The sequence below is a fragment of the Maritimimonas rapanae genome, assembly GCF_057837205.1.
Map to the genome: position 1 here is coordinate 57,672 of NZ_JBYQFI010000001.1, position 57,671 is coordinate 115,342.

Genomic DNA, 57,671 nt, shown 5'->3' on the forward strand with positions numbered 1-57,671 from the left:
TTAGAACTTTTAAGAAAAGTCCATTAATTAACCATACTAGTGCAATACAGTAGGTTAGTAGATGCTTCACTTTGTTCAGAATCGCAATTATGAATTCATAATCTCCTCAATCTCCTCAACTTCTATAGGTATATTTTGCATGAGGTTAAAAGGTTCGTCTTTTTCTTGGATAACCACATCGTCTTCTAAACGAATGCCAAAACCTTCTTTGGGTAAATAGATACCGGGTTCAACTGTAAAAACCATATCGGCTTGCATTGGCTCCGTAAGAATTCCATAATCATGAGTGTCTAAACCCATATGATGAGAAGTGCCATGCATAAAATATTTTTTATAAGCTGGCCAATCTTTATCTTCTTTTTGAACATCAGCTTTATCTAATAGACCTAATCCTAATAATTCTGAAGTCATGAGTTTACCAACTTCTATATGGTATTCAGCCCAATCTGCTCCAGGTACCAACATTTTTGTGGCATCATTTTTTACTCGTAAAACAGCATCATAAACTTCTCGTTGGCGTTTTGTAAATTTTCCTGAAACAGGAATAGTACGTGTCATATCACTCGCATAATTGGCATATTCTGCACCAACATCCATTAAGATTAAATCGCCAGCTTTACATTCTTGATTATTTTCTATATAATGCAATACGTTTGCATTATTTCCAGATGCAACAATGGGTGTATAAGCAAAACCTTTTGAGCGATTACGTAAAAATTCGTGTATGTATTCAGCTTCAATTTCATATTCCATAACACCTGGTTTTACAAAGTCAAGTACACGTCTAAATCCTTTTTCTGTTATGTTACATGCTTTTTGTAATAGATCTATTTCAATTTGATCTTTTACCGATCTTAAGCGTTGTAAAATAGGGTTACTCTTTGCAACAGAATGAGCAGGGTATTTATCTTTTAACCATTTTGTAAAGCGATCTTCACGTGTTTCAGTCACCACAGAAGCACGATAATGCTCATTAGTATTGATATAAACCGTATCGCATTGTGTCATCAATTCAAACATGATCTTTTCCATGTCCTGCAGCCAATACACAGTTTTTACTCCACTGGTTTCAAATGCCTTTTCTTTTGTTAGTTTTTCACCTTCCCAAACGGCGATATGCTCATTGGTCTCACGTAAAAACAAAATCTCGCGATGCTTTTCTTTTGGGCAATCAGGAAATAATACTAAAATACTTTCTTCTTGATCTACACCACTTAAATAGAATATATCGCGATGTTGCTCAAAAGGCATCGTGCTGTCAGCACTTATAGGATAAATATCATTAGAATTAAAAACAGCCAAGCTGTTTGATTTCATTTGAGCTGCAAAATTCTTTCTATTTTTTATAAAAAGCTTTTTATCGATTGGTAAGTATTTCATGCTTAAAAAAATTAAATATAAACCCAAAAATACTGAAAGAAAACATGAATTTACCAGCCAAATGGCACTATTTTATTTCACTACGAATTCTACTCATATGTCTTATAGAAATACCTAAAAAAGAAGACAGATAATGCAATGGTACTTGCTGTAATAATTCAGGATCATTAACTAATAGCTTTTTGTAACGTTCTTCGGGTGTGAGTGTGAGTAGATTAATACGATAATCATCAATTAAGAATATTTGATTTTCAATCAGATTATAATAAAAGGTATAAAACGCTTTGTTGTTCTTTATAAGACTATTAAACGTTTTTAGATCAATTACCAACAATCTGCTATTGCTTAAAGCTTTGATACTTTTTCTTGAAGGAATTTTCTGCAAAAAACTTTTTAGAGCAGTTGTGCATGAATTTTTTAAAGCCAAATAAGTGGTTTTTTCTTCGTCTAAAACTTCAATAGAATGCTGTAATATGCCGTTTTCTAAATAACAAAAAAACTTGCAAGCTTCACCTTGACGTACAAAAAAATCATTCTTTTTAAGTTCTAGAATCTGAAATGAATCTATGATTTCTGAAATATATGGCAGTAAATCATCATCATTTATAATTCTTTGTAAATAAGATTTAAAAGTATTCTTTATTTCTTGCATCAATTAATAAGCCGATCAAAGGTCGAATTTAAGAAATAAAAAAGGCACTCAAATCTGAGTGCCTAGAAATTGTTTAGTTTTTTGCTAGTTATTTGTTCATAGCATTTTTAATTAATCCTACAATAGCCATAAGAACGCCACCACCAACACCACCGCCAGCTATGCTTCCTAAGATACTACCAAGATCCATTTCTGCACCACCAGTTTCGATACCTAGCATGCCTAAAAGTTGACCTCCAAGACCACCACCAAGTATACCTAAAACAGAGTTTACCACAGTACCTAGCGATAGATTTTTCATTAATGAACCTGCAACGTTTCCGCCCACAGCACCACTAATTAATTGTACGATTAACGGGAGTAAATTTTCCATAAAAAATTAAATTATTTGGTTAACTAATTATAAATTAACAAAATATATATGGATAATGCAATTATTCTAAGATTTAATTGTTAATCAATTGATAAAAAAGAGATACTTTAGAGTTAAATATTGTTTTCTATAAATGCAATTAAACAAGTTATTTTTTTTGATCTTAAGCTTTCTTTTTTTAGGGTGTTCACCAACCTTGAAAAAGTCATTTTCAAAACTTTCTAAGCCAGAGAAAGGTTGGGTAGCTTTTCACCCATTTAAAGCTAAAAAGGCATATTCAATATCGCTTGAAGCGGAAAGAGTTACAGATTCGATTAGGCAAAAGAAAATTCTTGATGCAGATATCAGTGGTGGAGAATTAGATGCTTTTAAGCATAGTTATTGGATGGCTCGATTAACTCAAGGTATAGGTAAACGAGCAGCTTATTCTCTGGGTAAATCTCATGAAAAAGGAAATTATGAGACCTATAAAAGAAGACAATTGGAAGATGGTTTTTTGCCAGATAAACAGTCTACAGATATGGATTTATATAACAATGAGGTTGGTATATCTGTAGGTAATCATTTTAAAAGTGAATCAAAAAATCATTTGATTACCATTTTAATTGATTCAATCGAACAAGGGAAAATGCGAATTTTATTAAAAGATAAAGAAGGGTATTTTTTAGATTGTACTAAAAAAAGAATTCCACCTGACTCTTTAAAAGGCAAGTGGAATACTAAAAAATGTTTGGTACCTTCTAATAAAGCTATTCCTTAAGCTCTTTATAATTTTTAAACATAGTAAGTTTTAAATCTTCTATCATTTGTCTATACTTCGGCCAATCAGTTTTATAAAACTCATTGATTGGTTTCATAGCATTATCTACTTTTTCATTGGCATTTTTAATAGCATCTTTTTCGGTTTTACCTGGCATTTGTAGTAAAGAACCTATATAACGCCTTGCTGTAAACAGGAATGTTAATGGTGTTGGTTTAGGATTACGCGTTATGCCTTGACGCTTATCTTCTTTGCCAATCATACCATTAATTAATTTGCCAATAGATTTGGTAATAGAATCTGTCACTTTGATAGCATCTTTGTATTGATCACCTTCTTGTTCTTTTAGCTGCTTTTTATAGGATTCAGTAATCTTCTTAGATTCTTTTAATTGCTCAACAGCTTTTCTAGCCAAAGAAGTTTTCTTTTCTAACTGCTTTAATAAATCATACTTTGCTTTTAAAGTTGCTGTTGGCATATTAACTCTTGGATCATAAGCGACAGAAACTGTGGTAGAATCTTTAGCTTCTTTATAATGTAGTACTACTTTATAATCTCCAGGTAAAACAGTTATCCCTCTAGGTTCTGGAGCATTTTTTCTGGCAGCCCTACGTGAAGGATTTCTTATACCTTTCTCACCTAGCCTCCAATACAATCTATGTATTCCACCTTCTTTAGGTGCCTTGCGTTTTAATGTTCGAATCAATTCGTTTGCTGAATTGTATATTTTAACCGATAATGAATCACCTTTTTTCTTAACAGGTTTTTTTATATCCTTTTCATCATCTTCAGTTTTTGGTTTTTCTTCTTTAGGCTTGTTAAGACTATAAGTAATCATAGCACCACGTTGTCTATTTTCTCCATTAAACATAGCATTTCCACCAAAGCGTGTGCCTAGAGGCTGCTGAATTTGATTGATGTAAGCTTTAGGAGCATTAAATACTTTTAATGTTTTATTGAGTTCATTAGCACCATTTTTAGCTAATTCTCTTAATGGGCGAATATCATCTAACACATAAAAAGAGCGGCCAAAAGTACCGATTACTAAATCGTGTTCGCGAGGATGAATACCTAGATCCATTGTAGGCACTGATGGATATCCTTCTGTCCATTTTGTCCAATTTTTTGCTTCATCAATACTAAAGTAGAGTCCGTTTTCAGTTCCTAAAAACACTAATTTTTTTTCAATTGGATCTTGAATGAGTGATAAAGAATACCCAAAAGTTTCATTTTTTTTATCGAGTAAACTTTCCCATGTTTTTCCATAATCTCGAGTTCTAAATAAATAAGGTTTAAAATCGAAATTTCTATAGTTGTTTACAACAGCATAAGCTTCACCAGCATTAAAAGGGGAGGCCTTTATTTGTGCTATCCAACTTTCTTTAGGAAAACCTTTGAGTTTTGGGGTTACATTTGTCCAAGTGTTACCTCCATCTCTTGTAAGTTGAATTAGTCCATCATCGGTTCCAACCCATAACAATCCTTTTTCAAGTTTTGTGGGTTCAATTACTAAAATAGTAGTATTATTTTCTGCACCTGTGGCATCCATTGTAATTCCACCGCTTTCATGCTGCTTTTGTTTTGATTTATCATTTGTGGTTAGGTCTGGTGAAATAATTTCCCATTCATGCCCTTTATTTGAGGATTTATGTACAAACTGGCTGCCAAAATAAATGGTTTCGTTATCATTAGGATCTAGTGATATGGCAGAATTCCAATTGAAACGTAACTTAACTTTCGGATCAGGGTGTGTTGGCCGTACGATTTTTCCATTTCCGGTCTCACGGTCATAACGAACCACGAACCCTTGTTGCGACATACTGTAACCATATCGCGAATCTTTTGGATCTGGCACCACATCAAATCCATCACCAAAAGAGATTTCCTGCCAATATGAATTTCTGATTCCTTGTGCTTTTAGCACATAAGCTGGGCCAGCCCACGAACCATTATCTTGCATACCTCCGTAAAGATTATAAGGATACTCCATATCATAACTAATATGATAGAATTGACCAACAGGCAAATTTTCAATAAAGCGCCATGTTTTACCCCTATCTTTAGTAATGTTTAATCCACCATCATTACCATCAATCATAAAATTCGGATTTTCAGGATGTATCCACCATGCATGATGATCTGGATGCACCCCTACATTGGTATTGTATGCAGGCATGAGCTGTTTGAAAGATTTACCACCGTCTTCACTCACGTTTACGTATGTAAAAACACTATAAATTCTATTTTCGTTCACTGGATCAACAAACATATCTGAGTAATAAAAAGGACGGTTACCAATACCGGGTTTATCATTTACTTTTTTCCATTTACTACCACCATCTTCAGATTTATATAAAGCATTTTTCTTTGCCTCAACTAAAGCATATATTATATTTGGGTTGCTTGGTGCTATACCAATACCAATTCTTCCTAAATTACCTTTAGGCAATCCATCTTCATCTGTTTTCTTTTTCCAATTTTCACCGCCGTCATATGTAATATATATTCCAGAGCCCTCACCTCCAGAGTTAAACGTCCAAGGTTTACGTCTGTGCTCCCACATGGCAGCAATTAATTTATTAGGATTAGTAGGGTCAACTACCAAATCAGCTGCGCCAGTTTTATTATTTACGAATAAGATTTTATTCCATGTTTTACCACCGTCTATAGTTTTAAAAACACCACGCTGTGGGTGTTCACCCCACGGTGATCCAATTGCACCGACATATACGGTATTAGGATTATCCTTATCTATAATAATTCGATGAATATTTCTGGTTTTTTCTAACCCCATCGATTTCCAAGTCTTACCACCATCGAGGCTCTTATAAATGCCATAGCCGCCGTTTAGTGAGTTGCGAGGATTTCCTTCACCAGTACCTACCCAAATTACATCTGGGTTATTTTGTTGTATAGCGATAGCTCCAATTCCTTGTAAAGGTTGCTCATCAAAAATGGGTTTCCAGTCGATACCACCACTTTCAGATTTCCAAACACCTCCAGAAGCTGCACCAACATAAATAATATCGGGGTTACTATTAACTACATCGATTGCTGTAATACGGCCACTCATACCAGCTGGACCTATTGCTCGAGGCTTTATACCTTTAAGTTTTTTAATGTCTATTTGTTGAGAAAATACTGTAGAAGTAATTAGGACGAAAAGAAATACTATTTTTTTCATTTTTTTGAGGTTAGTTAAAAGAGCATCTAAAGTAATTTGAATTTTACTGAAAACCAATTTTTTAACAGCGAAGTAACATCTCGTAGTAAATAGAGACTTATAAAATGCAGATACATTTTTAGTATATTGCAGTTTCAAAAATGTGCCTTGAATAATTACATGCAAAAACAACAAACCAAATATTTTCAATCATTTATTCTTCTACTTTTTTTAGTTTGTTCAAACGTTTTTGTTTTAGCACAAGCTGATATTCCACCCAAGCCCAAATTACAAACGAGTGTTTATGATGGTGCTAATATGTTGAGTGGTTATGAAAAAAATGCATTAGAACAAAAGCTAATTAATTACGCAGATTCTACTTCTACCCAAATTGTTGTAGCAACTGTAAACACAATTAATGGAGAAAATATATCATTATATGCCACTAAATGGGCCCACGAATGGGGTATAGGTCAGGCAGATAAAGACAATGGTATTATGGTTTTAGTTGCCAAAAATGACAGAAAGCTTGCCATTCAAACTGGCTATGGAGTAGAACATTTACTAACAGATGCTTTAGCGAAACGAATTATCACAAATATTATCACACCAGAATTTAAAAATGGTAATTTCTATGGTGGCTTAGACCGTGGAACTTCTGCTATTATGCAAATAATGAATGGAGAGTATCAAGAAACTAGAGACTTTAGTAATAATAGTAGCGGAGGAATACCAATATTCTTTGTCATACTTTTCTTTATGATTCTTTTAATTATTTTGTCGAATAGAAATCGAAGAGGAGGAGGAGGAGGAAGAAGAAACTATAGAGATGGGGAAGCGGCTCGTTCGCTATTGGAAGCTATTATTTTAAGTAATGCTGGTCGTGGTGGCTTTGGTGGTGGAGGCGGTTTCGGTGGTAGCTCTGGTGGAGGTAGTTTCGGAGGCGGAGGTTTTGGTGGTGGCTTCGGCGGCGGCGGCTTTGGAGGAGGCGGAGCTTCTGGTGGTTGGTAATTTAAGAATGAAATTTATTCTTTATATACTTTTTTCAATTTTTCTTATTTCTTGTTCTAGTGAGAAAAGAAAAACTATTACAATAGGGAATGATCCATACATTTTGGTTCTTGGAGTAGCTCAAGACGCAGGATATCCGCAAGTAGCCTGTCAGAAAGAATGTTGCAAACAGGTTTATCAAGACCAGAGAAAAAAAAGACTGGTTAGTTCAATTGCTTTAATTGATCCTGCCTCTAACACAAGTTGGGTTTTTGATGCTACACCTGATTTTACTGAACAAACAAGAATATTATCTAAGCATGTACATGATAAAAACCTACCCGATGGTATTTTTTTAACGCATGGCCACATAGGGCATTATACCGGATTAATGTACTTAGGTAGAGAGGCAATGAGTGCGAATGGAACGCCAATTTATGCTATGCCGAGAATGAAACAGTATTTATCAAATAATGGACCTTGGAATCAATTGGTGAAACTGAATAATATTGAATTAAAATCCATTAAAAGTGACTCTACAGTTGTACTCAATAAAAGAATTTCTGTCATTCCGATTCAAGTTCCTCATCGTGATGAATTTACTGAAACTGTAGGTTTTATAATTAATAACCAAAGTAAGAAGGCTTTGTTTGTGCCAGATATTGATAAATGGAGCAAATGGGATAGAAGTATTATTGATTATATTAAGGAAGTTGATATTGCTTTATTAGACGCTACATTTTTTAAGAATGGAGAGATCAATCGCGATATGGATGAAGTACCACATCCTTTTGTTGAAGAAAGCATGAGTTTATTTTTTGACCTATCAGAGAAAGATAAACAGAAAATTTATTTTATTCATTTCAATCATACAAATCCATTGTTAATAGATGGAAGCGAAGCTCAAAACAAGGTGCTCAAGAAAGGTTTTAATGTTGCAAAGCAAGAAATGATTATTTCTTTCTAAAGTAAATTACTATAGGTACACCATGAAAGTTGAATTCTTCACGCATTCTATTTTCTATGTACCGCTTGTATGGATCTTTTACATACTGAGGGAGGTTACAGAAAAAAGCAAATTGCGGCGTTGGCGTTGGTAATTGTGTGCAGAATTTAATCTTTACATATTTTCCTTTATAAGCCGGAGGTGGATTTTGCTTAATGACCTCTAACATAGTATCATTCAGCTTACTGGTAGAAATTCTATTAGTTCTGTTTTTATGAACTTCGACGGCTGTTTCTATAGCTTTAAAAAGCCGTTGCTTAGTAAGAGCCGAAATAAATAGAATTGGTACATCGGTAAAAGGCTCTATTTCTTTTATAATTTGAGCTTCAAATTCTTTAGCTGTTCGATTGTCTTTTTCTACTAAATCCCACTTATTGACAAGAATAACAATTCCTTTTTTATTCTTTTCGGCAAGCCAAAAGATGTTTTGATCTTGTCCTTCAAAACCTCGAGTTGCATCTAGTACTAAAATAGCGACATCACAATGTTCAATGGCACGCACAGAACGCATTACAGAATAGAATTCTAAATCCTCCTTCACTTTAGATTTTCTTCTAATTCCTGCTGTGTCTACCAAATTGAATTCAAATCCAAAACGATTGTATTTTGTATCTATAGAATCACGTGTTGTTCCAGCTATATCTGTAACGATATAACGATCTTCACCAATAAGGGCATTTATAAAAGAAGATTTTCCAGCATTGGGTCTACCCACTACTGCAAACCGAGGTAATTCATCTGTAGTTTCTTCTTCCTTTTCTGGTAATGCTTCTACTAAGGCATCTAGTAATTCACCTGTCCCGCTACCATTGATACTAGCGATGGTATAATATTCTCCTAATCCGAGAGAATAAAATTCAACAGCATCATTATTACGTTTGCTATTATCAACTTTATTCACGGCTAAAAAAACAGGTTTTTTTGCTTTGCGAAGTAATTGAGCAACTTCTACATCCATTCCGGTAACTCCAGCTTCAACATCGACCATAAAAACAATAGCATCAGATTCATCGATAGCTAGTTCTACTTGTTTGTCGATTTCGGCTTCAAAAATATCATCAGAACCCACAACATAACCGCCTGTATCTATTAAGGTAAATTCTTTGCCATTCCATTCAGATTTACCATAATGACGATCACGAGTAACACCACTTACAGCATCAACAATAGCCTCACGACGTTGAATTAAACGGTTAAAAAAAGTGGATTTACCAACATTAGGTCTTCCGACAATTGCAACGATGTTTCCCATATTAGTTTTATTGGCTGCAAAGATAACTTATTAGCAATAGATTTTATAAATTTAGTATCCTTAAAATAAGATGAAAAACCTTATGGATAGTCAGACATTAGATAATCAGTTAAACAAAATTCTATTAAAGCCTCGCTTCACATTTCAGCACAAGGAAGCTAAGGATGAAATTCTGAAAAAATTTAAAGAAGCTTTTCAATTAAGATCATCTAACTTTCGAGGAAAAGTTATAGGAGACCATATAGTTATTGATGTACCTAAAGAGGATGAACATTTTTGGTCACCGCAATTACAAATTGAAATTGAACACAATGACGATATTACAGCAACTATTAAAGGATTATTTGGGCCCAAACCTACGTTATGGACTTTATTTATGTTTATCCATTTTGGTGTAGCATTAGCTTTTGCAATTTTTGTAACGATGCTATATGCCAATTGGAGTCTAAAGCAAGATTATACTTTTCCTTTAATAATGACTATAGCGATGCCAATTCTATGGATATTATTTTATGTTTTTGGAAGGTTAGGTAAAAAGAAAGGATATGATCAGATGATTGAACTGGATAATTTTATGAAAGAAGTTTTGGATAACTGATTAAAAATAGATGCTCATTTCTTTTTGCAAATCAAGAGCTTTCTCTTGTGCTTTTTCTGCAAAATCTTTTCCGTTTGAAGCATAGATAATTCCTCGTGAAGAGTTGATTAATAACCCTATATCATCATTGAGCCCAAATTTACAAATAGCTGAAAGTTTTCCACCTTGAGCTCCGACTCCAGGAACTAATAAAAAATGATTAGGTACTATTTTTCTAATTTCAACAAAATATTCAGGGCGAGTGGCGCCAACAACATACATTAACTGGTCTGAATTTTTCCACTCTAATGATTTTCTTAGCACTTTTTTATACAACTGTTCACTTTCGGTATGAAGTGTTTGAAAATCCAATCCACCAATATTAGAAGTTAAAGCTAGCATAATGGTGAATTTATCATCAAAAGCTAAAAAAGGTTCAACAGAATCGCTTCCCATATATGGAGCTACTGTAATAGAATCAAAATTTAAATCATCGAAAAAAGCTTTAGCGTAGCGAGTAGAAGTATTGCCAATATCTCCACGTTTGGCATCTGCAATTGTAAAAATTTCAGGATGATTTTCATTTAAATAATTAATGGTTTTCTGTAACGATTGCCATCCTTTAATGCCATAGGCCTCGTAAAAAGCTATGTTAGGTTTATAGGCAACAGCTAGATGATGAGTAGCATCGATTAATTGTTTATTAAATTCAAAAATTGGATCATTATTTTCTAATAAATACTGTGGAATTTTCTCGAGATCTACATCTAAACCAATGCATAAAAACGATTGTTTTTTTCTGATCTCCTCAACTAGTTGTTGTTTGGTCATGCCAAAAAATTAAGGTTGGGCAAAGGTACTAAAATTACCTATATTTGATTCTCAAATAATACTCCTTGTTCGGTTATATTTTAAATAAATTTTTCTACGGAATTTTAACACTTTTCGGAGTTGTAACTGTTATCTTTTTTTTATTTAATGTGCTCCCAGGCGATCCAGCAAGAATGATGCTTGATCAAAGAGAAGATAGTGAGCAGCTATTAGCAATTAAAAAGAAATATGGTTTTGATAAACCAGTATTAACCCAATACTTATATTATTTGAATGACCTATCTCCGATTTCTATACATAGCAAGAGTGAAGGTAATTATACAGATTTAAAAGAAGGAAAATATTCTTTTGTAAAACTATTCTCTACAGCTAACAAAACTATAGTGTTAAAAAAGCCCTACCTAAGAGAGTCATTTCAAAAAAACGGGAAAAGTGTTGCTCAAGTTATAGCAGAAACATTACCTAACACAGCGGTATTAGCAGTTTCAGCAATTACTATTGCTATTTTAATTGGTGTCTTTTTTGGGATTTTATCAGCAATTTTTAAGGATACTTTTTTCGACCGTATTATATCAGTAATAAGTACGTTAGGTATGAGCGTTCCATCCTTTTTTTCTGCAATTATTTTTGCATGGTTGTTCGGATTTGTATTACATAAATACACCAATTTAAATATGACCGGGAGTTTGTATGAAGTAGACGATTTTGGAGAAGGTAAATATATTGTTTGGAAAAATCTTTTGCTACCTGCTATAGTTTTAGGAATTCGTCCGCTAGCGGTTGTCATCCAGTTAATGCGAAACTCTTTATTAGAAGTGATGAACCAAGATTATATTAGAACTGCTAAAGCGAAAGGATTGTCGATGTATAAAATAATTAGAAGGCATGCATTAAAAAATGCTATGAATCCTGTAGTAACTGCCGTTTCTGGATGGTTTGCATCATTGTTAGCAGGTGCTGTATTTGTAGAATATATATTTAATTGGAATGGATTAGGTAAAGAAATAGTAAACGCATTAAATACTTTAGATTTACCCATTATTATGGGAAGTGTATTGGTTATAGCCGCTATGTTTATTATTATCAATATTTTCGTAGATGTCATTTACGGATGGTTAGACCCTCGAATAAGATTAAAATAAAATTTATGAGAAAAAATATTGTAGCAGGTAATTGGAAAATGAATTTAAACAAGGATGAATCCTTGAATTTAGTGAATGAAATAAGTAATAGTTTAGAAAGTATTTCCGATAACACAGCTATTATTGTGTCTGTTCCATTTGTGAATCTGACAGCTGTTGTTGATTCAAATACTAGAGATAAAAAAATTCAAGTAGCTGCTCAAAACATGCACTTTGCTGAAAGTGGCGCTTATACAGGCGAGATTTCTGCAGAAATGCTTAAGAATATAGGTGTAGATACAGTTATTTTAGGGCATTCTGAACGTAGAGAATATTTTAAGGAAGATTCACAATTGTTGACTAGAAAAGTTGAGCAAGCTTTGCAGCACAAAATGAAAGTTATCTTTTGTTTTGGTGAAAAGTTGGAAGATCGTCAATTAGAAAAACATTTTTATGTGGTTAAAGAGCAATTAAAAGATGCTTTATTTCATTTAAAAGAAATTGATTGGGATTCTATTATTCTTGCCTACGAACCAGTTTGGGCTATAGGAACCGGCGAGACAGCAACGCCAGAACAAGCGCAAGAAATGCATGCATTTATTAGAGGATTAATTGAAGATCACTACGATAATGATATTTCAGATCGTGTTTCTATACTGTATGGTGGTAGTGTAAAACCATCAAATGCTAAAGAAATATTTTCTAAACAAGATGTAGATGGAGGTTTAATTGGCGGAGCATCCTTAAAAGCAGAAGACTTTTTAGCGATTATAAACGCAATTTAATGTCCGATTATATTGCATATAATTTTATTGTTTCTCCTAAAGAGCCAGCTACTGAAATTTTAATAGCAGAATTAGGAAATGCAGGTTTTGAAAGTTTTGTAGAAAATGAAAATGGCGCTACGGCTTATATTCAAAAAGCAAAACATAAAGACACCATTTTAGCTGATATTTTTGTGCTTAAGAATGACGAATTCCAGATTTCTTATACCAAGGAAAAAATTGTACAGGTAAATTGGAATAGCGAATGGGAAAAGAATTTTAATCCAATTCAAGTTGATAATTTAGTAAGTATTCGAGCTCCTTTTCATGAGAATCCTAATCTACAATATGATATTGTTATAGAACCAAAAATGAGTTTTGGAACAGGTCACCATGAGACAACTCATATGATGGTACAGCATTTATTAGATTTAGATTTAAAGAATAAAAAAGTATTAGATATGGGATGTGGCACAGGTATTTTAGCAATTTTTGCTGAGATGAAAGGAGCCAATTCAGTAGATGCAATAGATATTGATGAATGGTGTTATGAAAACTCTCTAGAAAACTGTAAAAGAAATAATTGTCTATCAATTTCAGTGTATCAAGGTGATGCATCATTGCTTATCAATAAAAAATGCGATGTTATTATTGCTAATATTAATCGTAATATTTTACTAAACGATATAAAAATATATGCTAATTGCTTAAGTGATAAAGGCATCTTGTTATTAAGTGGCTTTTATCAAGAAGATATTCCTATTATAGATAAAGAAGTATCAAAATATAATTTAAAACTCGATAAAATAATTGAGAGAAATAATTGGGTAGCTCTAAAATACTTTGCTTACATCTAGTGGTTTACCATGAATTTTAAAATTCATGGTTTTCGTTATTGTTTCTATTAAATACAACTTCTATATTCGTAGTGTATCTGTATTATTCAATGTTAAATCGCAAGTCTATTGACAGACGGATTTCAATTATTCTTTAAAAGTAAAAAGAGACGTATCAAAAATGCGCCTCTTTTTTTATTTCAAACGATTTATTATTTTTGTTAAAATGTTTTCAGTATGAGTACTAAAGAAAAAATACAAGAAGATGTTGATGTACTTGAACAAGAAGTAAATCAACATGAAATAGTTTTGTTTAATGACGATGTGCATACTTTTGATTTTGTTATTGATTCTTTAATAGATGTTTGTGATCATACTCCAGAACAAGCCGAACAATGTACTTACTTAGTTCATTATAAAGGTAAGTGCGCTGTTAAAACTGGTGAATACGATGAGTTAAAACCGCGTTGCACTCGTTTGTTAAACCTTGGTTTGTCTGCCGAAATCGTTTGAAATGAATCGTAACAATTTTTGATACAGCTAGAGAAGTTTGATGATGAATTACACCTGACCGATAAAAAGCAAATAGAGATTTAAACAGGTGAAATACGACTTTTCTCTAAAAATCTATTTTTAGGTTAGTAAAAATTCTTCCTTTCAATTATTAATAATTTAATAAAAAAGCACAAATTTTATTGATTTCTCATTAATATCTTATAATCAGCATTTTATATTAAGCATATTTTAAAAAGTTTTCAAAAATGAGTAGCTTTGCACTCGTTAATAAAACCAAATATTTAAAGTATGGCATTTGATATAGAAATGATAAAGAACGTCTATAAAACCATGGGCGATCGAATAAATAAAGCAAGAGAACTTACTGGTAAACCTCTAACTTTGGCAGAGAAGATTTTGTATTCTCATCTTACCGAGGGTATGCCGACACAGATTTTTGAAAGAGGTAAATCGTATGTAGATTTTGCGCCAGATAGAATTGCATGTCAAGATGCTACAGCACAAATGGCTTTATTGCAATTTATGCAAGCTGGTAAGAAGAAAGTTGCAGTGCCTACAACCGTACATTGTGATCACTTAATTCAGGCTAAGATTGGTGCTAAAACAGATTTACAAAATGCTTTAAATACAAGTAATGAGGTTTTTAATTTCTTAGAATCAGTTTCAAATAAATATGGTATAGGTTTCTGGAAGCCGGGTGCAGGTATTATTCATCAAGTGGTATTAGAAAATTATGCTTTCCCTGGAGGGATGATGATTGGTACTGATTCTCATACTGTAAATGCAGGTGGATTAGGAATGGTAGCTATTGGTGTTGGTGGTGCTGATGCTGTAGATGTAATGGCAGGTATGCCTTGGGAGTTAAAGTTTCCTAAATTAATTGGTGTTCGTTTAACAGGAAAACTTTCAGGTTGGACAGCGCCTAAAGATGTAATACTAAAAGTAGCAGAGATTTTAACTGTAAAAGGAGGAACAGGTGCAATTGTAGAATATTTTGGTCCTGGTGCTACTGCTATGTCTTGTACAGGTAAAGGTACCATTTGTAATATGGGTGCAGAAATTGGAGCTACTACTTCTACATTTGGTTATGATGAGTCTATGGAGCGCTATTTACGTGCAACAGAAAGAACAGATATAGCTAATGCTGCTAACGAAGTGAAAGAACATTTAACAGGAGACGCAGAAGTATATGCTAACCCTGAACAATATTTTGATCAAGTAATTGATATTAATTTATCTGAATTAGGACCATTGTTAAATGGGCCTTTTACGCCAGATCTATCTACTGAAGTAGGAAAGGATATGACAGAAAAGGCAACAGCAAACGAATGGCCTTTAGATGTTGAATGGGGTTTAATAGGATCATGTACAAACTCTTCGTATGAAGATTTATCTCGTGCTTCATCAATTGCGCAACAAGCTTTAGACAAAGGCATAAAAATGAAATCAGAGTTAGGTATAAATCCTGGTTCTGAACAAGTTCGTTATACTGCAGAACGCGATGGTATTTTAGAAGTTTTTGAAAACTTAAATGCAAAGATATTTACTAATGCATGTGGACCATGTATTGGACAATGGGGTAGGTACGAAGACCCTAAAAATGCTCCTAAAAATAGTATAGTTCATTCGTTCAATAGAAATTTTGCTAAGCGTGCAGACGGTAATCCAAATACCCATGCGTTTGTTGCCTCTCCTGAATTAACAGCAGCCATAGCACTTGCTGGTCGCTTAGACTTTAATCCTATTACTGATGCACTTGTAGCTGAAAATGGAGAAAAAATAATGTTAGATGAACCAACAGGATGGGAATTACCTCCAAAAGGATTTGATGTAGATGATAATGGTTATCTAGCTCCTGAAGCTGATGGTAGTCATGTTCAAATTAATGTGAGTCCAGATTCTGAACGTCTTGAGTTATTAACTCCTTTTGAGCCAATTGGCGATGAAGTTGTTGGAGCGAAGCTATTGATTAAAGCTTTCGGTAAATGTACAACAGATCATATATCTATGGCTGGCCCTTGGTTGCGTTATAGAGGGCATTTAGATAACATCTCTAATAATTGTTTAATTGGGGCTGTAAATGCTTATAATAAGCAAACAAACTTTGTTAAAAACCAATTAACAGGTGAATACGGAGGAGTGCCAGATACGCAAAGAGCATATAAAGCCGCTGGTGTACCTACTATAGTAGTTGGTGATCATAACTACGGAGAAGGGTCTTCTCGTGAGCATGCAGCTATGGAACCGCGTCATCTAGGTGTAGTTGCCGTTTTGGTAAAATCATTCGCTAGAATCCATGAAACTAACCTTAAAAAGCAAGGTATGTTAGGATTAACTTTTGCAAACGAAGCGGATTATGATAAAATACAAGAAGACGATACGTTTGATTTTGTAGATATTAAAGATTTTGCTCCAGGTAAACCATTAACTATCCTTGTAAAACACGCTGATGGATCAGAAGATACTATTTTGGCGAATCATACTTATAATGATGGTCAAATAGAATGGTTTAATCATGGGTCAGCATTAAATTTGATTAAGAAAGAAAATGCAGCTTAAGATTTAAGTAAAGAAAGTATATAACAAAAAAACTCCTGAGAAATCAGGAGTTTTTTAATGGCTTGTAGGGTGAAACGTTTATTAAGCAAGCTTAGTTTCGGCTTCAATAATTTTACCATCAATAATGTTTAGCTTTTTACCTGCTGGTAATCTAACGATCTTACCTTTGTACGAAAAGCTTACTTCGCCTTCTTTACAAAGAATTTCAAATGAGTTAGCACGCTGTTTAACGCTAAACTTAGTGCCTACTAAATCGTTGATAGTACCAGACCAGGTTACTACTTCGAATGGAGCTGAACCTTCTTTAATATCAAAGTCGGCTTCTCCTACCAGATTTACTACTCTGTTCTTTTTAAAATTCGATTTTTTATATCGAATTTGAGATGTGTTATTTAGTGCTACTAAAGAAGCATCAGGTAATTTTATAGTTGCTTCGTTTTGGGCTGTTTTAATGGTTTTCATATTATCATAAAACGGACCATAATAAATTGCTAAACCAACAACAAAAATAGCTGCTATTTGTAGTGCTGGTCTTAATCTTTGAAATAAAGATATTGTTTCTGTTTGGGTTGTTTCTTGGTTGGTTGACATTCTCTTTTTGGTTATAATTGCGTTTAGCTTATTATATTCGGCGTTTACATCAAAAGAATTGTCTTTAAAAAGTTTAGCACCATCAGATATACGACTATAAGAGTCATATTCGGGTAACTTTTTAAAAGCTTCCATTTCTGCATCGTTAAGCTCGTTACTTAACCATTTTTGTATTAAATTCTCCTTTTCCATATTTTAATTCTATACTAATAGAACAACTAAAAGGTTTTTTTTCCTACCTAAATATAAATATTTTTTATTAGCTGTTGTATTCGGTTTGATTATATAACAACTAATATATTATTTTTCCTAACCTATATACCGTCTATTTCTTGTCTCAGCTTTTCTAAAGCACCATATATACGTTTTTCTACTGCCTTTCTAGAGATGCCAAGTATCTCAGCAATTTCTTTATGCCTTTTTCCTTCAGTTCTATTCATTAAAAAGGCTACACGTTGTGCTTCAGATAATTTAGCTAATGCCCGCTCATACTTTTGCATAAATTCTGATTCTTCTAAAACGTACTCTGGATCTTCGTGTGTGTAATTCTTCGGTTTAGTCTGCTGATGTCTTAATACCACCTTTTGATGCTTCACTTCATTAAGCATCATATTATTGGCTGTAGTAAATAAAAATGATTTTACCTTTTCTGGAGTTACTTTCTTACAATTATCCCAAAGTTTAATAAAAGCTTCTTGAACTTTATCTTTGGGATTTAAGTTTTCACCATATTTATATCTCAGAAAGTTAAAAAGATCAGTAGAATGACTTTGAAACATCTTAGAGAAAACATGTTCTTCACAAACACTAGTATCAAGTGTCTTAATCATTGTTTTTGAGTTTGGTTTATTAGGGTCGTGTTGATTTCGAATTTTTATTAATTATATATTAATGTATTATATTAACTTGAATTCTGCATCTATAAACTACAATTGTAGGTGTTTTATTGCCCAGAATTAAACAAAATTTAACTACAGTTTTATTTCATTCAACCAACATTTTAGATTTCAAAGATCTAAAAGAACGGAAATATTCAAGCACCTTATTTTTTATTTCTTATTTAAAAATTAAAATTTAATAAAATTTAATATATTGATTATGAGATAGTTAAAATTTAATTTAAAATATCTTTAGTTTTTAGGTAGGAACTTTTTAGGCTTCATTGTTTAATTAGTGAAAGTTGCAAATAACACTTTCGAAAACATTAAAACTAACATATAATTAGTTGAAGTTCTTTAAAAGATTCGTAAATAATAAGTGAAACATAAAGTAAACTTAGAATTAAGTCCCTAAAAAGAAACATTTATTAGAAAATTTAAAATCTTTAGAACTGAAAAAATATAGAAAGCATTAAAATAGTTTCTGTTAGTTTCATTTTGATGAAAGGGAAAGTTGCTGTGAATTAGAAGACAAGCTGTCTTATGTAAAGTAGTAAAGTAGTAAAGCCGTAAGGCAGTTTGTCTAAAATTCGAACATAGTGTTTGAATTTGTTGTCGAAAATTTTTTCCTTTCTCCCCGAAGTAGGATTAATAAGAAAAATAATTCCAATTCATGATAAGTAAAAAGGCTCGTACCGATATGGTATGAGCCTTTTTGTTTTTAGTGACCGCGATAGGATTCAAACCTATAACCTTCTGAGCCGTAATCAGATGCGCTATTCAGTTGCGCCACGCGGCCAATTTTGGGTTGCAAATATATTTCTTTTCTAAACAATAGAAAAATGAAACTACTATATTTTTAGTTGCTTATTTTAAGGCATTTTTAGTTATAAATGCCCTCCAACCTATTATAGCTAATTGTAGTTTAGAGGCTTTGGCAATATCTAACCTTTTTTTAGTAAAACTTGGTAATATAACTTTATTGAGTTTGGCTATTAATTTGAATAGAGTTTTTTTCATACTACAAAAGTAATAAAGAAAAGCTCTTGATAAAATCAAGAGCTCAGGGTTAGTTGATTTGGATTGATTAACTTTTCTTTTTCATGATATGATATTGAGTAGCATGATAGGGTTTTTTAATAGTTATTGAAATTAGATTAAGCTTAGGGCTATTTCAATAATGATAATAATAAATAAAATCATAAATGTTTAATGGTTTAAATTGTTAATTTTTTAGTGTTTTAGAATTAATTCTTTTTCAATATGTAAACTTTCCAAAACCTAGTCACATAAAAAATTAAAAATCTATAGAATTGCCTATCAAATTTCAATAAATAATGATTTATAAAACCACAGGTATAATCATCAGGTTCTGATATTAGTAATATTTTGTTACTATTAAGTGTATTTTTAGTTATAAAATGTAATAATTGAGGTAGTTTTTTTAGTGATTTTTGAAGAAACTTCTTAAAAAGCGTCTTTTTTAAGCATGTTTTTTAGCGTTTCGTTCATTACAAGCGTTTTTTAGCTGAACTTTTATTTAATAAAAAGCCTCATTACTTTTTACATAATGAGGCCAAACTTGAATGAAACAATTAGGTTAGTTTTTCTTCTTTTTTACTTCTTTCTTTATTTCGATAGTTTTTATTTTGTCTTTATCCATTTTCTTAAACTCCTCTTTAGTCATTTTCTTGCCATTTACAATATAAGTGGTCTTAGTATTAGCATCATCATCACTATCGTCAATAATAAATAAGTCATCATTATCCCCTCCTTTAGAGCGTCTTATTTTAATAACTTCTTTTTTAGTTTCATTACCATCGTCATCAATTTCAACAATAATTTCTTTTTTCTTACTGATTTTTTTATGCTTTCCGTCTTTACTGGTCCAGACATGCACAGAATGATCATCATCTGAATCAATATCTATATGTACATCTTCAGTATGACCTTTAGAATGTTTTCTTTTAATAATTTTTTTGCCATCATAATTTGAAACGTGATATTCATATCTAGATCCATGCGTAGAACCGATTGATAAACTATTATTTTCACTGTCGAAAGAGATACTAATAGGTTTAATTGCCTTGTCATTATCTGCGGCATAGGATGCTGCAGCTTTACCATTAGTGGCTTTTGCATCTATTTTAATAGCTGTGATTTCATCATTACTATTACGCTTAACATCTGTAAATTTTATTTTTAAACCCTTTTCTTCAAATTTATTCTTTATTTTATTTAGGTCTTCTTCTGTGGCTTTTTTAGAGATTAATAATTCTAAAATTTCAGACTTAATCTCAATAATTTCACTTTCATCATTTGAGCTTTGTGCTATAGTTTTTGTGTTAAACGATAGTATAAATGCAATCAATAATGGTAATGTTAAAGCAAATTTCCATTGACTTTTACTTGTCGATCTTTCTTTTTGTAACATAAGTATTCGTTTTTTTAATAGTGAATTGTAAAAATTGTTTGTTAACGCTAACTGATAATTTGGTGAACTTGTTTTAAGAAGTAATTGCTGGTAACTTTTTTTGCAACTAATTTTTAATTGAGTAATGTCATCAGTTATAAATTCTAAGTTTTGAAGAGCTTCTTTTTTGAATAACCACATAAAAGGATTAAACCATTGAATGATAGTTAATAATTGTATTGCAATTGTATCAATAGAATGTAATTGCTTTGCATGAATTTTCTCGTGAATAATAATTTGCTCTAATTCTCTTTTTTTAAATTGGTTTGGGTTATAAACCACAATATTAAAAAATGAAAAGGGAGAAATGGTGTCGTTAGTTTCAATAATATAGTGCCCATCTTGTTTTTTCCATTTATGTTTTAAGATTAACACTAATAAAGAAGTTAATTGCGCTAAAAATCTTATCAATAATATGGCAATTCCAATTAAGTAAATGTACAATAGTATTTGAGTAAGATCGATTGAAGGCGCAACCTGAGATAAGGATGCTTGATTAACATTTGAACTATTCAAAACGGATAAGCTCGAAATTAATTCAGGCTTAACTTGAACGTAATTCGGGATTGTTATGAAAGGTAAAACAATAGCAAGAGTTATTCCTGAGAGGAAGAACCATCTAATTGAATTAAAATAGGTTTCTTTTCTTAAGAAAATTTTATAAATCGAATAAAAAATTATAACAATAGCGGCCGATTTTAATAAATATTCCATAGTTAATTATTCTTTTTTTCAATTAAATCAATAATGTCTTTTAGCTCTTCAACGCTTATTTTTTCTTCTTTGGCGAAAAAGGAAACAACATTTTTATAAGAATTTTCAAAGTAATTATTAATTGTCTTATTCATAAAAACTTTTCTATAATCTTCTTTAGAAATAGTAGGGTAATATTGATGGGTCTTGCCAAAAGCATTATGCTTTATATAACCTTTAGCTTCCATATTTCTAATAATGGTAGATATGGTATTGTAGTGCGGTTTAGGATTTGGTAAAGCATCAATTATTTCTTTTACAAAAGCCTTGTTTAACCTCCATAAGACCTGTAAAATTTCTTCTTCTTTATTTGTTAATTTTTCCATTCTTAATTTATATGCACAAACTTAACTATTTTTATAGTTATAAAACTAAAAACATAGTTATTTAACTAAAATTTATGATTTAATGTCCTGAATTTAGGTTTCATAAATTAAAATCTATATTTGCCAAAATTTACTTGATGAGTATTGTTTACATTATAATTGGGCTCGTATTATTGGTTTTGGGAGGTAATTGGTTGTTGAAATCTGCTGTTGGTTTATCGTTGCAATTAAATATTCCAAAAATTGTAATTGGTATGACAGTTGTTTCGTTTGCGACTTCAGCTCCAGAGCTTATAGTTAGTGTTAATTCTGCTCTTGAGGGAGCAACTGGGATAGCGGTAGGTAATGTAATCGGTTCAAACATAGCTAATTTAGGGCTAGTTTTAGGTGTTGTTTTACTACTTGGCAGTATGGATATCCAGAAAAGTTTTTATAAAACGGACTGGCCAGTTATGATGATAGCCTCAATAATGTTCTACTTTTTTATTACCAATGATCTTGTCTTGCAAAGATACGAAGGGGTAATTCTATTTTCAACGTTGATAGTCTTTTTAATTTATTTACTTCGTTTTCAGAAACCCGCTGTAGTTGATGAAATGCCCGAGGATGATGAATTATTGCCTAATTATAAAATAGTTCTTTTTTTAGTAATAGGTGGCATAGGCTTGTGGGGAGGATCGGAATTGTTAATTAAAGGATCGGTAACCTTAGCTAAAAACTTAGGTGTTAGTGATGCGATTATTGGAGTTACTGTGGTTTCTATTGGTACTAGTGTGCCGGAATTAGCTGCTTCTATTATAGCTGTTATCAAAAAAGAAAAAGCAATTTCATTAGGGAATCTAATAGGCTCTAATATGTTTAATATTTTAGCAGTTTTAGGTATAACTTCAATGATTACTCCAGTAGAAGTTAAACCTGAAGATTTAAGTTTACTAAACAATGATATTTATTGGATGTTAGCTATATCTTTTATTATTTTTCCACTAGTTTTTTTTCCAAGAGGTATGCGACTTAATTGGAAAGATGGCATTGTATTATTAGGTGCTTATGTGATATTTTTGTATTTAACAATTTCAGTATAAAATTTTTCACCCCCCCTTATTTTATAAGTAATTAGTCATTAATATATAAATAATATTTATTATACCCCTATTTTTTAGGGGTATATTTTTGAAAAAGATATTTTTTATTACATTTGCACAGTAAAACAAAAATAAATTTAAATGTCAGCAATTAGATTTAATGCATTACAGGAAACACTGCGTCGTGAGCCTGTAAAAGTTACCGAAAATGGTCGTCGATCAGAAAGTTTTGGCGAAAATGTATTTAATGAGCATGCCATGCGTCAATATATGACTAAAGAAGCACACCAAAGTGTAATGGATGCTATTGAGTTTGGAAAAAGAATAAACAGAAAAATAGCCGATCAAGTTGCAGCTGGTATGAAAGACTGGGCATTGGCTAAAGGAGCTACACATTATACACACTGGTTTCAACCATTAACTGGAGCAACAGCAGAAAAACATGATGCGTTTTTTGAGCCTATCGGAAACGGTAGGGCTATGGAAAAATTTGGTGGAGGTCAATTAGTTCAGCAAGAACCAGACGCTTCTAGTTTCCCTAATGGAGGTATTAGAAATACTTTTGAAGCGCGGGGTTATACTGCTTGGGATCCGACATCCCCTGCATTTATTTTTGGAACAACTTTATGTATTCCTACGGTATTTGTAGCATATACAGGAGAAGCGTTAGATAATAAGGCTCCTTTATTAAGAGCATTACAGGCTATAGATCATGCAGCAACAGATGTTTGTAAATACTTTGATAAGAATGTTACGAAGGTAAATGCATCATTAGGCTGGGAACAAGAATACTTTTTAATAGATTCTGCATTAGCAGATTCAAGACCAGATATTACCCTTACGGGAAGAACTCTATTAGGACATTCTCCTGCTAAAGGACAACAATTAGATGATCATTATTTCGGATCTATTCCAAGTAGAGTAATGAGTTATATGCGTGATTTGGAGCAAGAGTGTATGTTGTTGGGGATTCCTGTAAAAACAAGACATAACGAAGTTGCACCAAATCAATTTGAGTTAGCACCAATTTATGAAGAAGCGAATTTAGCGGTAGATCATAATTCACTTCTAATGGACGTGATGGAAAAGATAGCGCAGCGTCATAAGTTTAAAGTATTATTTCACGAAAAACCATTTGCAGGAATTAATGGTTCTGGTAAACACAACAACTGGTCGTTAGCAACAAATACTGGGATTAATTTATTAAGTCCAGGTAAAACACCTATGACGAATTTACAATTCTTAACCTTTTTTGTTAATACCATTAAGGCTGTTAATGATAACGAAGAGTTAATTAGAGCTGCTATAGCTAGTGCAAGTAACGATCATCGTCTAGGAGCAAATGAAGCACCCCCAGCTATTATATCTGTTTTTATAGGTTCTCAATTGTCAGCTGTTTTAGACGAGTTAGAAAATGTAACAAAAGGGAAATTATCTCCTGAAGAAAAAACAGATTTAAAACTGAATATTGTAGGTAAAATTCCAGAAATATTATTAGATAATACAGATAGAAATCGTACTTCTCCATTTGCTTTTACAGGAAACAAATTTGAATTAAGAGCTGTGGGTTCTTGGTCTAACTGTGCAGGACCAATGACGGTATTAAATACTATTATGGCTAAGCAGCTTAAAGAATTTAAAAAAGAAGTAGATGCTTTAATTGAAAGTAAAAGTCTAAAGAAAGATGAGGCTATTTTTAATGTATTAAGAGAGTACATTAAAGCTTCTAAGAAGATTCGTTTTGAAGGTAATGGCTATGGTCAAGAATGGGAAAAAGAAGCTAAAAAGCGAGGTTTAAGTAATAATAAAACAACACCAGATGCTTTAAAAGCTAAAATTTCTAAGAAAGCAATAGCTCTTTATGAAGAAATGGATGTGATGAGTAAAGTTGAAGTTGAAGCTCGCCATGAAATTGAACTTGAAGAATACACAATGCGTATTCAAATAGAAGGCCGTGTATTAGGCGATATTGCTCGTAATCATGTGATACCAACAGCAGTTCGTTACCAGAATACACTAATAGAAAATGTTAGTGGATTAAAAGATATTTTTGGGAGCAGTTTCAAAAAATATGCAAAAGAGCAGATAGATTTAATTGAACAAATTTCACATCACATTGCTGGGATTAATTCCAAGATTAATGAAATGATTGAAGCTCGAAAAAAATCAAATAAATTAGAAGGACAAAAAGCAGCAGATGCATATTGTAATAAAGTGAAGCCATATTTTGAAGAAATTAGATATCACTGTGATAAACTTGAAATTATGGTTGATGATGATCTTTGGCCATTAACTAAATACAGAGAATTATTATTTACTAGATAAGTATATAAATCCCACGAAAGTGGGATTTTTTTATAAGATAATGGAGGTAATTAGAACCAATTCAAAACATAAAGATTTCATTTCGCTTGTTAAAGAACTAGACGCTTATTTAAGTGTTATAAATGGAGACTCAGATGACTATTTCAAACAATTCAATAAACTTGATGATTTGAACAATGTTGTTTTAGTTTATAGTAAAAATGTAGTAGTTGGGTGTGGAGCATTTAAAGAATATGATAAAACCTCTGTTGAGATAAAAAGAATGTTTGTAAAACCAAATGTTAGAAGAAAAGGAGTCGCCAAAATAATATTAAAAGAACTAGAAACTTGGACAAAAGAAGTAGGTTTTTCTAAATGCGTTTTAGAGACTGCGAAAGATATGAAACCAGCAGTCAAATTTTACAAGAAGAGTATGTATTCTATTATACCAAATTATGGTCAATATAAAAATATTGAAAGCAGTATATGCTTTGTAAAAATGCTCGATTAAATTGAGCATCAGCCAAAGTTTTATTTTTCTTACTTTTAGACTTCACAAAAACAATTAACTTAAAATGAAAAAATTACTACTTCTTTTACTAGTATTCTCTTGCTTTTATGTTCAAGGTCAAAATGCCAAAATAGATAAAATGATTGACGATGTTGAATCAAAAGTTATTGAATGGCGCAGAGATTTTCATCAAAATCCAGAATTATCAAATAGAGAATTTAAAACTGCTGAAAAAATCGCAATATATTTAAAAAGTTTAGGGTTAGAGGTTCAAACAGGTATAGCGCATACAGGTGTTGTAGGAATTCTAAAAGGAGGTAAACCTGGGCCGGTGGTAGCATTGAGAGCAGATATAGATGGGCTTCCCGTAACCGAACGTACACCAATACCTTTTGCTTCCAAAGTTAAAAGTGTTTATAATGGTATCGAAACTGGAGTAATGCATGCATGTGGACATGACACTCATATTGCAATTTTAATGGGTACTGCAGAAGTGCTTACTAAAATGAAAAAAGATTTAAAAGGTACAGTTAAGTTTATATTTCAGCCAGCCGAAGAAGGAACACCACCAGGTGAAGAAGGTGGTGCAGAATTAATGGTAAAAGAAGGTGTTCTTAAAGCACCAGATGTAGATGCTATTTTTGGGTTGCATATAAGTGCCGGAACAACAGTAGGGAATATTACCTATAAACCGGCAGGTATCATGGCTGCTTCACAACGTTTTGTGATTAAGGTAAAAGGTAAACAGACACATGGTTCGCGCCCTTGGGGAGGTATAGATCCTGTTGTGATCTCTGCTCAAATTATCAATGGCTTACAAACTATTGTAAGTAGAGATACAGAGTTAACTAAAGAGGCTGCAGTGATTTCTGTAGGATTGATTCGTGGAGGTGTGCGTAATAATATTATCCCTGAAGAGGTAGAAATGATAGGTACTATTAGAACTTTAGATTACGACATGCAGAAAAAGTTAAATGCTGAGATGAAAAAACGAGTGCCTGCAATTGCTAAAGCATTTGGTGGTGATGCTACTATAGAATTAGAAGGCGGATATCCTATTACATACAATGATATTAAATTAACAGCTAAAATGTTACCCTCGCTTCAAAATGCTGCAGGTAAAGACAAAGTGCATTTAATCAATGCAATTACTGGGGCCGAAGACTTTTCTTATTTTCAAAAAGAGGTTCCAGGATTATATTTTTTCCTTGGCGGGAAGCCAGCAGATGTAAAAGAAGAAGATGCAGCTTCGCATCATACTCCTGATTTTTTTATTGATGAGAGCGGTTTAAAATTAGGCGTTAAAGCATTTATTAATTTAACTTTAGATTATATGAATAGTGCAGGAAAATAATTTTTAATTTCTATTAGAATTAGTTTCTTTGTACAATTATAAAATCAATTAAAAGAATGGGATTTTTTAGCAAAAAACCTGAATTTGGAGACGTAAAGTCTTATTTAGATAAGGAGGCAGTAGTACTAGATGTACGTACTCAAGAAGAATATGATGATGGGCATGTAGATGGTTCAAAGCATATACAGCTTGATTTTTTACCAGATTATGTAGACGAAATAAAAGCATGGAATAAACCGGTAATTACTTGTTGCCGTAGTGGAGCGAGAAGCGGTAGAGCTGAAGAATTTCTAGCAGATCAAGGTATAGATGTCATAAATGGAGGTCCATGGCAAAATGTAGATCAGTTTATTAACTGATCTTAGCTATTTAAAATTTATAAATGGAAATACTTTTTGAAGTGTTTCCATTTTTTGTTTAAGTAAGTTTAAGAATTGCTGGTGTTGTTCTGAATTCTCATTAAAAGGCTTATGTGTTAGTCCTTTTTGGATCGACTCAACTTCTTGCATAGTATCTTGAGCTTTTTTAGAAATCCAAACAGATTTAAATTTTTCCCAAATGTAACTTATAGCGGTTTTGTTTGGATGAATCATATCTTCATCATAGAAACGATAATCGCGCAATTCATCCATCATAATTTCATAGCTAGGGAAGTAATAAGTATTTTCTTTAGGTTTAATAACTTGATGAATTGCAGATAATAGATGTGCCTTACTTTGATTGTTTTCTATAAATCCATCCTTTAAATGACGAACAGGACTAACAGTAAATATTATAGATACTTTAGGATTTTCTGTTTTTAATAGCGAAATAATGGCTTCTAAACTTTCAATAACTTCATCAACTGATAAAATTTCTTTTGAAAATTTTTTCTGAGGCACTTTGTGACAATTGGCAGCGATAGAACCAGTATCAACCTGTCTATAAATCCAGGCTGTACCTAGCGTTATAATGATGTGAGTTGAATTATGAATTTGTTGATTTGATAAATGTAGAGCAGTATTTAAATTACTTAATAATTGTTCTTTTTTAGGGTTACTAAGCTTAGAATGCGCATCAAAACAATGCCATTGTTCATTTAAAAAAAAGATATCATTTTCGGTATATGTGGTTCTATTTATGGCATTTTTAACTAGATTCTCAATAGCTTTCGAATGAAACAGAATACCTAATGGATTTACTATATTTTGAAATTTATAATATGATAATTTGCTTCCAATATTTTCTGTAAAACACGACCCTAACAATAATAATTTAGAATTATAATCAATTTGATTATGTTGTTGAGGTTCTAACTGAATATTGGTTTGGAATTGCATCTTTATTAATTAAGATACTCCTTAGCTTTCTTTAAAGCTTCTTTAATTCCATCAGGATTTTTACCACCTGCGGTTGCATAAAATGGTTGCCCACCACCACCACCATGAATTAATTTACCTAGTTCACGAACTATTTTTCCTGCATTAAGAGTATCGCTTACAATGTTTTTAGAAACAAAAGCTGTTAGCATTGCTTTATCATCATTTTTTGTACCAGCAATAAAGAATAAATCTTGAATTTCACTACCCAATTGAAAAGCAATATCTTTAATAGCTCCTTGGTCTAAGGATACTTCGGAAGCAATAAAATTAATACCATTTATAGTTTCAACCTTACTTTTTAAATCATCTTTTAATGAAGAGGCTTTGTCTTTCATTAAAGATTCGAGCTGCTTTTTTAGCTTGGTGTTTTCGTCTTGTAGTGCTTTTACAGACTCAACAGGATTTGTAGCATTTTTAAATAGGTCTTTAATCTCATATAAAGCACGATTGTTCTCAAAATAATAGTCTTTAACAGCATCAGAAGTAATAGCTTCAATTCTACGGATACCAGCAGCTACGGCACCTTCTGATCTGATTTTAAAATGCCAAATATCACCAGTGTTCTGTACATGTGTACCACCGCATAATTCAACAGATTTACCAAAACGGATTGTTCTCACCGTGTCACCGTATTTTTCGCCAAATAATGCCATAGCACCTTCTTTTTTGGCAGATTCCATAGTTGTACTACGATTTTCTTGCAAAGACAATTTATTGTTGATACGTGCATTTACAAAATTCTCTACATCTCTTAATTCTTCTAAAGTTAATTTAGAGAAATGTGAAAAATCGAAGCGTAGATATTTAGAATGAACTGCTGAACCTTTTTGCTCTACATGAGTTCCTAAAATTTCACGTAAAGCTTGATGTAATAAATGCGTTGCTGTATGGTTACAAGCCGTTCTAAAACGCTGCTTTTCATCAACGATTACTTTAAATGTGTCGCTTATGTTTTTAGGTAAATTCTCTGTAAAGTGAATAATGAGGTTGTTTTCTTTTTTGGTATCAAGAATATAAATAACATCACCTGTTGGTGTTTCTAAATAACCTTTGTCACCAACCTGACCACCACCTTCTGGATAAAATGGTGTTAAGTTGAATACCAACTGATACATATCTCCATCTTTTTTAGAAGAGACTTTTCTATATCTTGTTATTTTAACATTGGCTTCTAAAGTATCGTAACCTATAAATTCTTCTTCAAGATCATCAATTAAAACATTCCAATCATCAGTTTCAACCACCGAAGCAGCTCTAGAACGATTTTTCTGTTTCTCTAGTTCTTGATTAAATTCTTCTTCATTAAAGGACAACCCTTTTTCAGAAAGAATTAAAGCTGTTAGATCCTTAGGGAAGCCGAATGTATCATATAATTCAAATGCTTTTATACCTGATATTGTATCTGAATTAGATGCTTTGATTATTCCGTCAAGTAATATTAAACCTTGTTCTAATGTCTTTAAAAAAGAATGTTCTTCTTCTTTTATTACGTTTGTAATTAGTTGTCGCTCAGATTTTAATTCAGTAAAGACATCACCTAATTGTTTTGATAGAACCTGAACTAACTTAAAAATAAATGGTTCTTTTTGATTTAAGAATGTAAATCCGTAGCGAATAGCTCTACGCAAAATTCTTCGAATTACATAGCCAGCTCCATTATTAGAAGGTAATTGGCCGTCTGCAATTGCAAAAGCAACTGCACGAACATGATCGGCTACAACTCGAATAGCTACATCGACTTTTTCATCTTTCCCATATTCGGTTTGAGATATGGTTTCAACTTCTCTAATTAACGGTGTAAAAACATCGGTGTCATAATTTGAGTTCACATTTTGTAAAACCATACACAGACGTTCGAAGCCCATACCAGTATCTATATGTTTTGCAGGTAATTCTTCTAATGAACCATTAGCTTTACGATTGTATTGCATAAAAACCAAGTTCCAAATCTCAACTACCAAAGGATGGTCTTTATTCACAAGATCTTTACCCGATATTTTAGCTTTCTCTTCATCAGAGCGAATATCTACATGAATTTCTGAACAAGGTCCACAAGGTCCTTGATCACCCATTTCCCAAAAATTATCCTTTTTATCGCCCATTAAAATTCGATCTTCTGGAATTATATTTTTCCATAAATCATAAGCCTCTTGGTCCATTGGTAGGTTGTCATTATCAGTACTCCCTTCAAAGACAGAAACATATAACATGTCTTTGTCTATGGTATAGACTTTAGTTAGTAGTTCCCAAGCCCAAGCAATAGCTTCTTTTTTAAAATAATCACCAAAACTCCAATTACCCAACATTTCGAACATTGTATGATGATAGGTATCATAACCAACTTCTTCAAGATCATTATGTTTACCAGAAACACGTAAACACTTTTGAGTATCTGCAATTCTATTATTTTTTGGTAAAGCATTTCCTAAAAAATATTCTTTAAAAGGAGCCATTCCAGAATTGGTAAACATCAAAGTAGGATCGTTCTTTAGCACCATAGGCGCAGACGGAACAATATCATGTTGTTTAGATTGAAAGAAGTCTAAAAACTTAGAGCGTATCTCTTGCGATGTCATAAAATGTTAATTAAAAGCTAAATGAATTGCTTGTTTTTATGGTTGCGAAACATTTTGTAAATTTGTTCGTTTGGCAACTGAATTAAGGGCGTTGTGCAGCCTTTATCTAAGTGCAAAAATAGTACAAATTCACATTATGGCGAAGGTAAAATATTATTACGATTCTGAAACCCTATCGTATAGAAAAATAGAGCTAAGAAAAAGAGATAAGATAAAGCAAACATTAATCTTTTTGGCAAGCTCAATCTTATTTGCCTTACTAATAACTTTTATTTCATTTCAATTTGTAGAATCACCTAAACAGAAAGCCCAAAAACGTGAATTAGATAATATGAAATTACGTTATGAGCTATTAGATAAGAAAATGACACAAGCTCAAAAGGTGTTAGAAGGTGTTCAACAACGTGATAATGATATCTACAGAATGTATTTTGAGGTAAACCCGATACCAGATGAACAACGATTAGCTGGTTTTGGTGGTGTAAATCGATATAAATCTTTAGAAGGGTTTGAAAATTCTGATATGATTGTTGATGCAACTAAGAATATGGATATTCTGGCTAAACAGCTATATATTCAATCAAAATCATTGGATGAGATCATTAATTTAGCTGAAGACAAAGAAAAACTATTAGCGTCTATTCCAGCAATACAACCCATAAAAAAAGAGGATCTAACTAGAATGGCTTCAGGTTTTGGATGGAGATCCGATCCGTTTACCAAAGCAAGGAAGATGCATAACGGTATGGATTTCACTTCCCCGAAAGGAACTCCTATTTATGCAACTGGTAATGGTATTATAAAAAGAGCAGATAATGGCGCGTCAGGTTTTGGAAATCATATACGGATAGATCATGGTTTTGGTTATATTACACTATACGCACATTTATCTAAGTATAATGTAAGAAAAGGTCAGCGTGTAAAACGAGGTGATCTAATAGGTTTTGTTGGCAGTACTGGGCGGTCTATGGCACCACATTTACATTACGAAGTTCATAAAGATGGTAAACCAATAAACCCTATAAATTTCTATTACGGAAATTTAACGCCAGAAGAATTTAAAGAGATGTTAAAAACGGCTTCACAAGAAAATCAATCATTCGATTAATGCATATAAACTTACCAGACAAAAGATATTATAAAATTGGCGAAGTAGCCAAGGCATTTAATGTAAATGCATCTTTAATACGTTTTTGGGATAAAGAGTTCGATGTTCTAAAACCAAAAAAAAATGCTAAGGGTAATCGTCTATTTACCTCTGAGGACATTAAAAATTTACAAATGATTTATCATTTGGTAAAAGAAAAAGGGTTTACGCTGGATGGAGCAAGAAATAAACTAAAACAAAATCCAGAAAAAATTAAAGAAAATCATTCTATTATTGCTAGATTAGAAGCAATAAAAAGTGAATTGACACAAATTAAAAATCAATTATAATCAACATTAAAAATTACTATTATGAAAAAAGGGCTTATTGTATTAATAATATTAGCAATAATAGGTTTTGGTCTGTATAACTGGGCAGTAGGTTTTAACAATACCGCTGTAGAATATGAAGCAAATGCCAAAACTGCTTGGTCTAATGTAGAAAGTTCTTACCAGCGCAGAAATGATCTTATTGGAAATCTAGTAAAGACAGTTCAGGGTGCTGCAGATTTTGAAAAAGAAACTTTGGAAAGTGTTATTAATGCTAGAGCTAAAGCTACGGCTACTACTATAGATCCATCTAATATTACACCAGAAAAAATGGCTGCTTTTCAACAAGCGCAGCAAGGATTAAGCGGTGCTTTATCTAGACTTTTAGTGACAGTTGAACGTTACCCTGAATTAAAAGCTAATCAGAACTTTTTAGAATTACAGTCACAGCTTGAGGGAACAGAAAATAGAATTAATGTGGCTCGCGATAGATACAACGAAGCTGTGAATACTTATGATGTACATACCACAAAGTTCCCAGGAAAAATACTAGCAGGCATGTTTGGTTTTAAAGAAATGGCAAGATACAAAGCTGATCCTGGATCAGAAAATGCGCCAGATGTAAATTTCGATTTCGGTAAAAAAGAAGATTAATAATGTCTAAAGTAGAAGATTTTTTAACTGCTGCTGAAGAGCAAGAGGTAATAGAAACCATTAGAGAGGCAGAAAAAAATACTTCTGGAGAAATACGTGTTCATTTAGAAAAAGGTACTGAAAAAGACGCCTTAGAGCGTGCAAAAGAAGTATTTAATTTTTTAAAAATGGATGAAACAGAACAACAAAATGGAGTTTTGTTTTATGTAGCTGTAGACGATAAAAAATTCTCTGTATTAGGAGACAGAGGTATAAATAATGCTGTTCCAGATAATTTTTGGAGCAGCATTAAAAATAACATAGTCCGGCAATTTTCTCATGGTAACTATGTAGATGGACTTAAAGAAGGTATTATCGAAACCGGTCAAAAATTGAAAGAATTCTTTCCATATCAATCTGATGATACCAATGAATTATCAGATGAAATTTCTTTAGGGTAATTTTGAGAAATTTCAACACTCATTTTTGTAATTTTAGTTTATTATATTTCGTTTTTACACTGCAATTTTTTAATTGTAAAATCTAGCTTATGCAAGATATTATTAATGCTATACCATTTGGAGTTGCACTGGCTTTTATGATAGGCCCAGTTTTTTTTGTGTTGTTAGAAACCAGTGCCATAAAAGGTTTTAGGGCTGCAGTAGTTTTTGATTTAGGAGTTATAATAGCTGATATACTTTTTGTTTTGTTTGCATATTATGGAAGTAGAACACTATTAGAAAAAATTAAAGATGACCCTAGATTATTTATACTTGGTGGAGGAATTTTATTTATTTATGGGCTCTTTACTTTTTATAAGAGAAGAAAACCAATTATAACCGACGAAGACTTAGTAATAGTTGAAAAGAATAATTACTTGGGGTTATTTGTAAAAGGCTTTTTTCTAAATTTTATCAATATTGGTGTTTTGGCTTTTTGGTTAGGAATGGTAGTCGTTATCAGCCCAAATCTAGATATGGATGACAATAGAATTTTTAAATACTTTGCCGCAATAATTATTGCTTATTTCTTAACTGATCTACTAAAAATATTATTAGCAAAACAATTGCGAAGCAAATTAACCCCTTATGTAATTCGAAAAATAAGGCGGGGTATGGGTATTGCACTAATGATATTTGGTTTAGTATTAGCCGCCAAAGGATTCTTGCCAAAAGAAACTCAAGAAAGAATTGATAATGTGATTGAAGAAAAAGTTCCGATTCCTAATCAAAAGAAATGAGCATTAGCATATCAAGTGATATAAAGCTAAGTTCTATTGCTAAAAAAGATTCGAATGTATTATATCAATTAATGCAAGAAATTTACCCACCAACCTATAGTCATTTTTGGGAAGACAGTGGTGATTGGTATATAAACTCTCAATATTCTTATGAGAATTTAGCAACGGAATTGTTAGAAGAAAATCAACTATATTATTTTGTTTTTTATAAGAATGAGATTATTGGAATTATAAGAATTCTCTTAAAATATCCATTAAATATATTTCCTAATAAAAGAGCAATAAAACTTCATCGAATTTATTTACATCAAAAAATTCAAGGATTAGGAATAGGTAAGCAATTGATTAGCTATGTTGAACAATTTGCAAAACAGAAGGGATATAAAATTATATGGCTTGAGGTTATGAAAGAGCAGCCTCAAGCATTTAATTTTTACAAAAAATTAAATTATAATGTTGCCGACGAATATAGTTATGATAAAAATCTACTCTTCAAAAAATATCGATCTATGCTTTCTCTTTATAAAGAAATTAGTTAAAGACCAGTACTCCCAAATCCACCTGCCCCTCGTTCAGTTTTGTTTAAAATTTCAACTTCTTTCCAAGTAGCTTGCTCGTATTTTGCAATTACTAGTTGAGCAATACGTTCGCCATCATTAATAGTAAAATCCTCGTTAGATAAATTGACTAGTATTACACCAATTTCTCCACGGTAATCGGCATCGATAGTACCAGGTGCGTTTAAAACTGTGATTCCTTTTTTAGCAGCGAGACCACTTCGAGGTCTAACTTGGGCTTCGTAGCCAATAGGAAGCGCTATAAATAATCCTGTTTTAACTATAGTTCGATCTAGAGGTTTTAAAACAATTGATTTCTCTAAATTTGCTCGTAAATCCATTCCAGCGGAAGCTAAAGTTTCGTAGTGAGGTAATTGATGTTTTGATTTATTAATGATCTCTACGTTCATTTCTTAAAGATAGTTTTAAGTTCGCTTTTCTCGTTAAATAGTATAAATCCTACAAAAGCCACTACAAATAAAGTAGAAACTATATAATTCTCTTTAAATTTATAAAAGGATATAAATGATAAAGAAGTGGCTAAAACTAGATATAGAAAAATAGTATTGATTTTATAGGGTACATTGTAATACTTCTTTCCATAAAAATATGATATTATACACATACTGCCATATGCCACAAGTGTTGCCCAAGCGGATGCCATATAGCCATATTGTTTAATAAGCCATAAGTTTAAAACAATGGTAATTACTGCACCAAATATGGAAAAATACATGCCATATTTTGTTCTATCTGTTAACTTATACCAAACAGATAAATTATTATAAACACCCAAAAATAGGTTTGCTAATAGAATGATTGGAACAATTGCTAAAGCTTGATAATATTCTGGCTTGCTTAATAAAATACTTGCAAAAAGATGAATATAAACTACTACAACTAACATAAAAATAGTTCCTACAATTGTGAACCACTTCATTATTTTTGCATAGGTTTCTTTTGCATTTTCTTTATGAGCTTCATTAAAAAAGAAAGGCTCTGCGCCTAACCTAAATGCCATTATATACAATGTCATAAAGACCCCTAATTTATAACAAGCTGCATAAATTCCCATTTGATCCTTACCAATCATATCACCTAAAAGTAACTTATCTAGATTTTCGTTGGTTACATAAGCGAGACTACCTATCATAATCGGAATTCCATAAACCATCATTTTTTGTAAGGTTGGTTTGTCAAATTCAAATTTGAATTTCAACATTTGCGGTAGTAGCATTAAAAAAGTAATGAAACTTGCTATTAAATTAGCAATGAATATATAAACTACTGGATGCGTATTTTGGTAATGGTTAGTTAAGAAGCTAGGCAGGCTAATACTGTTTTTTAATGCATAAGGTATAAACCACAAAAAAAATAGATTAAAAAAAGCATAGATTATAATATTGCTGATTTTATAAAAAGCAAATTTTACAGGCTTTTTGGTTACGCGTAAGTATGCATAAGGAATAACTACTAGAAGGTCAAAAGCTGTAACTAGCGTTAGTATTTTTAAATGCATTGGGTTGTCAAAACCTAGCCAACTAGATAATGTTGAATTAAAGACTAATAAAACAAGAAGAAAAACTATAGTTGATAGTAAAAGTGTTATAAAAGCTGTTGAAACTATTTTTCCTTTCTGTTGCTCTTTAGAAAAGAATCTAAAGAAAGCTGTTTCTAACCCAAAGGTTAAAAAAGCAATAAAATAGGCAGCAAAAACAAAATACCAAGTATTTTCAGCAAACTCTGCAGATACTAGTTTATCTGTATGTAGTTTAGTTAAAAGAATATTAATTGCTCTGGGTAAAACAGCGGCAATTCCGTAGATAATGGTGTCTTTAAAAAATCCTTTTAACGAACTCAAGTTGAATTTGGGTTAGTGGTCATCCCGTTAAGGAAAAAATGCTTCACAAATATAAAAGAAAAACCCTCACCGAAATGGTAAGGGTTTTACAATTTATTTTACAAATTCTTAAGCTTCGATCGGATCGATTGAAACATAAGATCTGTTATCTTTCTTTTTGGTAAATTTTACTAAACCATCAACCTGTGCATGTAATGTATGGTCTTTACCCATATATACATTTTCACCTGGGTGATGTTTTGTACCTCTTTGACGAACAATAATGTTACCTGCTAGAGCAGCTTGTCCACCAAAAATCTTAACACCTAAGCGTTTCGATTCTGATTCTCTACCGTTCTTAGAACTACCTACACCTTTTTTATGTGCCATGATCTATAGTTTTAATTATTGTTATTAGTTATGATAATGCAGCAATTAGATCAGCTTTTTTCATTGAAGAGATTCCTTCAATTCCTTTAGCTTTCGCTAATTCTTTTAATTCTGCTACTGTTTTTTTGCTTAAATCGTTAGATGCTTTTTCTGCTTTTGCAGGAGCTTTCTTTGCTTCAGCTTTTGGCGCTGCTTCTTTTTTAGGCTCAGCCTTTTTTGCAGTTTTCTTAGCACCACTTGCAACGATACTTTCTATTTGGATTTCAGATAAAAACTGACGGTGTCCGTTCTTTACTTTATATCCTTTTCTGCGTTTTTTCTTAAAAACGATTACTTTATCACCTTTAAGGTGTTTTATGATTTTGGCAGTTACTGCTGCTCCGTCTATAGCTGGGGCGCCAATAGTTACTTTACCATCATCTACTAAAAGAACGTTGTCAAAAGTTACTTTTGATCCTTCTTTATCTTGTAAACGATGTACAAATACCTTTTGGTCTTTTGCTACTTTAAATTGCTGCCCTGCTATCTCTACAATTGCGTACATAATTTAAATTTTTATTTCGCTTAATTAAAAATGAGTGCAAATATACACCTATTTTGCAGATTGACAATAGGTTTAATTAAAAATTAATGTGGGATTATTCCTTTAAAAAGGATGTATATTTTCTTAAATTTGTGTTCCTTAAAAAAATTATGAAAAAGGGTAACAAATCTGGTGTATCAACGTCAGATATCACAAACAACAATTAAAAACTTTATCAAATGAAAAAATGGAATTTAACTCTTGTTTTATTTTTTGTTGCATTACTATCCATTAGTGCTCAAAAAGTAGATTTTATAGAGTATGATTTAAATAACGGACTGCACGTTATCTTACATCAAGACAACAATGCACCAGTGGTTACTACAGCTGTAATGTATAATGTAGGTTCGATGGACGAAGAAGATGGTAAAACAGGAATGGCTCATTTTTATGAACATCTTTTATTTACAGGAACAAAAAATATTCCAAGAGGAGAATGGAATAATATTGAAGCTGCAAACGGTGGAACAGGAAATGCAAATACAAATTGGGATAGAACTTATTATTACGAAGTTTTTCCTTCTAATAATCTAGAATTAGGGCTGTGGATGGAATCTGAACGCTTGATGCATCCTATTATTGATCAAAAAGCTGTTGATACCCAAAATGAAGTTGTAAAAGAAGAAAAAAGACAACGTATGGATAATGCACCATATGGTAAAGCTCAGTATGGTGATATTTATAGTCATCTTTTTGACAAACATCCATATGGTCGACCAATGATTGGTTATATAAAAGATTTAGATGCTGCTAAACTAGAAGAATTTAAAGCCTTTTATAAAAAATGGTATATGCCTAACAACGCTGTTTTAGTTGTTGCTGGAGATATTGAGATTGAGAAGACTAAAAAAATGATAAAAGATTATTTTGGCCCAATACCAAAAGGAAAGTTAGCAGATCGCCATAATATCAAAGAGCCAGAAAGAACTCAAGAAAAAAGAGTAAAAGAGTATGACGCTAACATTCAATTGCCCGCTATATTATTGGCTTATAAAACGGCACCTATGAAAGACCGAGACGCTAGAATTTTAAATGTAATCTCTACAATTTTAAGCGACGGTAAAAGTTCAAGGCTTTATAAGAAGTTAGTTGATGATAAGAAAAAAGCTTTAGCTGCATTTTCATTTTCCCGTCCTTTAAAAGATTATAGTGTTTACATGATGGGTGCTATTCCACTTGGAGATAATTCTCTTGATGATTTAATTAAGGAAATTGATGAGGAAATAGTAAAACTTCAAACCGACTTAATTTCAGATAAAGATTTACAGAAAGTTAGAAATAAGTTTGAAAATCAATATGTTAGTTCTAACTCTAGCGTGCAAGGTATAGCCAATTCGTTAGCTAGATATTATATGTTAATGGGTAATACAAGTATGATAAATAAGGAATTAGAAATTATAAATTCTATTACCAAAGAAGAGGTTAGAGAAGTGGCAAAAAAGTACTTAGATAAGAACAGACGTGTTATTATTGATTACCTATCAGAATCTCAAAAAGAAAAATAAAATAGTTTAAAAACAGTATAATGAAAAATAAGATATTTTCAATCGTAACAATATTTCTTCTGTCTTTAGGGGTGTCTGCTCAAATAGATAGAAGTAAGCAACCTAAACCAGGCCCAGCCCCAAAAATTAATTTAGGTACACCGGAGACTTTTGAGCTAAAGAACGGATTAAAAGTTTTAGTTGTAGAGAATCACAAATTACCTAGAGTTAGTGCTACATTGACCATAGATAATATACCATCTGCTTTAGGAGATAAAAAAGGAGTTGAAAGCCTCTTAGGAGGTATGCTCGGTACTGGATCGACCAATATAGCTAAAAGTAAATTTGACGAAGAGGTTGATTACTTAGGAGCTAATATTTCTTTTTGGGATGAAGGAGCAAGAGCGAGTAGTTTGTCTAAATATTTCCCGAGAGTGTTGGAATTAATGGCAGATGCTGCTTTAAATCCAGTTTTTTCTCAAGATGAATTTGATAAACAATTAAAGCAAAATTTAGATGCAATTAAGAATAATGAGAGTAGTGTAAAAGCAATTGCAGGTAGAGTAGAGAATATTTTAACTTATGGTAAAGAGCATTCTTTTGGTGAATTTACAACTAAAGAAAGTTTAGAAAATATAAAGATAGACGATGTTAAAAAACTCTATGACACTTACTACAAGCCTAACAATGCATATCTAATTATTATAGGTGACGTAAACGTTAAGGATGTTAAAAAACAAGTAAAAACATTATTCAGCAAATGGCAAAAAGCTGAATTGCCTAAAAATGAACTTCCTGCTGTAAATAATCCTTCGGTTACAGAAATTAATTTTATTGATGTGCCTAATGCAGTTCAATCTGAAGTTTCAGTAATAAATTCAGTAAAACTTCATATGAATGATAAAGATTATTATGCTGCACTATTAGCCAATCAGATTCTTGGTGGTGGAGGCACAGCGCGTTTGTATAAAAATTTACGTGAAGATAAAGGTTTTACATATGGTGCTTATTCAGGTATCGGAGCAAGTAGATATGCTTCGAGATTTAAAGCTACTGCTGCTGTTAGAAATGCAGTAACTGATAGCGCTGTTGTAGAATTTGTGAAAGAAATTAGAAATATAAGAACTAAACCAATTGAGGCTGAAGAGTTAAAATTAGTAAAGGCTAAATATGTTGGAAGCTTTGTTAGAGCATTAGAACGACCAACTACTATAGCAAATTATGCTTTAAATATTCAAACATTAGGGTTGCCAGCTGATTATTATGAAAATTATTTAAAGAATTTTGAAGCTGTAACTTTAGAAGATGTACAAAAAGCAGCAAATAAATACTTCCAAATTGATAATGCTCGTATTATAGTTACTGGCAAGGGTATAGATGTTGCTGATAACTTAGAACAATTAGGATATAAAGTAAATTACTTTGATAAATACGGTAATAGTATTGAAAAACCTAAATTTTCTAAGCCAATCCCTGCTGGTGTTACTGCCAAAACAGTATTAGAAAATTATATTAAGGCTATTGGAGGTATGGATAAATTGAAAACCGTAACCTCTGTGGTAACAAAATATGAAGCTGATGCTATGGGGTCTAAAGTGTTAGTAGAAGAAAAACGTGTTACAGATAAGTATAAGAATACCACTTATATGAATGGAGCTCCAATGATGATGGTAGTTGCTAATGATTCTGAAATGTATATGAAGCAAGGTGCCAACAAAACGCCAATGCCTGCTAATATGTTAAATGACCTTAAAAATTCTTTTGGCACTTTTGTAGAATTAAATTATTTATCGAATGATAAGGTAAAATTAGCAGGAATTGAAACCGTAAATGGTAAGGACACATATAAAATAGAAATACCAGGTGAAACAGTTTCAGCTTCTATGTTTTATGATGTTGAGACAGGCTTAAAAGTTAAAGAGATCTCATTGATTAATATGGGTGGAAGAACTCAGTCTCAAGAGGCGACTTTCTCTGATTATAAAGATTTTGATGGTATTAAATTTGCGGGGAAAAAAGAAGGCACCATGGGTCCTCAAAAAGTTGAATCTACTTTAATAGAAGTTTTAATTAATAAAGGAGTAACAGAAGAAGATTTTAAATAATTTTTTTAATGAATTATAAGAACCGGATGCTTTTAGTATTCGGTTTTTTTATTTTTTGCTAGCTAAATAAACGCCTAATAAAATCACCCCACCAGCAATTAACTGAATAAAACTTAGGTTTTCACCATCTAAAACTCCCCAAAAAATAGCAACTATAGGTATTAAATAGGTGACTGATGAAGAAAATACAGGTGTAGAAATCTGTACCAGCCTATTAAACAATGTTTTTGCAAAAGCTGTACCTATAACAGCTAAAATGGTAAGATAAAGTAGAGAGGTTTTAGTTTCTGGGGTGTATTCAAAAGTTGTAAAGAACCCTGAATACCATAAAACGATTAGTGTAGGAATGATAATTAAAACAAAATTACCAGTTGTTACTGCCAAGGCACTTAAATCACCTAAATATTTCTTTAGAATATTTACATTAAAAGCATAACCAATAGAAGATATAATTGGTAGTAAAGCAAACCAATAATTCTGATCTGGGTTTAGTTCGGCTCCTTTTAATATTAGAATTACTGTTCCAATTAGTCCTATTAAAACTCCAAACAATTGAGATCGTTTAAACGCAAACCCAAAAATTAAAAAACCTATTATCAAGGTGTTTAATGGCGTTAAAGAATTTAATATTGAGGTAATAGAGCTATCTATTCCTTTAATAGCATATGCAAATAAAAATGCTGGGAAAAAAGTTCCTAAAACCGCTGTTAAAAAAATATACCACCAATGGTGTTTTTTAATTGTAAAAAGGCTTTTAAAACCTACTAAAAGTAATACAAAAGCAGTAATTAAAATCCTCAAAGCTCCTACCTGAATAGGTGTTAATCCTATCAAAGCTTTTTTCATCAGAATAAAAGAGCTTCCCCAAACAATGGCAAGAATGATCAGATAAAACCAGCGTAGTTTTTTTTGACTCATTTAGCTAAATAACGAAGCACAAATGTCGCACAATAATTTTATTTAATTAGACATTCTTATCAAAAGTTAAAGTTTAGTTATATAGTAATCTTGCAATAGATTTATTATTACATTTGCTTTGAAATTTAAAATTTTGATTATGAAGTTAGTAAGGAGCATTTTAATTCTTTCCTTGTTGGGAATTGTATTGCTTTCGTGTGAAAAGAAAAATGAAACTGATACTACTACTATTGCTGCTAGTCAAACTAAAGAAATGGCGGTAAACCTTAAAAAAGTATCATTAGAAATAGAAGGAATGACTTGTCAAATTGGGTGTGCAAAAACGATACAATCTAAACTGGCAAAAACTGATGGTGTAAAGTATGTTTTGGTAAATTTTGATGATAAAAAAGGTGTTGTAGAGTATGATGCTAACAAACTTTCTGAAAAAGACATCATAAAGACTGTTGAGAAAATAGCTGGAGGTGATTTATATAAAGTTACAGAAGTAGCTGAAACAGAATAAATAAAAACAAAAAAAACCTTTGTTTATATAAAATATAATTGGTTAATTTGCGTTTCGTTAACGTATAAAACTAAAATTTTCAAACAAATGAAATTATTAAAAGGATTATTGATGCTAGCTATTGTTGCTTTAGTAGCTGTATCATGTAAGGAAACTGCCAAAGGTGCTGCTGAAGATACTAAAGATGCAGTAGAGGCTGTAGAAGGTGCTGCTGAAGATGCAGCAGATGCTGCTGGTGAAGCAGTAGATAAAGCTGGAGACGCTGTTGAAGAAGTAGTAGATTCAGTTAAATCTAAAGCAAAACAAGCAGGTGAAGCTGTAAAAGAAGGAGCAAAAGATGCTGTTGAAAAAAGTGCTGAGGCTGTTGAGAAAAAAGCTAAAGAAGTAAAAGAAGCGGTGAAGAACTAATTCTTTTTAACTTATAAAAAAGGCTTCCATTGTGAAGCCTTTTTTTATGCCTTTATTTTATCTTTGCTGAAACTTTTTTAATGAAGAGATTCTTTCCTTTATTAGTTAAAATATGCCTCATTTCGGTCTATGTAATTATTCTAGCCGGAGCTACAGTTCGTATGACGGGTAGTGGTATGGGATGCCCAGATTGGCCTAAATGTTTTGGGCACTTAATACCTCCAACCAACGAAGAAGAATTACTCTGGAAACCAAATACAGAATTTAAAAAAGGATTGGTAATTATTAAAGACGAGTCATTATTAGTTGCCAAAGAAAAAATTACAACTTCCGAGGAATTTAACCCTTTAAACTGGGAAGTATATACCAAGCATAATTATGCAAAATTTAATGTTACACATACTTGGGTAGAGTATATTAATCGACTAGCTACTGCTGTGTCTGGAATATTCTTTTTATTACTAATTATCACTTCGTTACAATTCTGGAAAGAAAATAAAAATCTTACTCTATTATCGTTTCTAGCGCTACTTTTAATGCTTTTTGAAGCATGGCTGGGTAAAACTGTGGTTGATTCTAATCTTGCTGTTTCTAAGATCACAGTTCATATGCTTGTTGCTTTGTTAATAGTTGCAGTGCTACTAATCTTGCGATTTAAGACAAAACCAAAAAAGATATATAAAACAGATAGAACATTTAGAAATATATTATTAGTTGTACTTGGATTAACTATTGTTCAAATTGTATTAGGAATTGACATTAGAGAATTTGTAGATGAACAATTAAAAGTGGTAGGGTTCGAAAATAAAGGATTGTTACAATTAGAATCAAATACTAATTTTTTAATTCACAGATCATTTTCTATTATAGTAGTAGTGTTAAATGTTTGGTTGTTTTTTAGAAATAACAAACTTAATTTAGGGTATGCATTACCTTTTTGGATTTTAATAATTATAACTATTGAAATTTTAGCAGGTGTGTTGATGTATTATTTCGATTTCCCTTTCGGAACGCAATTAATTCATATGCTTTTTGCAGCGATTTTATTTGGAATGCAGTTTTATTTGATTTTAGAAAGTAGGAGTCAAAAACTAATTGCTTAATCTTTCCACTCAAATGTTTCCATTAAATGCTTAATATCTTTTTCTACATATTTAATAGCGGGTAAAATAGAATCATAATTGGGTTGTACTTCAAAATAAAGAGCACCCGTAATAAAATGTTTTGTGCTATCAGTTAAATGAAATTGTAACGGCGAAGCAGCATTTCCGGTAACTTCTAATAAAGATCCAAATACTTTTTTGTCTAAATTTAAATAGGGTTGAGCGCTAATTCCATCTGCTTTTATAGAATGCTTATAGGTCAACTTTTCAGATTCTAAAAGCAATTCTTTTAAATTATTTTCTATTGGTCTATATGTTAGATTTAATGAAGCTTTTAATGACGGATATTTGATATTGATCCAACATTTAGAATTAGGGTTTGCATCTGCATTTTTAGAATATTCAAATGTATAAGGGCAATCGGTTTCAGTTGTTTTATAAGTAGCATCGTTGTACGCCAATCTTAAGAATGCTTTAGGTTTGGGTAAAGTTTCTTCACCACAAGAAGTTATTATAACTAATAATGCAATTAACACATATTTAAAAGAGTTTTTAATCATTTGGTAGCGTTACTTTTACTTGTTTAATTCGTTTTTTATCTAATGCTTCTATCTTAAACTGATAATCATTAAACTTTAGTATTTCATTCTTTTTAGGGAATTTACCAGATATTTCTAGAATGAATCCTGCAAGTGTTTCGGCTTCACCCTTATGTTCTTCAAAAACTTCTTCATTAATATCTAAAACTTTATAGAAATCTTTTAAAACAATTTTTCCATCAAACACATAATTATGAGCATCTAGTTTAGAATAAGATAGATCATCATCATCGAATTCATCACTAATATCTCCAACAATTTCTTCAATTACATCTTCTAAGGTAACAATACCCGAAGTACCACCGTATTCATCTACAACAATTGCTAAATGATTCTTTTTTTCTTGAAATTCTTTAAGTAAATCATCTAATTTTTTATTCTCTGGTACAAAGAAAGGTTCACGAAGGAGTTTTTTCCACTGAAATGTTTTTTTAGAAAGGTGTGGTAATAAATCCTTAGTATACAAGATTCCGATAATATTATCCATGTTTTCTTGATATACAGGTATTCTTGAGTTTCCTTTATTAATGATCTTGTCAACAATTTCTTTAAATGATTCATCATCCGCTAAAGCAAAAACATCCATACGTGGACACATAACTTGTATGGTTTCAGTATTGCCAAAACTTACAATGCCTTCTAATATCTTCTGTTCATCTTTAGTAGTAGCTTCTTCTGAAGTTAATTCTAATGCCTGCGATAATTTTTCAACTGAAAAATCGGTTTGTTTTTTACCCAATCTTTTTTCAACAATCGTAGTTAAACTCATCAATGGTATACTCACAAAAGTGAGCATTGAATTCAAAAATTTTATAGGATATGCCATTAAAGAAGCAAAGCTGATTGAGTTTCTATTAGCATAAATTTTAGGCAATACTTCGCCAAACAGTAAGATTAAAAAAGTTACAATAATAACTTCTACAACAAAACGAATAATACTCGATTGTATACCACTAAAGAAATATTCACCAATGTATGCGAATAGTAAAACAATTAAAATGTTTATAAAGTTATTAGCAATTAAAATAGTTGCCAATAATTTTTTGGGATTTTTAAGTTGTTGAGCGACTATATTTTTTCGTTTGGAAGTAGCATTAGATGCTTCCTCTAATTCTGATTTAGAAAGAGAAAAAAAAGCAACTTCAGATCCTGAAATTAATGCAGAAATTAATAATAAAACAAGTAGTAAAATTATACCCGTGGTTAATGTCCAATCTATGGAAGCTAAAAAATATAAACTCGGAGGCTCTGTGTCCAATAAAATATAATTTAGTTAAACTTAAAATGGTAAGTCATCATCATATTCTTGTGATTGCTCATTTACAACCTCATTCGTGGGTTTAGGGTCATTAATTGGCGAAGATGTATTTTCTCGACTTTGTTGTAAATCTTTTTTAGTCGATAAGAAAGTCATATCTGTAACATGAATTTCGGTAGTGTATCTTTTACCGCCATCTTGACCTTCCCATTGACGTGTTTTTATACGCCCTTCGGCATATATTTTGTCTCCTTTTGTCAAATACTTTTCACAAATTTCGGCAAGTTTATTTCTAACTACAATATTATGCCATTCGGTAGTAGTAACCTTTTCATTTGTTTGTCTGTTAGTATATGTTTCATTTGTTGCAATAGGAAATCTACCAATAGAATTACCACCATCAAAATAGTGCATTTTCACCTCATCACCAAGATGACCAATCAACATAACTTTATTAAGTGTTCCTGCCATTTTCAATCTATTTATACATCAAAGATAATTAAAATATCAATCGTTATTTTTAAATTTTTTCACAAAATTGCTAATTAATACAGGTACGGGGTAACCATTGAAATCATTCCACAAAATACTATCATCACTGGGTTTTTTAGTTTTGATGATCCAGAAATTTGTATATAAATGTTGATGCGATAATTTGTGTACAATAGGTTTTTGATTATACAACTTTACAGAACTTTTACTATCAACATACTTATTATAAATAGATAACTTTTTTAATTCTTCTAGATCAATTTCAAATTCACTTTCAATCAAAGGGAATTCATATAAATTTTGCCAAATACCTTTACCGATCCTTTTTTGAAGAACAGTTTTTTCACCATCAATTACTAAATAATTAAAAAAACGTTTTTTTACTTTTAATTTATTTTCCTTAACAGGAAGCTCACTGATCTTCTTTTTTTGTAAAGCAATACAACTGTTGTTAAAAGGACAAACTGTGCAGTCAGGATTCTGTGGTTTGCATTGTCTGGCACCAAACTCCATTATAGCCTGATTAAAAGTTCCTGGTTGTTTTTGGTCAATTAAACTTTGTGCTAATTCTTTAAATTCTCTAATTCCTTTAGTTGAGTTGATTGCTGTGTTAACTCCAAAATATCTGGCTAGCACACGGTAAACATTACCATCGACTACAGCAGCTGGTTCATTATAGCAAATTGAAGCGATGGCAGAAGCAGTGTAATCACCGACTCCTTTTAATTTTAATAATTGTTTGTATGATTCTGGAAATTTTCCATTTAGATCATTTACAATATATTTTGCAGAAAAATGCAAATTTCTAGCTCTTGAATAATACCCCAATCCTTGCCAAAGTTTTAATATTGTTTCTTCTTCCGCTTTAGCAAGGTTAGAAACGGCTGGAAAATGCTCGATGAATTTTAAATAATACGAAAGCCCTTGGTCTACTCTTGTTTGTTGTAAGATAACTTCTGAAAGCCAAATAGCGTATGGGTCTTTAGTTTCCCGCCAAGGTAAATCTCGCCTATTTTGTAAATACCAGTAAATTAATGTATTAGAAAAATTCATACATTTTTATTAATCTGGCAATAATAATGTTTTTATCTCATTAAATTTTAACCATTTAGCTTTTTGAAATTGATATAAAAGCTTATATTTGCCACCCCAAAAAAGGAATAAATAATAATATAAATTTTAATAATAATGACAAAAGCAGAGATCGTTGCTAATATTTCAGATAAATCTGGAATTGAGAAAGCAGATGTGTTGAGAGTTGTAGAGGATTTAATGAAAGAAGTTAAAAATTCTTTAGAAAGTGGTAATAATGTATATTTAAGAGGTTTTGGTAGCTTTACTGTAAAGACTAGAGCTGAAAAAACAGGTAGAAATATTTCTAAAAATACTACAATTAAGATTCCTGCGCATAATATTCCAGCGTTTAAACCAGCAAAAGTTTTTGTTGAGGGCGTAAAGAAAAATGTACCAGTAAAATAATATTAATAGAAAAAAACACGTTTGAATTATGCCTAGTGGTAAAAAAAGAAAACGCAGTAAAATATCTACTCATAAGCGTAAAAAAAGAAGTAGACAAAACAGACACAAAAAGAAAAAATAGTTTTTTAACTATTTTTTCTTTTTAAGAAGTACAATCGTTCTTTGAAAAAGAAATTTATCGATAAGATAAATTTCATCGGGTTATAAAATATAACCTGTGATTAATTTAACCTATCTACATTAATATAAAATTATTGTATTTAGTGTAGATGCAAAACATATACAGAGTGAAAACAGAATTAATAATTAGATCAAATTCCTCTGATATAGATTTTGCCTTATTAAGAGATGGTAGGTTAGTTGAATTGCATAAAGATGAAAACGATAATAATTTTAATGTTGGCGATATATTTTTAGCCAAGATCAAAAAAACATTATCAGGCTTAAATGCCGCCTTTGTAAATGTAGGAAGTGAAAAAGATGCTTTTTTACATTATCATGATTTAGGGCCGCAATTATTGTCTTTAAGTAAATTCACACACCGAGTAAGCACAGGTAAGCAAAAAGAATTCACTTTAAAAAATTTCCGTTTCGAAAAAGATATCAATAAAAACGGAGGTATTGATCAGGTTATAAAAGCTGGTCAAAATTTATTAGTACAAATCGTTAAAGAACCTATATCTACAAAAGGCCCTCGTATAAGCTCAGAGCTTTCAATAGCCGGTAGATATCTAGTGTTAGTTCCTTTTTCTGATAGAGTTTCTGTCTCACAAAAGATAGGAAGTAGAAAAGAGAAAGAACGTCTTAAACGACTTGCCCAAAGCATTAAGCCAAAAGGATTTGGCGTTATTCTGCGTACAGTAGCCGAAGGCATTAAAGTAGCAGATTTAGATAGAGATTTACAGAATTCTTTGCAACAATGGGTAAAGCTTTGTAAAAAGTTACCTCAAGCACAAGCCCCAGCAAAAGTTTTATCAGAAATGAATAGGGCATCCTCTATTTTGAGAGACGTTTTAAATGATTCTTTTACAAGTATTATTACAAACGATAAAACATTGGTTGGTGAGTTAAAAGACTATTTGAGAAGAATAGCTCCAGAAAAGGAATCTATTGTAAAGTTACATAGATCTAAAACTCCAATCTTTGAAAGATATGGTATCGAACGACAGATAAAAACATCTTTTGGTCGAACGGTATCTATGCCTAAAGGAGCCTATTTGGTAATAGAGCATACTGAGGCTTTACATGTTATAGATGTAAATAGTGGTAATCGTTCTAACAAAGCAAATTCTCAAGCAGATACAGCATTAGAAGTTAATATGATTGCTGCATCTGAAATTGCTAGACAGTTGCAATTAAGAGACATGGGAGGTATTATAGTAGTTGATTTTATAGATATGCATACGGCGGATCATAGACATAAGCTGTATGAACATTTAAAAAATGAAATGAAATTAACTAGAACAAAACACAAAGTATTACCACCTAGTAAATTCGGTCTGGTGCAAATAACCAGACAAAGAGTAAGGCCTGAAAGGGTTATTAAAACAAAAGAAGAAAATCCGAACAAAAATGGAGAGGTCGAGGCTCCTATTGTTTTGATTGACAAAATTGAAATCCAATTAGAAAAATTACTTTCTAAAGATGTTAAAGGAGTTACATTACATGTACATCCGTTTGTGGCGTCTTATATTAAAGGAGGATTTCCGTCATTACAAAACAAGTGGTTTTTCAAATATAAAAAGTGGATTAAAGTGATTCCACGAGATGCTTACCAATACTTACAGTATCGTTTCTTTACAGCAAACGATAAAGTCGTAAAATAAGGTATTTATTATATCAATAAATCCCGTAACAATAAAAGTTACGGGATTTTTTTATGGACTAATTTAAACCTTTACAAATTTTTAAAGTCTTAAAATAAAGATTGATTTAGGTTTGGTTAGTTTGGATTAAAACGTGTTTTCAACTGAAGACACGTTTTATCTTTTAGCGAATTAAGAATTTTTTAGTAATCTTTTTATTATTTTCTAGAATGGCATTAATAATTAACACAGTACCCTTTTTAAAATTGCTCGTATTAATGGTGAATTTATTCTTACCTGGAGATTGATCAACAATCAATTTACCAAGAATATCATAAGCTTTGAATTCTTTAATAATAGATCCATCGGATGTATTTACATTAAGAATGTCTTCTTGATTTGCTATTACCAAATCAGCCAAACTAAGATTAACATCACCATTGCTCAAGACAGAGGATTTAGTTAGAATTAATTCAAAACGATCATTAAAAACACCTTGTTCTTGCATTACAAAACTATAATCATCATTTTTTAAATCATGAGTTAGTTGTAATAATTTATCCTTTAACAAAATTTCATATTCATTGAGTTTTCCTTCAAAGCTATTTATACCAACTTGTAAACTATCTCCAGAATTTATGTAAGAATAAAAACCAAGTTTGATAATCTCTTCATCTGTAATTGGTTTTTTACCTTGAATAACTAAATCTTGATCTTCTACAACAGAATAAAAAGAAATGTAACTACCTCCGTCAAAACGTATTCCATCATAACTTCTATCTAAATTGTCTGTTGCTCCTTCGATAAAACCAATTAATACCTGACTGAAAGCTCCATTCTCATTTTTTAAATCTAGCCAAATACGATCTTTTTCAGAAGCAGATTTTTTCGAATCTGTTCTAAAAAGCTGGTTATTATTATTAGTAACTCTCATAGAATTATCAAAAGTTATTGTGCCAGCAGTGATTGCTTGTATAAAAAATCCTTGTCCCGAAGCTATAAATCCATTTGGAATTGCACCACCAGAACCTGCTTGAACGCCACCAGTACCAGAAGTATAAGTGGCATAATCGTTAGTTGCATAATTGTATTTATCTGGACCAGGATTACTTTCAGATATTTGGGTATTATGTGTCCACAAATAAATTGTTCCATTTACTATTGAAGAGTTTCTAAGGTCATCTAAAAAAATTTGAGCGTTTATAGCCGAAGGGTATGGATTACCAATAAGATTCCAATTTTCAAACTCTCCAGGGCCTCTAATAATAGATACGGGTATGGTACCATTATTTACAACCCCATCAAAAATTACTGATTGTGTTTTTGGAAAATTACCAGAAGTATCACCCATTGCTATGTAACCAACACCTGGTTGCATAGTAGTTGATCCATTTTGAAATACCCAACCATTTTGATAATTAAATCTATAAATTCTATTTGCTACAGAAGATGACAATGCGCTCCCTATAGTCTCATTACTGGTTGGAGATGACCAATACATATAGTCATATTGATTAAATGGAGTAGAAGTCTTATATATATTAGCTGTGCCACTAACATTCCCATCATCTCTGACCATGACTAATGATCCTTCGTGCAATACTTCTATGTTTCCATTTACTGTCAAATCATTATCAATTAAAATATAATCATTTGCTCCAACTGTAACTGTACTTCCAGAATTTACTGTACAATTGCAAGAATTAAAATCACCATTAGAAAAGGTGTTATAATTGCCATTAATGGTTACAGAAGTAAATTCATTAGGGGCACCATTACTCCAATTAGACCCATTCCATGTGGTCGAAAAAGGACACTCAGGTGACCAGGCAACAATATTAAACTCTCCAAAATTATTATTTTGATATTCCCAAACACGAATAAAAACAGTTGTATTTGGTAGACCAGTAAGGTTAACTATACTAAAAAAGCCAGAACCACTATCCGCGTCACAGGCAATTTGTGTTAGTGAACCACAAGATCCTGTATAAACAGCGAGGCCAGTATCACTAATTCCTCCTGCATTAGAAGTTTCGATATTTAAAATACCCGAAGCAGGGACTTGAGCAGTGAACCATACATCACCACCTTGATATCCATCACAATTCGGGTTTGGAGCTGGGTTTGTACCTGTAGCTCCAACATTAGTACTTGTAACAACATTTTCTGTATTTGTACTACCAACAGTTAAATTTGTAGCATTTACACAATTATTGTTTGTGGGAGCATGAGTTGAATAAGCAACAATATTAAAGTTGCCTGAAGTTTGATTATTATACGACCAAATTCGAATAAAAATAGTTGTATTTGGTATTCCTGTTAATTCTATTTTTGAATTTAAGTTACCAGGATAATTAATATCATCATTACAAGCTAATTGAGTTAAATTACCACAGCTACCAGAATAAACAGCAATGGCTGGATCAATCTGTGAGCTATTAGTTTCTACAGTAATAACGCCCGAGGCGGGCACTTGAGCAGTATACCATGTATCTCGACCTAAATAATTACCGCAAGATGGATTAGGCAATTCTCCTGAATTAGAAGCTCCTATATTTGTTCCAGAAACTATGTTTTGTGTATTGTTAGTTCCTACCGAAAGAACAGTAGCGTTTGAACAACTATCATTAGAATTAGCAGACTCATATATTCTAACATTGTCAAAACCACCACGATCACTTCCGTGATTATTTTTTGCAAATAAAGTTACTCTTACATTGGTAACTACAGAAGGTATATTAACAGTTTCAGTTTGCCACCCATTGGTATTATCACTATTTCCATTAATTCCATTTACTACTATAACTTCTCCTTGAGAAATGTTATCATAAAAAAGTTCATATTTTAAATCTTCGGTATTTTCAAAACTGATTGCATTATAATCGAATGAAAAAATCACATTAGAATGTGTTGATATATCTACATTAGGAAAAGAAATAGATTCAAAGTCATTACCTCCACAACTACCATTAAGATCTCTAACACCCCAGAACCTATTTCCATCGTTTGGTGATATGCCAGGTAAGCTCGTTACATAATTCCAAATATCATTACCTATAGAGCAAGGTGGTGTAGAAAAAGCCAAAGGAGACCATGTATCGCCAGAAACTTCAAAACTTTGTTTAGCAATAATGGTTTGCGCATTAGTAGAAAAAATTCCCCATAGCAATAACAAAAAGAAAATAATTCTTTTCATGGCTTGATTTAATTCCTTTCTTACAAAGGGGATATTTGCAAGGTTTAGTTCGTAAATATAACTTAAGACTTAACGAGAAATACCCTTATTAATTATATATTAATAACAACTTTATTAACGTTTTTCCTATCTAGAAAGGATGAATTTCTAGTTTATTATATTGTTCCTTCGTCACTATTTTTTACTTTTATATAAATGCATAAAAAAACGTATACAGTAGAGGAAGCTAAATCAAAACTTGAATATTACTGTTCTTATCAAGAACGTTGTCATAGCGAGGTTGAGAAAAAACTTACTGATATGAACATGATACCTTCAGCAAAAGAATTAATATTTCTTTATTTAATGGAAAATAATTTTTTAAACGAAGAACGTTTTGCCAAAACATTTACCAGAGGAAAATTTAGAATTAAAAAATGGGGCAAACAACGAATCATTAGAGAGTTAAAAATGAAAAATATATCAGAATATAATATAAAGTCTGGTTTAAAAGAGATTAGCGATTCAGATTATGAGGATACTTTTAGTAAGTTATCATTAAAGAGGTTCAACGAAATAAAAGAAAAAAATAAATACAAAAAGCGTAAAAAATTAGCTGATTACTTGTTGTATAGGGGTTGGGAGTCAGGTAAAGTTTACACTAAAGTTATTGAGCTTATACCTTAATGTTATTTAGTTTGTGAGTTCTGGTAATTGCTTGTTCATTCTTCCAGTCTATCCATTTTTGACCTTTAATTCTACGCATTAAATTATCAATAGATCTCATTATTAAAATGTTATAAATTGCTTTACTTAAGTTTTTAGGATTTCTAGCAATTGCCCTAAGACTCATTGAGAACCCCGGAGTTACATACCTCATATAATGCCAATAACCTTCTGGCATATATAGCACATTACCATGTTCTAAATTAGCTATATAGCCTTTAGCTTTTCTTAAAGCTGGCCATTTGTCAAAATCAGGATTTGAAAAATCAATATCTTCTCTTGTTATTAGAGAGTGAGGGATTTTATATAAATACTTATTCTGGTTTTGATCAAACAATATGCATTGTTTTTTACCTTCAAAATGAAAATGAAAAATATTGGCCAAGTCTATATCGTAATGCATAAAAGTATAAGAATCTTTCCCGCCAAAAAAAAGCATTGGTAGCCCTTTCATTAATTTTAGCCCAAGATCTGGATAAGAAAAATCATTTTGAAGTTGAGGAACCTCTTTTAAAATATTCCAAAGAAAAATACGATATTTTGTTGGCTCACTTTTCAATAGAGCTATATATTCACTCATTTTCATTTGAGCATGAGGTTCATTAAAACCATCTTTATAATCTACAGGTCTATCATCGTATAAAGAAACAATTTTATCTCCAGCAATACTGCTCATGTAATCTAAACTCCACTTTTTAAAAGCTGGCCAATCTTTAGTTGAAGATTTAATTACTAAAGGTTTTTGAGGTTTAAAGTAGTTTTTAATAAAATCTTCTTTACTTATAGATTCAACTACATCAATTTGAGTAAGATTCAATGACATTGAAAATGAAATTATTTATTAAATTTAGTAAGATCTTTTTCAAGAGTTTGTTTATTGATAATATTATTAATTTTACTATTAATTGACGAAAAAGCGTTGATTAAATTACTGACCTCTACTTTTATTTCATCATTTTCAATTTCTGAAATGTTTTCCATATCAGCTAATCTCAATGCAGTATTGTGCAAAACATTCAAACGTATTTTAATATCTGGGTGATCAAATCTTTTAATTCTAATTGAGTCTTTTAATAGTTGAGTTAGGTTTGATAATTCTTTCGCTTTAGACAATGCCTCATTAGGTAAAATATTATAATACTCCTCAATAACAATTTCAACTGAATGATATTCTTGCCATGATTCTACTAATTTTTTTGAATCAGAGTTTAGGGTTTCACCAATACCGTTCGTAATTTCTTCAATCTCATTTTTAGAATGCTCTTTTACTTGATTAATTACTGATTCTTTTTTTTGATTTGTGCATCCAAAAAAGACTAAAACAAAAATTATTAAAAATCTATCTAACATTAAAAACCAATTTAATACAAAAGTAACACTCTTAGACAAATTAATGATAAAAGGTGTTTAGTGTTTAATTATATTTGTTCACCTTTTAATTTTAACAATGCAAAATAAAACACTTGTTATTGGTGCCTGTGGCCAAATAGGTTCAGAGCTGACAATGAAACTACGTCAAATTTATGGTAATGATAACGTCATTGCTTCCGATATTATTACAGGCAAAGCTGATCTAATGTGGTCTGGTACTTTCGAAATTTTAGATGCTACAGATAAAAAAGAAATTGAAGATATTATAAAGCAATATAATGTTTCTGACGTCTATTTAATGGCAGCAATGTTATCTGGTACTGCTGAAAAATATCCTGACAAGGCATGGAATTTAAATATGACTTCACTTTTTCATGTATTAGATTTAGCTAAAGAAGGAGTTATCAAAAAATTATTTTGGCCTAGTTCTATTGCCGTTTTTGGACCAACAACTCCGCAGAAAGATACTCCGCAAAATACTGTTACAGAACCAACAACGGTTTATGGTATTAGTAAATTCGCAGGTGAGAATTGGTGTAATTATTATAAAAATAAATATGCTGTAGACGTACGTAGTATTCGTTATCCAGGTATTATAAGTTATAAAACACTACCGGGAGGTGGTACTACCGATTATGCTGTTGAAATTTTTCATAAGGCTTTGTCTGAAGGGAAATACACATGTTTTTTGAATAAAGATTCACGTTTACCAATGATGTATATGGATGATGCTATAAAGGCAACAGTAGACTTAATGCAATCTAAAGAACAAGAGAATTATATTGCATACAACATAAGCGCAATTAATTTCACTCCTGAGGAATTAGCTTTAGAAATAAAAAAACATTTACCAAATTTCACTATTGATTATAAACCTGATTTTAGACAAGCTATAGCAGATAGTTGGCCTCATTCAATTGATGATTCTAAGGCTAGAGAAGACTGGAATTGGGGACATAAACTTGACTTAAAAATGATGACAAAAGTTATGATCGACGCTTTAGAGTCTACTTACAAATAATAGATAGTTATTAGATAGTAAGATAATACCTTTAAGGTGCTAAACGTCTTTTAATTCGTTTAAAAATTGATCGATTGTTCTAGCATCTTCAACCGAAAACTTGCCAATTCTTGTCCGCCTTAAAGCAGAAAGATGAGCGCCAGAATTTAAAGCTTTTCCAAAGTCATAGGCTAAAGAACGAATATAAGTTCCCTTACTACATATAACTCTAAATTCAACTTTAGGAAGATTAATTTTTGTAATTTCAAATTTAGAAATTGTAATTTTTCGAGAATTTATTTTAATTGTTTCACCAGCTCTAGCCAATTCATATAGTCGTTTGCCATCTTTTTTAATAGCAGAAAAAATTGGTGGTTTTTGCTCTATCTCTCCGATAAATTGTTCTAATGTTTTATGAATTAACTCTTTGGTAATATGTCCAGTTTGATAGGTATTATCAATTTCAGTTTCTAAATCATATGATGGTGTGGTAGACCCTAAAGTAATCTCTCCCGTATATTCTTTTTCTTGAGCTTGATAAGTCTCTATTTGCTTAGTGAATTTACCAGTGCAAAGAATTAACAAGCCAGTTGCTAAAGGGTCTAGAGTTCCAGCATGGCCAACCTTTATTTTTTTGATATTGAATTGCTTACGAATAGCCCAACGCAACTTGTTGACTACCTGAAAGGAAGTCCATTCTAAGGGTTTGTCAATTAAAATAACTTGACCGTTTTTATAATCTTCAGCAGTCATTTAATTTAACTCAATAAAGAATAACCGATTGCTATAGCACCTATAATTGCACAATAAATAGCGAAATATGACAGCTTACTTTTTTTAACTAATGCAATCATCCAGTTACAGGCAAATAATCCTGAGACAAAAGCCGCAAGAAAACCAATACTCATAACACCTATTTGAGAAGATTCAAAACTTATGCCTCCACCCATGATGTCTTTAGCTACTTTACCAAAAATTAAAGGAACAACCATTAAAAATGAAAAGCGAGCAGCTTTTGTTCTATCTATACCTAATAAAACTGATGTAGAAATTGTAGCCCCCGAACGAGAAATACCTGGCAACATAGCAATAGCTTGAGATATACCAATTACAAAAGCATTGTTATAAGAAACATTTTTATTGGTATTCTTGGCTTTATCTGCCAATAAAAGCAATAGGGCAGTAATCAATAACATAAAGCCAACTAATAAAATATTACCACCAAATAAAGACTCTAACTGTTCTTCGAATAAAACTCCAATTATTACAGCGGGTAACATCGAAACAATAATTTTTAAAGAGAATTGTAATTCTTCATTCCATTTAAATTGAAATAATCCTTTGAAAATTTCTGCAACTTCTTTTCTAAATACCACAAGTGTACTTAACGCAGTGGCAAAATGTAATACAACAGTAAAAGTTAAGCTTTCTTCTGGTAATGAATTATCACCAAATAGAGCTTTTACTAATTCTAAATGACCACTAGAAGATACAGGTAAAAACTCAGTTAACCCTTGAATTAATCCTAAGATTAATGCCTCTAAAAAACTCATTAATTATCTTTCTTCGGATTTGCTAGAATAGCATAAATTTCA

At 31.7% G+C, this 57,671-nt stretch carries 57 protein-coding genes and 1 tRNA gene (2 of these 58 cut by a window edge); 29 read left to right on the forward strand and 29 right to left on the reverse strand.

Going from position 1 to position 57,671, the window contains the following annotated elements; genetic code table 11:
- The 4 genes from AC3IF2_RS00270 to AC3IF2_RS00285 all read right to left on the reverse strand — a co-directional run.
- Window positions 1-70, reverse strand: the 5' portion of a protein-coding gene (locus tag AC3IF2_RS00270; RefSeq protein WP_489165000.1) for a DoxX-like family protein. 296 nt of this gene lie to the left of the window's left edge; the window shows 70 of its 366 coding nt (coding positions 1-70); the start codon lies at window positions 68-70; its stop codon lies beyond the left edge, outside the window.
- 17 nt (window positions 71-87) lie between these two features.
- Window positions 88-1,380 carry an aminopeptidase P family protein gene (locus tag AC3IF2_RS00275; RefSeq protein WP_489165001.1) on the reverse strand — a complete coding sequence of 431 codons (1,293 nt, stop codon included), beginning with the start codon at window positions 1,378-1,380 and terminating at the stop codon, window positions 88-90.
- 67 nt (window positions 1,381-1,447) lie between these two features.
- Window positions 1,448-2,032 carry a Crp/Fnr family transcriptional regulator gene (locus AC3IF2_RS00280; RefSeq protein WP_489165002.1) on the reverse strand — a complete coding sequence of 195 codons (585 nt, stop codon included), beginning with the start codon at window positions 2,030-2,032 and terminating at the stop codon, window positions 1,448-1,450.
- 88 nt (window positions 2,033-2,120) lie between these two features.
- On the reverse strand, window positions 2,121-2,405 hold the full coding sequence (locus AC3IF2_RS00285) for a hypothetical protein (protein ID WP_489165003.1): 285 nt from the start codon (window positions 2,403-2,405) through the stop codon (window positions 2,121-2,123).
- A 196-nt stretch (window positions 2,406-2,601) separates the two neighbouring features.
- Here AC3IF2_RS00285 and AC3IF2_RS00290 point away from each other — a divergent pair, with 196 nt between their 5' ends.
- A complete protein-coding gene (locus tag AC3IF2_RS00290) occupies window positions 2,602-3,165 on the forward strand; it encodes a DUF6973 domain-containing protein (RefSeq protein ID WP_489165004.1) in 564 nt (187 codons plus the stop codon).
- On the opposite strand, the gene AC3IF2_RS00295 is transcribed toward AC3IF2_RS00290, so the two are convergent.
- Window positions 3,155-6,349, reverse strand: a complete 3,195-nt coding sequence (locus tag AC3IF2_RS00295; protein WP_489165005.1) for a VPS10 domain-containing protein — start codon at window positions 6,347-6,349, stop codon at window positions 3,155-3,157. The genes AC3IF2_RS00290 and AC3IF2_RS00295 overlap by 11 nt on opposite strands.
- Before the next feature lie 159 nt (window positions 6,350-6,508).
- Here AC3IF2_RS00295 and AC3IF2_RS00300 point away from each other — a divergent pair, with 159 nt between their 5' ends.
- Entirely contained in the window at window positions 6,509-7,339 is an 831-nt protein-coding gene (locus tag AC3IF2_RS00300) for a TPM domain-containing protein (protein WP_489165006.1), read from the forward strand.
- 7 nt (window positions 7,340-7,346) lie between these two features.
- Entirely contained in the window at window positions 7,347-8,285 is a 939-nt protein-coding gene (locus tag AC3IF2_RS00305) for an MBL fold metallo-hydrolase (protein ID WP_489165007.1), read from the forward strand.
- Here the strand turns inward: AC3IF2_RS00305 and der are convergent.
- Window positions 8,272-9,576: a ribosome biogenesis GTPase Der gene (gene der / locus AC3IF2_RS00310; protein ID WP_489165008.1), complete on the reverse strand. Its 1,305-nt coding sequence runs from the start codon at window positions 9,574-9,576 to the stop codon at window positions 8,272-8,274. The two genes, AC3IF2_RS00305 and der, sit on opposite strands and share 14 nt — an antisense overlap.
- 70 nt (window positions 9,577-9,646) lie before the next feature.
- Between der and AC3IF2_RS00315 the strand changes: the two genes are divergently transcribed.
- Window positions 9,647-10,174, forward strand: coding sequence for a GTP-binding protein (locus tag AC3IF2_RS00315; protein ID WP_489165009.1), 528 nt, complete (start codon window positions 9,647-9,649; stop codon window positions 10,172-10,174).
- On the opposite strand, the gene pyrF is transcribed toward AC3IF2_RS00315, so the two are convergent.
- On the reverse strand, window positions 10,175-10,984 hold the full coding sequence (gene pyrF, locus AC3IF2_RS00320; protein WP_489165010.1) for an orotidine-5'-phosphate decarboxylase: 810 nt from the start codon (window positions 10,982-10,984) through the stop codon (window positions 10,175-10,177).
- A 65-nt stretch (window positions 10,985-11,049) separates the two neighbouring features.
- Between pyrF and AC3IF2_RS00325 the strand changes: the two genes are divergently transcribed.
- The 5 genes from AC3IF2_RS00325 (at window position 11,050) to AC3IF2_RS00345 (ending at window position 16,780) form a co-directional block, all read left to right on the forward strand.
- Window positions 11,050-12,126, forward strand: coding sequence for an ABC transporter permease (locus AC3IF2_RS00325; RefSeq protein WP_489165012.1), 1,077 nt, complete (start codon window positions 11,050-11,052; stop codon window positions 12,124-12,126).
- A gap of 5 nt (window positions 12,127-12,131) precedes the next feature.
- Entirely contained in the window at window positions 12,132-12,890 is a 759-nt protein-coding gene (gene tpiA / locus AC3IF2_RS00330; protein WP_489165014.1) for a triose-phosphate isomerase, read from the forward strand.
- Window positions 12,890-13,726 (forward strand): 50S ribosomal protein L11 methyltransferase, encoded by an 837-nt coding sequence (gene prmA / locus AC3IF2_RS00335; protein ID WP_489165015.1) that lies wholly within the window; start codon window positions 12,890-12,892, stop codon window positions 13,724-13,726. Before tpiA ends, prmA begins: the two co-directional genes overlap by 1 nt.
- Window positions 13,727-13,942: 216 nt before the next feature.
- Window positions 13,943-14,218 (forward strand): ATP-dependent Clp protease adaptor ClpS, encoded by a 276-nt coding sequence (locus AC3IF2_RS00340; protein WP_489165016.1) that lies wholly within the window; start codon window positions 13,943-13,945, stop codon window positions 14,216-14,218.
- A gap of 291 nt (window positions 14,219-14,509) precedes the next feature.
- Complete coding sequence (locus AC3IF2_RS00345; RefSeq protein WP_489165017.1) at window positions 14,510-16,780, forward strand: aconitate hydratase; 2,271 nt, start codon at window positions 14,510-14,512, stop codon at window positions 16,778-16,780.
- Window positions 16,781-16,861: 81 nt separating this feature from the next.
- On the opposite strand, the gene AC3IF2_RS00350 is transcribed toward AC3IF2_RS00345, so the two are convergent.
- The 5 genes from AC3IF2_RS00350 to AC3IF2_RS00370 form a co-directional block, all read right to left on the reverse strand.
- Window positions 16,862-17,563, reverse strand: coding sequence for a FecR family protein (locus AC3IF2_RS00350; RefSeq protein ID WP_489165018.1), 702 nt, complete (start codon window positions 17,561-17,563; stop codon window positions 16,862-16,864).
- 122 nt (window positions 17,564-17,685) lie between these two features.
- Window positions 17,686-18,201 (reverse strand): RNA polymerase sigma factor, encoded by a 516-nt coding sequence (locus AC3IF2_RS00355; protein ID WP_489165019.1) that lies wholly within the window; start codon window positions 18,199-18,201, stop codon window positions 17,686-17,688.
- 773 nt (window positions 18,202-18,974) lie between these two features.
- Window positions 18,975-19,048 (reverse strand) — tRNA-Arg (locus AC3IF2_RS00360).
- An 801-nt stretch (window positions 19,049-19,849) separates the two neighbouring features.
- Window positions 19,850-21,436, reverse strand: a complete 1,587-nt coding sequence (locus tag AC3IF2_RS00365) for a M56 family metallopeptidase (protein WP_489165020.1) — start codon at window positions 21,434-21,436, stop codon at window positions 19,850-19,852.
- A gap of 2 nt (window positions 21,437-21,438) precedes the next feature.
- Window positions 21,439-21,801, reverse strand: coding sequence for a BlaI/MecI/CopY family transcriptional regulator (locus tag AC3IF2_RS00370; RefSeq protein WP_489165021.1), 363 nt, complete (start codon window positions 21,799-21,801; stop codon window positions 21,439-21,441).
- Between the two features lie 137 nt (window positions 21,802-21,938).
- On the opposite strand from AC3IF2_RS00370, the gene AC3IF2_RS00375 reads away from it, so the two are divergent.
- From AC3IF2_RS00375 to AC3IF2_RS00395, 5 genes are all read left to right on the forward strand, one after another.
- Complete coding sequence (locus tag AC3IF2_RS00375) at window positions 21,939-22,883, forward strand: calcium/sodium antiporter (protein WP_489165022.1); 945 nt, start codon at window positions 21,939-21,941, stop codon at window positions 22,881-22,883.
- Window positions 22,884-23,024: 141 nt separating this feature from the next.
- Complete coding sequence (locus AC3IF2_RS00380; protein ID WP_489165023.1) at window positions 23,025-25,208, forward strand: glutamine synthetase III family protein; 2,184 nt, start codon at window positions 23,025-23,027, stop codon at window positions 25,206-25,208.
- Window positions 25,209-25,227: 19 nt separating this feature from the next.
- Entirely contained in the window at window positions 25,228-25,698 is a 471-nt protein-coding gene (locus tag AC3IF2_RS00385) for a GNAT family N-acetyltransferase (RefSeq protein ID WP_489165024.1), read from the forward strand.
- A 64-nt stretch (window positions 25,699-25,762) separates the two neighbouring features.
- On the forward strand, window positions 25,763-27,052 hold the full coding sequence (locus AC3IF2_RS00390; RefSeq protein ID WP_489165025.1) for an amidohydrolase: 1,290 nt from the start codon (window positions 25,763-25,765) through the stop codon (window positions 27,050-27,052).
- Between the two features lie 56 nt (window positions 27,053-27,108).
- A complete protein-coding gene (locus tag AC3IF2_RS00395) occupies window positions 27,109-27,411 on the forward strand; it encodes a rhodanese-like domain-containing protein (RefSeq protein ID WP_489165026.1) in 303 nt (100 codons plus the stop codon).
- Window positions 27,412-27,417: 6 nt separating this feature from the next.
- Here AC3IF2_RS00395 and AC3IF2_RS00400 read toward each other — a convergent pair whose 3' ends face one another.
- Window positions 27,418-28,371 carry a GSCFA domain-containing protein gene (locus AC3IF2_RS00400; RefSeq protein WP_489165027.1) on the reverse strand — a complete coding sequence of 318 codons (954 nt, stop codon included), beginning with the start codon at window positions 28,369-28,371 and terminating at the stop codon, window positions 27,418-27,420.
- A gap of 5 nt (window positions 28,372-28,376) precedes the next feature.
- Complete coding sequence (gene alaS / locus AC3IF2_RS00405; protein ID WP_489165028.1) at window positions 28,377-30,989, reverse strand: alanine--tRNA ligase; 2,613 nt, start codon at window positions 30,987-30,989, stop codon at window positions 28,377-28,379.
- A 136-nt stretch (window positions 30,990-31,125) separates the two neighbouring features.
- Here alaS and AC3IF2_RS00410 point away from each other — a divergent pair, with 136 nt between their 5' ends.
- From AC3IF2_RS00410 to AC3IF2_RS00435, 6 genes are all read left to right on the forward strand, one after another.
- On the forward strand, window positions 31,126-32,097 hold the full coding sequence (locus AC3IF2_RS00410) for a peptidoglycan DD-metalloendopeptidase family protein (protein ID WP_489165029.1): 972 nt from the start codon (window positions 31,126-31,128) through the stop codon (window positions 32,095-32,097).
- On the forward strand, window positions 32,097-32,426 hold the full coding sequence (locus AC3IF2_RS00415) for a MerR family transcriptional regulator (RefSeq protein WP_489165030.1): 330 nt from the start codon (window positions 32,097-32,099) through the stop codon (window positions 32,424-32,426). Before AC3IF2_RS00410 ends, AC3IF2_RS00415 begins: the two co-directional genes overlap by 1 nt.
- A gap of 21 nt (window positions 32,427-32,447) precedes the next feature.
- Window positions 32,448-33,059: a LemA family protein gene (locus tag AC3IF2_RS00420; RefSeq protein ID WP_489165031.1), complete on the forward strand. Its 612-nt coding sequence runs from the start codon at window positions 32,448-32,450 to the stop codon at window positions 33,057-33,059.
- Between the two features lie 2 nt (window positions 33,060-33,061).
- Window positions 33,062-33,499: a TPM domain-containing protein gene (locus AC3IF2_RS00425; RefSeq protein WP_489165032.1), complete on the forward strand. Its 438-nt coding sequence runs from the start codon at window positions 33,062-33,064 to the stop codon at window positions 33,497-33,499.
- An 89-nt stretch (window positions 33,500-33,588) separates the two neighbouring features.
- Window positions 33,589-34,278, forward strand: a complete 690-nt coding sequence (locus AC3IF2_RS00430) for a LysE family translocator (protein ID WP_489165033.1) — start codon at window positions 33,589-33,591, stop codon at window positions 34,276-34,278.
- Window positions 34,275-34,817, forward strand: a complete 543-nt coding sequence (locus AC3IF2_RS00435; protein ID WP_489165034.1) for a GNAT family N-acetyltransferase — start codon at window positions 34,275-34,277, stop codon at window positions 34,815-34,817. Before AC3IF2_RS00430 ends, AC3IF2_RS00435 begins: the two co-directional genes overlap by 4 nt.
- Here AC3IF2_RS00435 and dut read toward each other — a convergent pair.
- The 4 genes from dut to rplU form a co-directional block, all read right to left on the reverse strand.
- The gene (dut, locus tag AC3IF2_RS00440; protein WP_489165035.1) at window positions 34,814-35,245 is read right to left on the reverse strand and encodes a dUTP diphosphatase; all 432 of its coding nucleotides are present in this window, start codon (window positions 35,243-35,245) and stop codon (window positions 34,814-34,816) included. The two genes, AC3IF2_RS00435 and dut, sit on opposite strands and share 4 nt — an antisense overlap.
- Window positions 35,242-36,696 (reverse strand): MATE family efflux transporter, encoded by a 1,455-nt coding sequence (locus AC3IF2_RS00445; RefSeq protein ID WP_489165036.1) that lies wholly within the window; start codon window positions 36,694-36,696, stop codon window positions 35,242-35,244. The genes dut and AC3IF2_RS00445 overlap by 4 nt, the downstream gene beginning before the upstream one ends.
- A gap of 108 nt (window positions 36,697-36,804) precedes the next feature.
- Window positions 36,805-37,065, reverse strand: coding sequence for a 50S ribosomal protein L27 (gene rpmA, locus AC3IF2_RS00450; RefSeq protein WP_480196968.1), 261 nt, complete (start codon window positions 37,063-37,065; stop codon window positions 36,805-36,807).
- A gap of 28 nt (window positions 37,066-37,093) precedes the next feature.
- Window positions 37,094-37,609 carry a 50S ribosomal protein L21 gene (gene rplU, locus AC3IF2_RS00455; protein ID WP_489165037.1) on the reverse strand — a complete coding sequence of 172 codons (516 nt, stop codon included), beginning with the start codon at window positions 37,607-37,609 and terminating at the stop codon, window positions 37,094-37,096.
- Window positions 37,610-37,827: 218 nt separating this feature from the next.
- Here rplU and AC3IF2_RS00460 point away from each other — a divergent pair, with 218 nt between their 5' ends.
- Both AC3IF2_RS00460 and AC3IF2_RS00465 read left to right on the forward strand, forming a co-directional pair.
- Window positions 37,828-39,153 carry a M16 family metallopeptidase gene (locus AC3IF2_RS00460; RefSeq protein ID WP_489165038.1) on the forward strand — a complete coding sequence of 442 codons (1,326 nt, stop codon included), beginning with the start codon at window positions 37,828-37,830 and terminating at the stop codon, window positions 39,151-39,153.
- Between the two features lie 20 nt (window positions 39,154-39,173).
- Window positions 39,174-41,237, forward strand: coding sequence for an insulinase family protein (locus AC3IF2_RS00465; protein WP_489165039.1), 2,064 nt, complete (start codon window positions 39,174-39,176; stop codon window positions 41,235-41,237).
- Window positions 41,238-41,285: 48 nt separating this feature from the next.
- Here AC3IF2_RS00465 and AC3IF2_RS00470 read toward each other — a convergent pair whose 3' ends face one another.
- Window positions 41,286-42,155 carry a DMT family transporter gene (locus AC3IF2_RS00470; protein WP_489165040.1) on the reverse strand — a complete coding sequence of 290 codons (870 nt, stop codon included), beginning with the start codon at window positions 42,153-42,155 and terminating at the stop codon, window positions 41,286-41,288.
- A 139-nt stretch (window positions 42,156-42,294) separates the two neighbouring features.
- On the opposite strand from AC3IF2_RS00470, the gene AC3IF2_RS00475 reads away from it, so the two are divergent.
- The 3 genes from AC3IF2_RS00475 (at window position 42,295) to AC3IF2_RS00485 (ending at window position 44,171) form a co-directional block, all read left to right on the forward strand.
- Window positions 42,295-42,660, forward strand: coding sequence for a heavy-metal-associated domain-containing protein (locus tag AC3IF2_RS00475; RefSeq protein WP_489165041.1), 366 nt, complete (start codon window positions 42,295-42,297; stop codon window positions 42,658-42,660).
- A gap of 87 nt (window positions 42,661-42,747) precedes the next feature.
- On the forward strand, window positions 42,748-43,068 hold the full coding sequence (locus AC3IF2_RS00480; RefSeq protein WP_489165042.1) for a hypothetical protein: 321 nt from the start codon (window positions 42,748-42,750) through the stop codon (window positions 43,066-43,068).
- A gap of 80 nt (window positions 43,069-43,148) precedes the next feature.
- On the forward strand, window positions 43,149-44,171 hold the full coding sequence (locus tag AC3IF2_RS00485; RefSeq protein WP_489165043.1) for a COX15/CtaA family protein: 1,023 nt from the start codon (window positions 43,149-43,151) through the stop codon (window positions 44,169-44,171).
- Here the strand turns inward: AC3IF2_RS00485 and gldD are convergent.
- The 4 genes from gldD to mutY are packed head-to-tail and all read right to left on the reverse strand — an operon-like array spanning window position 44,168 to window position 47,573.
- The gene (gene gldD, locus AC3IF2_RS00490) at window positions 44,168-44,731 is read right to left on the reverse strand and encodes a gliding motility lipoprotein GldD (RefSeq protein ID WP_489165044.1); all 564 of its coding nucleotides are present in this window, start codon (window positions 44,729-44,731) and stop codon (window positions 44,168-44,170) included. The two genes, AC3IF2_RS00485 and gldD, sit on opposite strands and share 4 nt — an antisense overlap.
- Complete coding sequence (gene gldE / locus AC3IF2_RS00495) at window positions 44,724-46,028, reverse strand: gliding motility-associated protein GldE (protein WP_489165045.1); 1,305 nt, start codon at window positions 46,026-46,028, stop codon at window positions 44,724-44,726. Before gldE ends, gldD begins: the two co-directional genes overlap by 8 nt.
- 21 nt (window positions 46,029-46,049) lie before the next feature.
- Window positions 46,050-46,499 (reverse strand): single-stranded DNA-binding protein, encoded by a 450-nt coding sequence (locus tag AC3IF2_RS00500; protein ID WP_489165046.1) that lies wholly within the window; start codon window positions 46,497-46,499, stop codon window positions 46,050-46,052.
- A gap of 36 nt (window positions 46,500-46,535) precedes the next feature.
- Entirely contained in the window at window positions 46,536-47,573 is a 1,038-nt protein-coding gene (mutY, locus tag AC3IF2_RS00505; RefSeq protein ID WP_489165047.1) for an A/G-specific adenine glycosylase, read from the reverse strand.
- Window positions 47,574-47,708: 135 nt separating this feature from the next.
- Here mutY and AC3IF2_RS00510 point away from each other — a divergent pair, with 135 nt between their 5' ends.
- Both AC3IF2_RS00510 and AC3IF2_RS00515 read left to right on the forward strand, forming a co-directional pair.
- A complete protein-coding gene (locus AC3IF2_RS00510) occupies window positions 47,709-47,999 on the forward strand; it encodes an HU family DNA-binding protein (RefSeq protein WP_489165048.1) in 291 nt (96 codons plus the stop codon).
- A gap of 287 nt (window positions 48,000-48,286) precedes the next feature.
- A complete protein-coding gene (locus AC3IF2_RS00515; RefSeq protein WP_489165049.1) occupies window positions 48,287-49,825 on the forward strand; it encodes an Rne/Rng family ribonuclease in 1,539 nt (512 codons plus the stop codon).
- Between the two features lie 163 nt (window positions 49,826-49,988).
- On the opposite strand, the gene AC3IF2_RS00520 is transcribed toward AC3IF2_RS00515, so the two are convergent.
- A complete protein-coding gene (locus AC3IF2_RS00520) occupies window positions 49,989-53,000 on the reverse strand; it encodes a DUF8693 domain-containing protein (protein ID WP_489165050.1) in 3,012 nt (1,003 codons plus the stop codon).
- 195 nt (window positions 53,001-53,195) lie between these two features.
- On the opposite strand from AC3IF2_RS00520, the gene AC3IF2_RS00525 reads away from it, so the two are divergent.
- Entirely contained in the window at window positions 53,196-53,666 is a 471-nt protein-coding gene (locus AC3IF2_RS00525) for a regulatory protein RecX (RefSeq protein ID WP_489165051.1), read from the forward strand.
- Here the strand turns inward: AC3IF2_RS00525 and AC3IF2_RS00530 are convergent.
- Entirely contained in the window at window positions 53,656-54,528 is an 873-nt protein-coding gene (locus AC3IF2_RS00530; protein ID WP_489165052.1) for a cupin-like domain-containing protein, read from the reverse strand. The genes AC3IF2_RS00525 and AC3IF2_RS00530 overlap by 11 nt on opposite strands.
- An 11-nt stretch (window positions 54,529-54,539) precedes the next feature.
- Window positions 54,540-55,055, reverse strand: a complete 516-nt coding sequence (locus AC3IF2_RS00535) for a hypothetical protein (RefSeq protein WP_489165053.1) — start codon at window positions 55,053-55,055, stop codon at window positions 54,540-54,542.
- Between the two features lie 97 nt (window positions 55,056-55,152).
- On the opposite strand from AC3IF2_RS00535, the gene AC3IF2_RS00540 reads away from it, so the two are divergent.
- Window positions 55,153-56,097: an NAD-dependent epimerase/dehydratase family protein gene (locus AC3IF2_RS00540; RefSeq protein WP_489165054.1), complete on the forward strand. Its 945-nt coding sequence runs from the start codon at window positions 55,153-55,155 to the stop codon at window positions 56,095-56,097.
- Window positions 56,098-56,136: 39 nt separating this feature from the next.
- Here AC3IF2_RS00540 and truB read toward each other — a convergent pair whose 3' ends face one another.
- The 3 genes in view from truB to AC3IF2_RS00555 are tightly spaced (at most 5 nt apart) and all read right to left on the reverse strand, a layout consistent with a single transcriptional unit that may run on beyond the window.
- Window positions 56,137-56,829 carry a tRNA pseudouridine(55) synthase TruB gene (gene truB / locus AC3IF2_RS00545; protein ID WP_489165055.1) on the reverse strand — a complete coding sequence of 231 codons (693 nt, stop codon included), beginning with the start codon at window positions 56,827-56,829 and terminating at the stop codon, window positions 56,137-56,139.
- Window positions 56,830-56,834: 5 nt separating this feature from the next.
- Window positions 56,835-57,629: an undecaprenyl-diphosphate phosphatase gene (locus tag AC3IF2_RS00550; protein WP_489165056.1), complete on the reverse strand. Its 795-nt coding sequence runs from the start codon at window positions 57,627-57,629 to the stop codon at window positions 56,835-56,837.
- On the reverse strand, window positions 57,629-57,671 hold the 3' portion of the coding sequence (locus AC3IF2_RS00555) for a DUF3098 domain-containing protein (protein WP_489165057.1). 215 nt of this gene lie beyond the right edge of the window; only the last 43 of its 258 coding nucleotides appear in the window; the start codon falls outside the window, past its right edge; it ends in the stop codon at window positions 57,629-57,631. The genes AC3IF2_RS00550 and AC3IF2_RS00555 overlap by 1 nt, the downstream gene beginning before the upstream one ends.

Coding starts and splice junctions, on each gene's coding strand:
- AC3IF2_RS00275 (WP_489165001.1), bottom strand. CDS start 1,380: ATGAAATACTTACCAATCGATAAAAAGCTTTTTATAAAAAATAGAAAG.
- AC3IF2_RS00280 (WP_489165002.1), bottom strand. CDS start 2,032: ATGCAAGAAATAAAGAATACTTTTAAATCTTATTTACAAAGAATTATA.
- AC3IF2_RS00285 (WP_489165003.1), bottom strand. CDS start 2,405: ATGGAAAATTTACTCCCGTTAATCGTACAATTAATTAGTGGTGCTGTG.
- AC3IF2_RS00295 (WP_489165005.1), bottom strand. CDS start 6,349: ATGAAAAAAATAGTATTTCTTTTCGTCCTAATTACTTCTACAGTATTT.
- AC3IF2_RS00300 (WP_489165006.1), top strand. CDS start 6,509: ATGCAAAAACAACAAACCAAATATTTTCAATCATTTATTCTTCTACTT.
- AC3IF2_RS00305 (WP_489165007.1), top strand. CDS start 7,347: ATGAAATTTATTCTTTATATACTTTTTTCAATTTTTCTTATTTCTTGT.
- der (WP_489165008.1), bottom strand. CDS start 9,576: ATGGGAAACATCGTTGCAATTGTCGGAAGACCTAATGTTGGTAAATCC.
- AC3IF2_RS00315 (WP_489165009.1), top strand. CDS start 9,647: ATGAAAAACCTTATGGATAGTCAGACATTAGATAATCAGTTAAACAAA.
- pyrF (WP_489165010.1), bottom strand. CDS start 10,984: ATGACCAAACAACAACTAGTTGAGGAGATCAGAAAAAAACAATCGTTT.
- tpiA (WP_489165014.1), top strand. CDS start 12,132: ATGAGAAAAAATATTGTAGCAGGTAATTGGAAAATGAATTTAAACAAG.
- prmA (WP_489165015.1), top strand. CDS start 12,890: ATGTCCGATTATATTGCATATAATTTTATTGTTTCTCCTAAAGAGCCA.
- AC3IF2_RS00340 (WP_489165016.1), top strand. CDS start 13,943: ATGAGTACTAAAGAAAAAATACAAGAAGATGTTGATGTACTTGAACAA.
- AC3IF2_RS00345 (WP_489165017.1), top strand. CDS start 14,510: ATGGCATTTGATATAGAAATGATAAAGAACGTCTATAAAACCATGGGC.
- AC3IF2_RS00350 (WP_489165018.1), bottom strand. CDS start 17,563: ATGGAAAAGGAGAATTTAATACAAAAATGGTTAAGTAACGAGCTTAAC.
- AC3IF2_RS00355 (WP_489165019.1), bottom strand. CDS start 18,201: ATGATTAAGACACTTGATACTAGTGTTTGTGAAGAACATGTTTTCTCT.
- AC3IF2_RS00365 (WP_489165020.1), bottom strand. CDS start 21,436: ATGGAATATTTATTAAAATCGGCCGCTATTGTTATAATTTTTTATTCG.
- AC3IF2_RS00370 (WP_489165021.1), bottom strand. CDS start 21,801: ATGGAAAAATTAACAAATAAAGAAGAAGAAATTTTACAGGTCTTATGG.
- AC3IF2_RS00375 (WP_489165022.1), top strand. CDS start 21,939: ATGAGTATTGTTTACATTATAATTGGGCTCGTATTATTGGTTTTGGGA.
- AC3IF2_RS00380 (WP_489165023.1), top strand. CDS start 23,025: ATGTCAGCAATTAGATTTAATGCATTACAGGAAACACTGCGTCGTGAG.
- AC3IF2_RS00390 (WP_489165025.1), top strand. CDS start 25,763: ATGAAAAAATTACTACTTCTTTTACTAGTATTCTCTTGCTTTTATGTT.
- AC3IF2_RS00395 (WP_489165026.1), top strand. CDS start 27,109: ATGGGATTTTTTAGCAAAAAACCTGAATTTGGAGACGTAAAGTCTTAT.
- AC3IF2_RS00400 (WP_489165027.1), bottom strand. CDS start 28,371: ATGCAATTCCAAACCAATATTCAGTTAGAACCTCAACAACATAATCAA.
- alaS (WP_489165028.1), bottom strand. CDS start 30,989: ATGACATCGCAAGAGATACGCTCTAAGTTTTTAGACTTCTTTCAATCT.
- AC3IF2_RS00410 (WP_489165029.1), top strand. CDS start 31,126: ATGGCGAAGGTAAAATATTATTACGATTCTGAAACCCTATCGTATAGA.
- AC3IF2_RS00415 (WP_489165030.1), top strand. CDS start 32,097: ATGCATATAAACTTACCAGACAAAAGATATTATAAAATTGGCGAAGTA.
- AC3IF2_RS00420 (WP_489165031.1), top strand. CDS start 32,448: ATGAAAAAAGGGCTTATTGTATTAATAATATTAGCAATAATAGGTTTT.
- AC3IF2_RS00425 (WP_489165032.1), top strand. CDS start 33,062: ATGTCTAAAGTAGAAGATTTTTTAACTGCTGCTGAAGAGCAAGAGGTA.
- AC3IF2_RS00430 (WP_489165033.1), top strand. CDS start 33,589: ATGCAAGATATTATTAATGCTATACCATTTGGAGTTGCACTGGCTTTT.
- AC3IF2_RS00435 (WP_489165034.1), top strand. CDS start 34,275: ATGAGCATTAGCATATCAAGTGATATAAAGCTAAGTTCTATTGCTAAA.
- dut (WP_489165035.1), bottom strand. CDS start 35,245: ATGAACGTAGAGATCATTAATAAATCAAAACATCAATTACCTCACTAC.
- rpmA (WP_480196968.1), bottom strand. CDS start 37,065: ATGGCACATAAAAAAGGTGTAGGTAGTTCTAAGAACGGTAGAGAATCA.
- rplU (WP_489165037.1), bottom strand. CDS start 37,609: ATGTACGCAATTGTAGAGATAGCAGGGCAGCAATTTAAAGTAGCAAAA.
- AC3IF2_RS00460 (WP_489165038.1), top strand. CDS start 37,828: ATGAAAAAATGGAATTTAACTCTTGTTTTATTTTTTGTTGCATTACTA.
- AC3IF2_RS00465 (WP_489165039.1), top strand. CDS start 39,174: ATGAAAAATAAGATATTTTCAATCGTAACAATATTTCTTCTGTCTTTA.
- AC3IF2_RS00470 (WP_489165040.1), bottom strand. CDS start 42,155: ATGAGTCAAAAAAAACTACGCTGGTTTTATCTGATCATTCTTGCCATT.
- AC3IF2_RS00475 (WP_489165041.1), top strand. CDS start 42,295: ATGAAGTTAGTAAGGAGCATTTTAATTCTTTCCTTGTTGGGAATTGTA.
- AC3IF2_RS00480 (WP_489165042.1), top strand. CDS start 42,748: ATGAAATTATTAAAAGGATTATTGATGCTAGCTATTGTTGCTTTAGTA.
- AC3IF2_RS00485 (WP_489165043.1), top strand. CDS start 43,149: ATGAAGAGATTCTTTCCTTTATTAGTTAAAATATGCCTCATTTCGGTC.
- gldD (WP_489165044.1), bottom strand. CDS start 44,731: ATGATTAAAAACTCTTTTAAATATGTGTTAATTGCATTATTAGTTATA.
- AC3IF2_RS00500 (WP_489165046.1), bottom strand. CDS start 46,499: ATGGCAGGAACACTTAATAAAGTTATGTTGATTGGTCATCTTGGTGAT.
- mutY (WP_489165047.1), bottom strand. CDS start 47,573: ATGAATTTTTCTAATACATTAATTTACTGGTATTTACAAAATAGGCGA.
- AC3IF2_RS00510 (WP_489165048.1), top strand. CDS start 47,709: ATGACAAAAGCAGAGATCGTTGCTAATATTTCAGATAAATCTGGAATT.
- AC3IF2_RS00520 (WP_489165050.1), bottom strand. CDS start 53,000: ATGAAAAGAATTATTTTCTTTTTGTTATTGCTATGGGGAATTTTTTCT.
- AC3IF2_RS00525 (WP_489165051.1), top strand. CDS start 53,196: ATGCATAAAAAAACGTATACAGTAGAGGAAGCTAAATCAAAACTTGAA.
- AC3IF2_RS00530 (WP_489165052.1), bottom strand. CDS start 54,528: ATGTCATTGAATCTTACTCAAATTGATGTAGTTGAATCTATAAGTAAA.
- AC3IF2_RS00535 (WP_489165053.1), bottom strand. CDS start 55,055: ATGTTAGATAGATTTTTAATAATTTTTGTTTTAGTCTTTTTTGGATGC.
- AC3IF2_RS00540 (WP_489165054.1), top strand. CDS start 55,153: ATGCAAAATAAAACACTTGTTATTGGTGCCTGTGGCCAAATAGGTTCA.
- truB (WP_489165055.1), bottom strand. CDS start 56,829: ATGACTGCTGAAGATTATAAAAACGGTCAAGTTATTTTAATTGACAAA.
- AC3IF2_RS00550 (WP_489165056.1), bottom strand. CDS start 57,629: ATGAGTTTTTTAGAGGCATTAATCTTAGGATTAATTCAAGGGTTAACT.